This window comes from Pseudomonas sp. UMAB-40 (assembly GCF_900095275.1).
GTDB lineage: Bacteria > Pseudomonadota > Gammaproteobacteria > Pseudomonadales > Pseudomonadaceae > Aquipseudomonas > Aquipseudomonas mandelii_B.
The window spans coordinates 343,670-401,340 of record NZ_LT607552.1 but is presented as its reverse complement, the minus strand read 5'-3'; the positions used below and the strand labels follow the sequence as shown (position 1 = coordinate 401,340).

General features: G+C 57.7%; 53 protein-coding genes and 1 pseudogene (2 of these 54 running past the window's edge). 27 read left to right on the top strand and 27 right to left on the bottom strand.

The genetic code is table 11. The annotated features are described in order from the left end of the window. The 4 genes and pseudogenes from K0F88_RS04455 to K0F88_RS04440 form a co-directional block, all read right to left on the bottom strand. Positions 1-563, bottom strand: partial view of a polysaccharide lyase family 7 protein gene (locus K0F88_RS04455; RefSeq protein ID WP_219094205.1) — the 5' portion only. The gene continues 103 nt to the left of window position 1, outside the view; the window shows 563 of its 666 coding nt (coding positions 1-563); the start codon lies at positions 561-563; the stop codon falls past the left edge of the window. Next, entirely contained in the window at positions 560-1,990 is a 1,431-nt protein-coding gene (locus tag K0F88_RS04450) for a coniferyl aldehyde dehydrogenase (protein ID WP_219094203.1), read from the bottom strand. Before K0F88_RS04450 ends, K0F88_RS04455 begins: the two co-directional genes overlap by 4 nt. Positions 1,991-2,169: 179 nt before the next feature. Further along, a pseudogene (locus K0F88_RS04445) lies at positions 2,170-3,042 on the bottom strand (TolC family protein); the annotation flags it as partial. Positions 3,043-3,297: 255 nt separating this feature from the next. Then, complete coding sequence (locus K0F88_RS04440) at positions 3,298-3,984, bottom strand: dTMP kinase (RefSeq protein ID WP_219094201.1); 687 nt, start codon at positions 3,982-3,984, stop codon at positions 3,298-3,300. 810 nt (positions 3,985-4,794) lie between these two features. Between K0F88_RS04440 and K0F88_RS04435 the strand changes: the two genes are divergently transcribed. The 19 genes from K0F88_RS04435 (at position 4,795) to K0F88_RS04345 (ending at position 23,076) form a co-directional block, all read left to right on the top strand. Then, positions 4,795-5,100, top strand: coding sequence for a hypothetical protein (locus K0F88_RS04435; protein ID WP_219094199.1), 306 nt, complete (start codon positions 4,795-4,797; stop codon positions 5,098-5,100). After that, the gene (locus K0F88_RS04430) at positions 5,081-6,388 is read left to right on the top strand and encodes a diaminopimelate decarboxylase (protein WP_219094197.1); all 1,308 of its coding nucleotides are present in this window, start codon (positions 5,081-5,083) and stop codon (positions 6,386-6,388) included. The genes K0F88_RS04435 and K0F88_RS04430 overlap by 20 nt, the downstream gene beginning before the upstream one ends. Positions 6,389-6,398: 10 nt before the next feature. Next, entirely contained in the window at positions 6,399-7,307 is a 909-nt protein-coding gene (locus K0F88_RS04425; RefSeq protein ID WP_219094196.1) for a hypothetical protein, read from the top strand. Next, a complete protein-coding gene (locus tag K0F88_RS04420; RefSeq protein ID WP_257605183.1) occupies positions 7,291-8,286 on the top strand; it encodes a 3-oxoacyl-ACP synthase in 996 nt (331 codons plus the stop codon). Before K0F88_RS04425 ends, K0F88_RS04420 begins: the two co-directional genes overlap by 17 nt. Continuing rightward, complete coding sequence (locus K0F88_RS04415) at positions 8,283-9,893, top strand: class I adenylate-forming enzyme family protein (RefSeq protein ID WP_219094193.1); 1,611 nt, start codon at positions 8,283-8,285, stop codon at positions 9,891-9,893. The genes K0F88_RS04420 and K0F88_RS04415 overlap by 4 nt, the downstream gene beginning before the upstream one ends. Beyond that, positions 9,871-10,125 carry a phosphopantetheine-binding protein gene (locus tag K0F88_RS04410; protein ID WP_008010488.1) on the top strand — a complete coding sequence of 85 codons (255 nt, stop codon included), beginning with the start codon at positions 9,871-9,873 and terminating at the stop codon, positions 10,123-10,125. Before K0F88_RS04415 ends, K0F88_RS04410 begins: the two co-directional genes overlap by 23 nt. Then, positions 10,126-11,679 (top strand): AMP-binding protein, encoded by a 1,554-nt coding sequence (locus K0F88_RS04405; RefSeq protein ID WP_219094191.1) that lies wholly within the window; start codon positions 10,126-10,128, stop codon positions 11,677-11,679. Further along, positions 11,648-13,165 (top strand): AMP-binding protein, encoded by a 1,518-nt coding sequence (locus K0F88_RS04400; protein ID WP_219094189.1) that lies wholly within the window; start codon positions 11,648-11,650, stop codon positions 13,163-13,165. Before K0F88_RS04405 ends, K0F88_RS04400 begins: the two co-directional genes overlap by 32 nt. Before the next feature lie 121 nt (positions 13,166-13,286). Further along, complete coding sequence (locus K0F88_RS04395) at positions 13,287-13,691, top strand: VOC family protein (RefSeq protein ID WP_219094188.1); 405 nt, start codon at positions 13,287-13,289, stop codon at positions 13,689-13,691. After that, positions 13,688-14,815 carry an acyl-CoA dehydrogenase family protein gene (locus K0F88_RS04390; protein WP_219094186.1) on the top strand — a complete coding sequence of 376 codons (1,128 nt, stop codon included), beginning with the start codon at positions 13,688-13,690 and terminating at the stop codon, positions 14,813-14,815. The genes K0F88_RS04395 and K0F88_RS04390 overlap by 4 nt, the downstream gene beginning before the upstream one ends. Continuing rightward, positions 14,812-15,291 carry a hypothetical protein gene (locus K0F88_RS04385; RefSeq protein ID WP_219094184.1) on the top strand — a complete coding sequence of 160 codons (480 nt, stop codon included), beginning with the start codon at positions 14,812-14,814 and terminating at the stop codon, positions 15,289-15,291. The genes K0F88_RS04390 and K0F88_RS04385 overlap by 4 nt, the downstream gene beginning before the upstream one ends. Before the next feature lie 9 nt (positions 15,292-15,300). Continuing rightward, positions 15,301-16,122, top strand: coding sequence for an alpha/beta fold hydrolase (locus K0F88_RS04380; RefSeq protein ID WP_219094182.1), 822 nt, complete (start codon positions 15,301-15,303; stop codon positions 16,120-16,122). After that, a complete protein-coding gene (locus K0F88_RS04375; RefSeq protein WP_219094180.1) occupies positions 16,106-17,092 on the top strand; it encodes a 3-oxoacyl-[acyl-carrier-protein] synthase III C-terminal domain-containing protein in 987 nt (328 codons plus the stop codon). Before K0F88_RS04380 ends, K0F88_RS04375 begins: the two co-directional genes overlap by 17 nt. Positions 17,093-17,132: 40 nt before the next feature. Then, positions 17,133-18,251 (top strand): acyl-CoA dehydrogenase family protein, encoded by a 1,119-nt coding sequence (locus tag K0F88_RS04370; RefSeq protein ID WP_219094178.1) that lies wholly within the window; start codon positions 17,133-17,135, stop codon positions 18,249-18,251. Positions 18,252-18,310: 59 nt separating this feature from the next. Then, on the top strand, positions 18,311-19,102 hold the full coding sequence (locus K0F88_RS04365; RefSeq protein ID WP_257605182.1) for a hypothetical protein: 792 nt from the start codon (positions 18,311-18,313) through the stop codon (positions 19,100-19,102). Further along, complete coding sequence (locus K0F88_RS04360) at positions 19,099-20,046, top strand: 3-oxoacyl-ACP synthase (RefSeq protein WP_219094174.1); 948 nt, start codon at positions 19,099-19,101, stop codon at positions 20,044-20,046. The genes K0F88_RS04365 and K0F88_RS04360 overlap by 4 nt, the downstream gene beginning before the upstream one ends. Continuing rightward, complete coding sequence (locus K0F88_RS04355; protein ID WP_219094172.1) at positions 20,036-21,343, top strand: cytochrome P450; 1,308 nt, start codon at positions 20,036-20,038, stop codon at positions 21,341-21,343. The genes K0F88_RS04360 and K0F88_RS04355 overlap by 11 nt, the downstream gene beginning before the upstream one ends. Next, complete coding sequence (locus K0F88_RS04350; protein ID WP_219094170.1) at positions 21,327-22,397, top strand: MupA/Atu3671 family FMN-dependent luciferase-like monooxygenase; 1,071 nt, start codon at positions 21,327-21,329, stop codon at positions 22,395-22,397. The genes K0F88_RS04355 and K0F88_RS04350 overlap by 17 nt, the downstream gene beginning before the upstream one ends. 13 nt (positions 22,398-22,410) lie before the next feature. After that, positions 22,411-23,076 (top strand): GIN domain-containing protein, encoded by a 666-nt coding sequence (locus K0F88_RS04345; protein ID WP_219094168.1) that lies wholly within the window; start codon positions 22,411-22,413, stop codon positions 23,074-23,076. Positions 23,077-23,081: 5 nt separating this feature from the next. Here K0F88_RS04345 and K0F88_RS04340 read toward each other — a convergent pair whose 3' ends face one another. From K0F88_RS04340 to K0F88_RS04315, 6 genes are read right to left on the bottom strand one after another with little or no spacing between them, the layout of a single operon-like run. Then, on the bottom strand, positions 23,082-23,693 hold the full coding sequence (locus K0F88_RS04340) for a 4'-phosphopantetheinyl transferase superfamily protein (RefSeq protein WP_257605181.1): 612 nt from the start codon (positions 23,691-23,693) through the stop codon (positions 23,082-23,084). 28 nt (positions 23,694-23,721) lie between these two features. Beyond that, entirely contained in the window at positions 23,722-25,047 is a 1,326-nt protein-coding gene (locus K0F88_RS04335; protein ID WP_219094166.1) for a PAS domain-containing sensor histidine kinase, read from the bottom strand. Continuing rightward, the gene (locus K0F88_RS04330; RefSeq protein WP_219094164.1) at positions 25,040-26,452 is read right to left on the bottom strand and encodes a sigma-54 dependent transcriptional regulator; all 1,413 of its coding nucleotides are present in this window, start codon (positions 26,450-26,452) and stop codon (positions 25,040-25,042) included. The genes K0F88_RS04335 and K0F88_RS04330 overlap by 8 nt, the downstream gene beginning before the upstream one ends. A 48-nt stretch (positions 26,453-26,500) precedes the next feature. Then, complete coding sequence (locus K0F88_RS04325) at positions 26,501-28,930, bottom strand: ABC transporter permease (protein WP_219094162.1); 2,430 nt, start codon at positions 28,928-28,930, stop codon at positions 26,501-26,503. A gap of 1 nt (position 28,931) precedes the next feature. Next, complete coding sequence (locus K0F88_RS04320; RefSeq protein WP_257605180.1) at positions 28,932-29,711, bottom strand: ABC transporter ATP-binding protein; 780 nt, start codon at positions 29,709-29,711, stop codon at positions 28,932-28,934. Further along, positions 29,695-31,071: an efflux RND transporter periplasmic adaptor subunit gene (locus tag K0F88_RS04315; RefSeq protein WP_257605179.1), complete on the bottom strand. Its 1,377-nt coding sequence runs from the start codon at positions 31,069-31,071 to the stop codon at positions 29,695-29,697. Before K0F88_RS04315 ends, K0F88_RS04320 begins: the two co-directional genes overlap by 17 nt. Positions 31,072-31,594: 523 nt before the next feature. On the opposite strand from K0F88_RS04315, the gene K0F88_RS32235 reads away from it, so the two are divergent. Further along, complete coding sequence (locus K0F88_RS32235) at positions 31,595-31,921, top strand: helix-turn-helix domain-containing protein (RefSeq protein ID WP_257605178.1); 327 nt, start codon at positions 31,595-31,597, stop codon at positions 31,919-31,921. 237 nt (positions 31,922-32,158) lie between these two features. On the opposite strand, the gene K0F88_RS04305 is transcribed toward K0F88_RS32235, so the two are convergent. The 6 genes from K0F88_RS04305 to K0F88_RS04280 all read right to left on the bottom strand — a co-directional run bounded on the left by K0F88_RS04305 (position 32,159) and on the right by K0F88_RS04280 (position 37,367). Further along, entirely contained in the window at positions 32,159-33,214 is a 1,056-nt protein-coding gene (locus K0F88_RS04305; protein WP_219094160.1) for an alpha/beta hydrolase, read from the bottom strand. Then, the gene (locus K0F88_RS04300) at positions 33,204-34,556 is read right to left on the bottom strand and encodes an MATE family efflux transporter (RefSeq protein ID WP_219094158.1); all 1,353 of its coding nucleotides are present in this window, start codon (positions 34,554-34,556) and stop codon (positions 33,204-33,206) included. The genes K0F88_RS04305 and K0F88_RS04300 overlap by 11 nt, the downstream gene beginning before the upstream one ends. Further along, positions 34,553-35,197, bottom strand: coding sequence for a hypothetical protein (locus K0F88_RS04295; RefSeq protein ID WP_219094156.1), 645 nt, complete (start codon positions 35,195-35,197; stop codon positions 34,553-34,555). Before K0F88_RS04295 ends, K0F88_RS04300 begins: the two co-directional genes overlap by 4 nt. Next, on the bottom strand, positions 35,190-35,450 hold the full coding sequence (locus tag K0F88_RS04290) for an acyl carrier protein (RefSeq protein ID WP_219094154.1): 261 nt from the start codon (positions 35,448-35,450) through the stop codon (positions 35,190-35,192). Before K0F88_RS04290 ends, K0F88_RS04295 begins: the two co-directional genes overlap by 8 nt. After that, on the bottom strand, positions 35,425-36,384 hold the full coding sequence (locus K0F88_RS04285) for a 3-oxoacyl-[acyl-carrier-protein] synthase III C-terminal domain-containing protein (RefSeq protein ID WP_219094152.1): 960 nt from the start codon (positions 36,382-36,384) through the stop codon (positions 35,425-35,427). Before K0F88_RS04285 ends, K0F88_RS04290 begins: the two co-directional genes overlap by 26 nt. Before the next feature lie 200 nt (positions 36,385-36,584). Then, the gene (locus K0F88_RS04280) at positions 36,585-37,367 is read right to left on the bottom strand and encodes an AraC family transcriptional regulator (RefSeq protein WP_219094150.1); all 783 of its coding nucleotides are present in this window, start codon (positions 37,365-37,367) and stop codon (positions 36,585-36,587) included. A gap of 278 nt (positions 37,368-37,645) precedes the next feature. Between K0F88_RS04280 and K0F88_RS04275 the strand changes: the two genes are divergently transcribed. From K0F88_RS04275 to K0F88_RS04260, 4 genes are all read left to right on the top strand, one after another. Beyond that, on the top strand, positions 37,646-38,572 hold the full coding sequence (locus K0F88_RS04275; protein WP_219094148.1) for a 4-hydroxyproline epimerase: 927 nt from the start codon (positions 37,646-37,648) through the stop codon (positions 38,570-38,572). Between the two features lie 60 nt (positions 38,573-38,632). Further along, positions 38,633-39,580, top strand: a complete 948-nt coding sequence (locus K0F88_RS04270) for a dihydrodipicolinate synthase family protein (RefSeq protein ID WP_219094146.1) — start codon at positions 38,633-38,635, stop codon at positions 39,578-39,580. 72 nt (positions 39,581-39,652) lie between these two features. Continuing rightward, complete coding sequence (locus tag K0F88_RS04265; RefSeq protein WP_219094144.1) at positions 39,653-40,930, top strand: FAD-binding oxidoreductase; 1,278 nt, start codon at positions 39,653-39,655, stop codon at positions 40,928-40,930. A 142-nt stretch (positions 40,931-41,072) separates the two neighbouring features. Then, positions 41,073-41,717 (top strand): MliC family protein, encoded by a 645-nt coding sequence (locus K0F88_RS04260; protein WP_094467483.1) that lies wholly within the window; start codon positions 41,073-41,075, stop codon positions 41,715-41,717. A gap of 11 nt (positions 41,718-41,728) precedes the next feature. On the opposite strand, the gene nirD is transcribed toward K0F88_RS04260, so the two are convergent. From nirD to K0F88_RS04205, 11 genes are all read right to left on the bottom strand, one after another. Continuing rightward, a complete protein-coding gene (nirD, locus tag K0F88_RS04255; protein WP_094467482.1) occupies positions 41,729-42,106 on the bottom strand; it encodes a nitrite reductase small subunit NirD in 378 nt (125 codons plus the stop codon). After that, positions 42,106-44,667, bottom strand: coding sequence for a nitrite reductase large subunit NirB (nirB, locus tag K0F88_RS04250; protein WP_094467481.1), 2,562 nt, complete (start codon positions 44,665-44,667; stop codon positions 42,106-42,108). Before nirB ends, nirD begins: the two co-directional genes overlap by 1 nt. A gap of 334 nt (positions 44,668-45,001) precedes the next feature. Continuing rightward, a complete protein-coding gene (locus K0F88_RS04245) occupies positions 45,002-46,342 on the bottom strand; it encodes a glutamine synthetase family protein (protein WP_374039702.1) in 1,341 nt (446 codons plus the stop codon). A 20-nt stretch (positions 46,343-46,362) separates the two neighbouring features. Continuing rightward, positions 46,363-46,917: a helix-turn-helix domain-containing protein gene (locus tag K0F88_RS04240; RefSeq protein WP_219094142.1), complete on the bottom strand. Its 555-nt coding sequence runs from the start codon at positions 46,915-46,917 to the stop codon at positions 46,363-46,365. 25 nt (positions 46,918-46,942) lie between these two features. Then, entirely contained in the window at positions 46,943-48,232 is a 1,290-nt protein-coding gene (locus K0F88_RS04235; protein WP_094467479.1) for an FAD-binding oxidoreductase, read from the bottom strand. 68 nt (positions 48,233-48,300) lie between these two features. After that, positions 48,301-49,485: a patatin-like phospholipase family protein gene (locus K0F88_RS04230; RefSeq protein ID WP_255141526.1), complete on the bottom strand. Its 1,185-nt coding sequence runs from the start codon at positions 49,483-49,485 to the stop codon at positions 48,301-48,303. Positions 49,486-49,587: 102 nt separating this feature from the next. Continuing rightward, entirely contained in the window at positions 49,588-50,052 is a 465-nt protein-coding gene (locus K0F88_RS04225; protein WP_094467477.1) for a MaoC family dehydratase, read from the bottom strand. A 21-nt stretch (positions 50,053-50,073) separates the two neighbouring features. Continuing rightward, the gene (locus tag K0F88_RS04220) at positions 50,074-50,805 is read right to left on the bottom strand and encodes a hypothetical protein (RefSeq protein ID WP_094467476.1); all 732 of its coding nucleotides are present in this window, start codon (positions 50,803-50,805) and stop codon (positions 50,074-50,076) included. Next, complete coding sequence (locus K0F88_RS04215; RefSeq protein WP_094467475.1) at positions 50,802-51,890, bottom strand: AI-2E family transporter; 1,089 nt, start codon at positions 51,888-51,890, stop codon at positions 50,802-50,804. The genes K0F88_RS04220 and K0F88_RS04215 overlap by 4 nt, the downstream gene beginning before the upstream one ends. Positions 51,891-51,968: 78 nt before the next feature. After that, positions 51,969-52,604 (bottom strand): response regulator transcription factor, encoded by a 636-nt coding sequence (locus tag K0F88_RS04210; protein WP_094467474.1) that lies wholly within the window; start codon positions 52,602-52,604, stop codon positions 51,969-51,971. A 4-nt stretch (positions 52,605-52,608) separates the two neighbouring features. Then, a complete protein-coding gene (locus K0F88_RS04205; RefSeq protein ID WP_094467473.1) occupies positions 52,609-54,885 on the bottom strand; it encodes a PAS domain S-box protein in 2,277 nt (758 codons plus the stop codon). Positions 54,886-55,116: 231 nt separating this feature from the next. Here K0F88_RS04205 and K0F88_RS04200 point away from each other — a divergent pair, with 231 nt between their 5' ends. From K0F88_RS04200 to K0F88_RS04190, 3 genes are all read left to right on the top strand, one after another. Beyond that, positions 55,117-56,739, top strand: coding sequence for an acyl-CoA synthetase (locus K0F88_RS04200; RefSeq protein ID WP_094467472.1), 1,623 nt, complete (start codon positions 55,117-55,119; stop codon positions 56,737-56,739). Between the two features lie 114 nt (positions 56,740-56,853). Continuing rightward, positions 56,854-57,180, top strand: coding sequence for a DUF485 domain-containing protein (locus K0F88_RS04195; RefSeq protein ID WP_219094140.1), 327 nt, complete (start codon positions 56,854-56,856; stop codon positions 57,178-57,180). After that, positions 57,180-57,671 carry the beginning of a cation acetate symporter gene (locus K0F88_RS04190; RefSeq protein WP_094467470.1) on the top strand. The gene runs 1,179 nt beyond the window's last position, so only the first 492 of its 1,671 coding nucleotides appear in the window; it begins with the start codon at positions 57,180-57,182; the stop codon falls past the right edge of the window. The genes K0F88_RS04195 and K0F88_RS04190 overlap by 1 nt, the downstream gene beginning before the upstream one ends.

Here is a 57,671-nt window from a genome sequence, read left to right as displayed (position 1 = left end):
AGCTTTTTGTTCTTCCAGCTCGAACTCAGTTGTTTGCCCCAACTGTAGTTTTCGGCGCTGACTTGCAGATAACCTGCGGAGCTCAAATTCACGTTGTAAGAGAACCGCTCGTTGAGGGCAATATCCTTGGCGATGATGATCGCAGTGTCGTCGCTGCCAGGCTTTAGCCGATATTTGGCGACAACTTCGCCCTTTTTCTTAGCTGCGTCATACAGGTACTCGACCTTCAGCAATGGACCTTTGCCCTGGTAAATATGGATTTGCCCAATGACGACCCTGCCGGAAGAAGGCATCTGGTTGATGGCCAATGTAGCTTTCAGCGCATTGTCGCCTTCCGGATACGTCCAGTTGCGTAAACGTCCATCATTAAACGTCTCACGTAGTTCGCTGCGCGGAAACTCTGACTTGGAGGTGGTAGATCCCGTCACCGGCGACCAGAAAAAAAGCGTGTTGCCGGATCGAAAGTAACGATCCGAATAACCGCCTACCAAACGCGGGGTATCAATTACCTTGGAAGGTGTTCCGACAGGAATGGTCAAGTTCCATGTTGTTAGGTCAATCATCGCAGGTACAGCCAGTAGATAATTTTCTGAATGGTTTTCCCATAGGGTGGATATATCAGTCTCGCCGAGTTGATTCCGCCTTTGCTGAATACACTTTTTGCATGGCTGAACGTAAGGAAACCTTCGTGCCCGTGGTAGTGCCCCATACCTGACTGCCCGACACCACCAAAAGGCAAGTCGTCCTGCGCCACATGCATAAGCGTGTCATTCAGGCACACACCGCCTGAGTGTGTCTGGTAAAGCACTCGCTCCTGCTCCTTTCTGTCATCGCCAAAATAGTAGAGAGCCAGTGGCCGGGGTCTCTCTGTTACGTAGTGCAAAGCCTCTTCAATCCGTTCATAGGTCACAACGGGTAGGAGTGGGCCGAATATTTCCTCGCGCATTACTTCCATGTCGTCGCTGGGATTCAAAATGAGCGTGTGTGGTAACCGCCTCCCCTGGAGAGCCGGGAACAGCGGAATAATCTGGGCGCCTTTTTGTTCCGCATCGAGGATGTAGGCGGCGAGTCGCTTTATCTGACGTTCATTGATGATGCTCGTATAGTCCGGATTGTCTTCAAGCTTGGGGAATAAATGTTGTATCGCTTCCCGGTAAGCCGTTGTGAAATCGTCGAGTCTCGTTCGCGGTACGAGGACATAGTCAGGGGCGACACAGGTCTGCCCCGCGTTCATGGCTTTACCAAATGCAATGCGTTCGGCAGCCTGCGCCATTGGCACCGTGGAGGAGATGATAGCGGGCGACTTTCCACCAAGCTCCAGAGTCACTGGCGTGAGATTCTCTGCGGCGGCGCGCATGACGTATCGTCCTACTGAGGTCGCGCCAGTGAATAGCAGATGGTCAAACGGCTGCTGGGAGAACGCTACGCCTACCTCGGCCGACCCCAGTGAGACCGAGATCATCTCCTCGGAAAACAACTGGCCCAACAGCGTTTTAAGCAACTGCGATGTAACAGGCGTCGCCTCGCTGAGCTTTAGCATCACTCGATTTCCGGCTGCGAGGGCGCTGACGAGAGGACCGATGGCCAGGAATAATGGGTAGTTCCAGGGAACAATCACACCCACTACACCCAAGGGTTGATAGACCACCCGTGCCGATGCCGGTTGGAAAAGCATCCCTACAGAGCGTCTTGAAGGCTTCATCCAGCGGCGTAAACGCTTCACTGTGTAGTCGATGTTATGCAGTGAAGGGAGGATCTCCGCCACTATGGTTTCGTCAGCTGAGCGATTACCGAAATCGACGCGGATGGCGTCAACCAACGCGGATTTTTCCTGGACTATCATTCTGCGCAGCGTTTTCAGTAACGTGATTCGGTGTTCCGCGGAGAGCATCGGATCGGACCTGAAAGCCGCTTGCTGACGAACGAAAACCTCACGCATCTGCTCAATTTGCTGGGGCGAGCAATCCAGATGTTCTTGTTGCGCAACCATATAGAAAACCCTTGTTTCTGAATAATGCAGATTGTGAGGCTACCGCCTCAGGCTGGTGCGCTGCTTGACACTGGGTGACAGAGATTTTGGCAGTCCACGCCAATCTGGCTGCAAGGTGTTTTTGTAGATGCGTAGGGCCAACGGGCAGCGATACCGAGCGGATTCGGTGGGACTGGACTTTATTGAGAGCTGCTCCGATCACGGGCCGGATCGGCTTTGCCATTACTGCTCAACCACACATTGACGCTCTCGACGCTGTCTTCGGACAGCTTGCCGGCCCAGCGATTAAGAATTAACAGGTTGGTAATAAAGTCGTATTGAGTCTTGAGCAGGTCACGGCGCGCCTTGAATTCGTTTTGTACGCTGGTCAACACATCCACGGCATTCACCACGTCAAAGGAGAACGCTTTTTGAGCCGCGATACTGGACTGTTCTGCAGAGGCCAGAGCATTTCGGTTGGCGCCTAACTTTTCGACGTTCGAATCTGCGGTCAAATAAGCGTTTGTCGTTTCCTTTACCACCTGACGGCGAGTGGATTCCCATTGCTGTTCAGCAGTGATTTGATCCTGATAAAGACCACGCACACGTGCCGAGGTGGAGCCGCCGCTGTAGATCGGAACCTGCACGCCAATGCCGGCAACGTAGCTGTCGGTCTTGGGCGCCAGTGCATTGTTGTAGCCTTCGTTGGAGTTTTGAGCGCTTAAATTCAAGCTGACAGTCGGGTAGTGCCCGCCCTTGCCTGCGCGCAACGCGGCACCGGCGGCTTCTACGGCATGTTGACCGGCCTGCAACTGCGGATTCTCCTGTACAGCCAACCGCACCCAACTGTCCAGGCTTTGAGTCGACACCTGCAACTGCACGTCATCACGCACACGGCGGAGTTTTTCTTTCACCTGGCGCCCGATGATTTCCGACAACGCTGCACGGGTTACTCGCACTTGATTGCGCGCATCCACCTCTTGCGCCGCCAGCAAGTCGACTCGAGCCTGGATGTCGAGCTTGTCGGTAATCATCGCCAGACGTTTCTCGTACAAGCTAGCCAATGGCTGTAAAACCGAGTAAAAATCTCTACAGATTTGCTTGGTTACAAGCTTAACCGATTGAAATTACGGTAAATTATCATTAGATTATTTTTTATCATTTTTACTTCAGAGTAGTACCAATCCCTGATCCCTGCTCGAGCCAACTCGATACCCCACCTCCAGCACTCGACGCACGAACCGTCTGATCACTTAGGCAGCTTCGGCTCAGCGTTCGATGACAGGCATCCAGATCAAAACCTCAGCAGGCTACTGCTGCGGCGAAAATCACGTCTTCGATCCTGCTAAATCTACGGCTATTTCAACCGCGTCAATGCCAGCAAAGCGAACTTGGTCTACGGGGCATCGAAGGACTCTATAGATTTCAGAAATCACATGCATCGTTGCGTCTTCGATCGTTCCTTCATTGCGGCATAAAACCCAGCCGTTATCTGAAATCGCTCGCTCGAACGCCATGGTACAAGCGACATGTTCTTCCAGCTTATGGATCACCGTACTGCTCAGCCCACGCCGTCGTGCCGCTGCCCTCGCCCATGAAACATCAGGGGCGGTGACAACCCCGACATGCAGGTCTGGCACTCGCACGTTTCGATCAATGTTCAACTGAAGAATCTCTGCAAACGGGATTATCCGGCGAAACGCGGCATCAGACGGGTACCAGCGATCGATCAAGATGATGCTGCCTGGTGGCTGTTTAGTCAGCACGTGCTGGGAAATCCAGGCACGGCTATCAGCAAAGCGCTCACAAACCCTCAACTCCAGATCCCGGCTGGGATTTCTGACGAGTTTGTTCACGAGGGCCATTGTTTCCCCCCTATAGGGATCGCTTTTTTTCTCGCAAAGTCGGATCACCTTTTTGTTGTCTGCCCTCAGTACTCTCGTAACGGCCTCCAACAGTGTGGTTTTGCCGGCTCCCTTGGGCCCATCTAGAGAAACAAACAGCGGACGATTCATTCTTCACATGACGATTGATATACGGTTTTTTTGCCCTGTTCGTTCGCTCAAACCGCTAGGCGCGACTACGCGAATCGCGTGGAGGGTACTTATGAACAGACATTGATGAGCACTCTAACTCGTTTTGCTTTGCGCCCCCTAACCAAGGGCCGGATTTCGCCTCAACCGGCAGACGCACTGCCGATGAAATCGGCGGACAGGGTCGACGTTGGCGGGCTGGCCGAACATTCCACGCGAATCTGGGATCGTTGCAGCAAGCGACAGCAATGAGGTGCATATCGCATCAAGGCTGGCCGGGTCTCATTGAGGGACATCAAATCGCCCCGCCCGCCTTGCTGGCCCACTTTTACTTGATCCTGAAGTACTTGAGCACGCTTGATATCGTTTGAATGGCCGTGCCTAAGTTCAACTCCATTCTGTGCTGCGTCGAATGCTGTCAAGCGGGAAAGGTTATGTGATGCTTCGGACTTCGCAAAGTCTAACAGTGAGCGGGAATGTACAATCAATTAGAGTATCGACGTCTTATATTCTTCATTGAGATGGAGCGACGCCGAGTACGCGCCCCTACCGTCTTAGACAATAAACTGATGATTATCCACCCCTGACCTGAGGGGGCATCGTTCTAAATTACCCGCCTGAACCATCCCCTCATCTCTTTTACTACGTCCGGACAATGCGACGCGACGCGTGGCATTTGTGCTGACTAGCACCCTTAGAATTCAGGGATAATTTCCGTTGCAATCTCAAGCAAATCTCCGTGCCCGCCATGGATATGATTACTCTTACGACGTTTAAAGGGTTGTCACATTCATGAGCTTTTCACCAGAAACGGCACGGACATTCATTCTCTCATCGCTGCAAAACTTAGGCGTTACCCACGATAAGTTACAGGCTATCGACCACGGTGCCGAAATCTACGGCCCGCAGGGGCTGTTGGACTCCATACATCTAGTCGGCCTTATCTCAGCAATCGGTGAAAGGGTCGATGACACCGCAGATAACTCCGAGAGTTTCTTCGATATCCTCGACGACGATCTGTTCGACAACTTTAAAGATATCAATCGAATCGAATCGTTATTAATCGGAAAATTCAGCCATGTCAGCTTTTGCTCCTGATAGTCAATATATCCACACCGACAAAATTGAAGACATCGCCTATCAGTTGCTGGCCGACAAAGTGCCCACGCCTTTTTATGCGTACAGTGCCACGCAGATAAAAACAGACTTTGCAGAACTTAAGCGTCTGCTCCCCCAGGATATTGATTATTTCTATTCCCTCAAGGCCAATCCGAATAAAACGCTGGTCGGGATACTGCATCAGGCCGGAACGGGCTGCGAAGTATGTTCCCTGGCGGAGTTGGAAATTGCTTTACGCCAAGGCGTGGCGCCAGGCGATATTATTTTCGTCGGGCCCGGCAAGCATATTAATGAGTTGACGCAGTGTTGCCTTGCCGGCATTAAAGCCGTGGTGGTCGAATCCATCGAAGAAATGGTTCTGCTCAATGATATTGCCGCTGGCCTGGGAATAACCCAGAGCATTGCCCTGCGCATCAACCCCGACTTCATCGGCGAAAAAGCCAAGTTAGTGATGAGCGGCAAGCCCCGGCAATTTGGTATCGATGAACAACTGCTGCCGCAGGCATTCGCCACGCTCGAGCAACTTGCGCAACTGCGCCTGGCAGGCATCCATGTTTACCTTGGCACCCGAATTCTTGACTGGCAGGCCCTGGCCAACAATACGCAAAACATCCTGACACTGGCCGCCACGCTCCAGCAGACCTATGACATGGACTTCGACTTTGTGGATGTCGGCGGTGGCTTTGGCGTGCGCTATTTCGACAAGGAAAAGGCACTCGACCTGGCCGCCCTGGGACAGGCACTGATGCCCGTAGTGAACGACTATCGTCGGAGTTTTCCACGCAGCAAGATCGTTATCGAACTGGGCCGCTTCCTGATTGCGCGGGCTGGCATATTTGTCACGCGAGTCAACTACCTCAAGCCGTCCCGGGATGAGTGGTTTGCCGTGTGTGACGGCGGTGCCAACTGCCACGGCAGTGCTGCTGGCATCAACTCCTTGATCCGTCGAAATTTTCCGATGGCGCGTCTTGGCCCATCCCGGCACAGCGATCAGCATCGCTATCAAGTGACCGGCCCCCTGTGTACGCCCACTGACTTGCTGGGCGAAAACATCATGCTCGCCGAGCTTCGTTCGGGGGATCTGATCGGTATCGGGCATTCCGGTGCCTATGGTGCCAGTGCATCGCCAGTGGGCTTTTTAAGCTTCGGTCACCCGGCAGAAGTGCTTGTGGAAAATGACCAGGCTTTTCTGATCCGAACGGCAGATAGCGTAGATGCCCTGCTGGCCACCCAGGTGTGCCAGCGCTTGTCTTTGGCCAACGCCTGAAGGAATCGCCATGTCTCTGGAGTTTGCGGCTTCTCATATCTTGTGGCGTCAGTTTGAAAGGCAAAACGATGTGCCTGCCGTGGACGACGGGCAATTGAAAATAGTGAAGGATTTCGTCAACGGCTTTTTTCATTCACATGGCCATACGGGTCAGGCCCAGGACATTCATGCCTACCGCTGGTATGCCGCACAAAACCAGGCGTTCAGGACAATGCTGACACAGTTGGTCGGGGAGCTGGCAAACCAGGCTTCGCTCAAGGACCTGGATCTGCTGGTGCTCGCCCACTGGACACCGGACGTCGAGGTCGGATGCTCGGTGACCAACGCCATTATTCATGAGGCGGGTTGCCACGACGCCTTTGGTATTGCCATCAGCGATCATGGCCTGAGCAGTGCGTTTCTGGCGTTGCAGATCATTGAGGATTACCTCGACGACAGGGACTGTGGCGGCCGTGAGAGAACGGCCCTGCTGCTGATCGCCGATCAGGATGCCATCATGTATGACAGCCCCACTCTGGCCCGTTTCAATCCCGCAGCCAGCGCCTGCGTCGTGATGTTGCGCAGCCTGCCAGGCGATCAGACTGGCGGCCAACCCGGAAGCATCGGTTTTAAACACTATCGAAAAGTCCCTTTTTCGGCCACGCACCTGGCACTGGATGCCCTCCTCGTCACGTTGGATATGTTCACCCCCGAGGAAGACCGACTGCCCCTGCTGATCCTGACCACGCCGGGTTTTGCCAGACAGTTGCGCGAGCATGGGCCGCTGGCAACCCATTGGATCGAGAGCTGGGATGAGGCGTTACTCTCCTGCGCCCCTTGGGCCCGGCTGGAACAACTCGCGCCGAATAACCACCGTATTCTGCTGATGCTGCCGGAGGGTAACTCCCTGACCTGCGCGGGCTTTGTGGCGGGGGCTTGAGATGTATATCCATACGATTACCAGCCTGGTCGCCGCGAACCTTACAGCCCTGCCTGCCCTGGCGGAAAAATATGCATGGGGTCAGCGCAACACCAAGATCTTTGGCCGCTTTCATGGGATGGAATCGGCCAGCCTGTTTGAGCGGGAGGCGTTGCCTGACCTGATCATGCGGCTGTTGCAACAGTTCCGTGCCGAGTGTGACCCGGTACTGTTCGGGCGCATTGGCTATGTGGCCTGGGCGCACTCTCTGAATTGCCCCAGCCCTTTTGACCTGGTCCCCGCCCTGGCCAGCGACTTGCGTACATTCTTGGGTCGCCCGGAGCTTGAGTTTTTCTCTATCACCCAGGCGTCGTGTGCGTCGGCGCTGGTCGGGTTGAAGTTTCTCAACGCTAAACTCACTGCGGCTCACGCCAGACAGGAAGACGTCTGTGGCCTATTGATCACCGGGGAAAAATGCTTCCACCACACCGTGCAATACGCCGATCAAAATGGCTATTTCGGCGAAGCATTTTGCGCGACCTTGCTCAGCGTAAATCCCTCGCCCGGCGCCTTGCGCGTGGGCGCCGTGCACGTTCAGCAACTGGCCGCCTACGGCACACGTATGCGCGAGACCAATCGCGAAAGTGAAAACGCCTACGATCACGCCTTTATCCCCACCATGCTTGAGACCGTGCACACCGCGCTGCAGCAAGCAGGACGGCGCCCTCAAGAGTTGCGCACGCTGATCCCATACCACATCAGCCCGCCCACCTTCGACAGAATTGCCGACGGCGCAGGTTTTGCCCGGGACATCATCTACCGTCGTCATCTCTACCAACTGGGACATTGCTTTTGTAGCGATGCGTTCCTCAACCTGAAAAGCCTGCTGGCGCACCGCGATAACGCTATCGCCGTTCACCCCATTCTGGCCGTGGCGTCCGGCATCGCCGGCACTTTTGCAGCCATCGTTCTTGAATTGAATAATGAGGATGAGACATGAGCACAACCCATTTGACCCAATGGCTGGTGCTGGCTGCACACCAGTTCCCTGAGAAAACGGCGCTGATCGAGGGTGAGCATGCAGTGACCTGGGCCGAATTCCATCAACGTGTGCTCAATACCGCCGCCTACTTGCGTCAGCAGCAGGTTGAACGCGGCGACAGGGTCTTGGTATGGCTCCCCAATGGGGTGGATTTCGTCGTCTGCTTCTGGGCTGTGCAATATTTGCAGGCTGTGTTTGTTCCGGTGAATCCGGATACACCGCTGGCACGGGTCGGCTGGTTACTCGACAACGCAGAGTCACACCTATTGATCGCCCAGGCCGGGCAAGCCACTGCCCTGGCAGCGGCCCCCGGCAACGCTGACCTGCAGGTGCTGTTTGATCAAGCGCCCGGCGCGCAAGAGGGCGATTCGCCACTGCTGTCCCTGCAACAAATAGCGGCACTCGCACCGGCGTTACCGTTGCCTGTTCAAGATGCGCTGGATATTGACCTGGCCTGCCTGATCTACACCTCGGGTTCTACGGGCGATCCCAAAGGAGTGATGTTGACCCAGCGCAATATGCTGAGCGCGGCGGACTCTGTCGCTACCTATTTGCAATTGGCGGCTAGCGACCGGATCTTCTGCACGATCCCCATGAGCTTCGACTACGGGCTGTATCAGGCGATCATGGCGGCCAGAGTGGGCGCAACGCTGATTATCGAAAAGGATTTCAGCCGTCCGCTCTTCGCCCTTAAACAGCTGGTCAAGCACAAAGCTACCGTCCTGCCGATTGTTCCCACGCTGCTGGCGATCATTGCACCCTTGGCCAAACGCTATGACTTCTCCTCCCTGCGCAAAATCACCAACACTGCGGCGGCCCTGCACCCCAGCGATATAGACCTGCTGATCTCCCTCTTCCCCCAAGCCGAGATTTTTTCCATGTATGGGCTGACCGAATGCCATCGATGCACCTGGCTTCCCCCTGCATTGTTGTCCCGGCATAAAGACAGCGTGGGCTACGCCATCCCGAATACCGAACTCTGGGTAGTGGATGAAGACGGCGTGGCGCACCGCAACAATGCCACCGGTGAACTGGTGATCCGTGGGGCAACCGTGATGCGCGGCTACTGGCGCAACCCTGAGCAGACCGCGAAGAAACTGCGGCCAGGCCCGTTGCCCGGAGAATCGGTCCTTTATACCGGCGACGTGTGCCGACTGGATGAGCAGGGCTTGCTTTATTTCCTGTCGCGCAAGGATGACATTCTGAAAACCAATGGCGAAAAAGTCGCCCCGCGGGAAGTCGAGGGCGTACTCAAGCGTATGCCGGGGGTGCTGCAAGTCGCGGTGATTGGCATCGCCCATTCCATCTACGGCGACGAAATCGTTGCATGTATCGAGTGCACAGCCCCCCTGGACACCGCGCAACTCAAGGCATTTTGCCAGGCCCATCTCGAAGCCTATAAACGGCCACACCGCTATTACTTCAGTGAAGCCTTGCCCAAAAACAACAACGGGAAAGTTGACCGCGGCCAGCTATCCGCCCTTCTTCCGCGCCGGGAAAACAACCTGAACGTCGAGAGCACACAACAAGCAGGGAGCCAACATGTATACGCCAACCATCATTGAAGCCATCGGGCTGGTTCTGGAAACGTCAAACCTCTCGGAACTGAGTGCCCGGACTCACCTGGAGCGCGACCTGGGATTTGAAAGCGGTTTGTATATCGAACTCATCATGTACCTTGAGGAGCGCATCGAAGACCTGGTGCTCGACCCTGCCACGCTGGAATTCCAGCACTTCGAAACCGTGGGCAGCCTGTCGAACTTCATTGAACTCCAACTCGCTAGCCGGGCGGCATAAATGGACGCCTGGTCTGAGCTCATAACGGTGTTTATGCGCTTTGAGGGTCAATCGCATACTGCCTGGCGCCACCACTCACTGACGTACAGCTATGCCGCGCTTGCTCAGCGGGCGCAGGATATCGCCATTGAAATAGTCCGCCAGCAGCCTCGACGCGAGACGCCACTGGCGCCGGTATTGGTTTATGGCCACAAGTCCTTCGATTTTCTGGCGGCCTGGTGGGCCTGCCTGCTGTGTGGTTGTCCGATTGTGCCGGTGGAGTCAGACAACGCTCCCGAGCGGCTGGAACGGATTGCCCTTACGGTCGAGGCAAGCTTGATCCTGAACACCGATGCCCTCCCCCTGTGCGCCGCCAATGCCAAGGTGATTGCCCTCGCCGCCTTGCCCTGGCAGCAGCATGACCCTGCAGCGCTGCGACATTTACTGGACGGCACCCGCAGGCGGTTCGACAACGCGACCGACACCCCGCTGGCCTACATCATGTTTTCCTCGGGCACTACCGGGGAACCCAAGGGCATTCAGATCAGCCTGTCCAATCTGGTCGATTTCGCGGCCTGGATACGCAGCGACTTTCCACTCGATGGGGCTATCACGGGAAATGTGCGGTATTGCTTCGATGTCTCCCTGTTTGAAATCTGGCTCGCCTGGCAGTTTCTGCAACCACTGTCCGTGCTCGACCATCGAGACTTGATCAACACCCGCAAGATGATTGCCCAGCATGCACACATGGCGCTGACCTGCTGGGTATCGACGCCATCGATGACGCGTCTGTACTTGCTGGACCCGACCTTCAATGCACACACACTGACGCAGCTACGCCGGTTTATCTTCTGCGGCGAGACGTTGCCCAAAGAGATCGTCACCCAGTTATGGGCGCGGTTTCCAGGTTGTGAGGTGATCAATACGTATGGCCCCACCGAATGTACCGTGGCGGCTTCACAAGTACTGATTACGCCGGACATGGTGGCTTCGTCATTGCCCCTGCCGATCGGCCGCGCCAGACCGGGTGCGACACTGCACCTCGCCCAACCCGTGGACGCTTCAGGCCGGGGGCAACTATTGATCAGTGGCGAGTGTGTCGGCCCGGGCTATCTCAATGCTGCACCTGCGCGTCAGGCCAGTTTCAGCCGGCAGGATGGGCAAGCCACTTACACCACCGGTGATATCGGCCTGTTTGATGGCACCTGGTATTACTTCCTGGGGCGTGAAGATGGCGAGGTCAAAATACAGGGACACCGTATTGACTTGCATGAAATCGAACGCTTCCTGCGCGACCGCAACCTGGTCGCCGATGTGGTGGTAGAGCCCTATTGGCGCAAGGGCAACGCAGAGGCGATCCAGGCCTGCGTGATCCTCAATGCAACCTGTGAACTGTCACAACTTGGCCACGCCATGCAAGCCCATTTCCCCCCGTGGGCAATCCCGCGTTACTGGTACAGCACCCCCCGCACTGTACTCAATCACAACGGCAAACTGGATCGTTCAGCTGCCCGCCAACTGGCTTTGGACAACGGAGAAAAATATGTTTTCATCGCAAATCAAACCGCTGTTTGAGCGGCTGAAAAATCAGAGCACTGCGACCGCTTTGATCAACGAACAGGGCACCTACAGCTTTGCCGAACTTGGCGTGCGCACCGCCGCGATTGCCCGGTTACTCGCGCCATGGGCAGGCCGTAACGTGCTGGTTCACGGCCATAAGCAACTGGATGCCGTGGCAGCCATGCTGGCGTGTATAAGCCAGGGTTGCTGCTTTAGCTTTGCCGACCAGTCCAACCCCGTCCCGCGGATTGAGAAGATTGCCAGACTGACCCGAGCCGAGCTGATCCTCACGGCGACGCCACAGAAGCTGGAGGGTCTGGACCGCTGGCCACAATGGGTGACATCGACCCTGGAAAATGGCGACCCGGCATCACTGCCACTCGAACCTGAATTAACCCAGCCAGCCTTTTATATTCTCCCCACTTCGGGCAGTACCGGTGAACCGAAGGGCGTCGTCGTCAGCTATGAGAACTTCGCCGCATTCTCGACCTGGTACAGCCCGATGATCCGCGACGGTATCGCACACGGATGCCATGTGAGCCATGCCTGCTTCTCCTTCGACATGGGCTTGCTGGATCTTTTTCCGGTGCTGTGCGAGGGCAGAGCCTTGCTGATGCTGGATCACCGCCACAACATGCTGCCGCGGCAAAATATCCGCCTGATGTCGCGCTATCCGCAAAGCCCGGTCACCAGTTGGTTTTCCACGCCAAGCTTTGTCGATTTGATGTTGAAGGACCCCTTGTTCAGCGGGGAGCAGTTTCCGGATCTGAAGCGGTTCTTTATGGCCGGCGAGCGTGCCTCGCTGGGGTTGGTGACCCAGTTGCAGGCGCGCTTCCCGGGCCTTGAGGTGATGCACGGTTATGGTCCGACCGAGACCACCGGCATGACCCATACCTTCGAGCTTGGCCAGCCGCCCGAGCATATCGCAGGCCTGCTGTCCCTTGGCACAGCCTGCGGGTTGACCGGCGTCAGGATCGTGGATGCCGATGGGCAAAGTCTGCCGCCAGGCGAAATAGGCGAGGTGCGTTTGTACGGCCCGCAAGTCGCATTGGGGTACCTGCCTGAGGAGGACCCGCGTAACAGTGCATTCAGCCATGACGAGTTCGGACGTTACTACGCCACCGGTGACCGGGGGTTTGTGGATGCAGAACAATCCCTGTTTATCCACGGCCGGGATGACGGCCAACTGAAACTGAACGGCAACCGTATCGAGCTGGCCGAAATTGAAAGCAGTGTGTGCCGCTATGTGGAGGTCACCCAGTGTTGCGTGGTGCCGATCAAAGAAGAAGGCAAGGTCATCGACCTGCAACTTTTCATTCAATTGCGCGAGGACAGTGCAACCCACCGCGCCGCACTGCGCCAGTTCCTGGCAGAACAGTTACCGGCATACATGATCCCCAAATCCATGTTCTTTTGTCAGACCTTCCCCGTGACACTGCATGGAAAGATCGACCGCCAACAACTGGTGGATCAGCACAAAGAACCGCTGGCCGTAAGCTGATGGCCACCTGCAAGCACATATAAAAAACTTCCCGCCACCGCGGCGAAAATGCCATCACTCCATTCACCGGCGCCGGACAGCGCCGGCGTAAATCGTTTTCCCCAAGGATAAGGGCATCGCGATGCGTTTTAGTCATATCGGTTATGTGGTTGGCGACAGCGACGCAACAGCTGTCGCGGTTAAACCGTTTTTCCCGGTTATCGTCCGCTACAAAGAATATGTAGCCGCACAAAAAGTGTTCATCACCCTGCTGGAAACTGTCGATGGGCACAGCCAGATAGAGTTGGTCGAACCGCTGGAAAACAATCTCCCCTTGCGCGAGTTGTTGGCCAAATCCGGCAAGTCGTCACTGCCCTACCATATCTGCTTTGAAGTCGATGACTTTGACGAGCAATTCAAAATCATGAAGAGCGCGGGCTGGATCGTACTGACGCGCCCGTTCAACGCCTTTGACAGCAACCACCGCTCCAGCCACCTCTATCACCCTGATGCCGGGGTTATTGAAATCATGTCAGGCCCGCTATGAGTCAACTCTACGATGACACGTTCGCCGGGCAATCCTGCCCGTTGGGCGCAGACGCCCAGCAGATTGCTGACCAACTGCGCAACTTCGGCGACACACGGCAGATCATGGGGCAGTGGTCGTTCGCCCCGACGCTGAACTCTCTCGGCTTGCCGCAACGGTACCAGGTACCGCCAAGCCGTCAGGTGATCAGCCTGGCCGCACGCTATGAACTCTACGAACAGATCGGCTTCGTCTCCCCGGCGCTTATATTCAGCGCGCCCGGGCCGAGCATGGCGGCTTATGTCGTTGCCGGGCTGGGCAACGAACAGCAGCAGGATGCCTTTTTCGGCCAGTTCCAACAGGCATTGTGCTGGTCCTGTTTTGCGATGACCGAACCCACACAGGGAAGCGATGCCGGGGCCATGCAGACCACAGCGACACCGGTGGACGGTGGGTACCTTATCTCCGGGCGCAAGATGTTTATCGGTAACGGAGTCATCGCCCAAACCGGTGTGGTGTTTGCGCGTACCGCACCGGGGCAATTAGGGATCAATGCGTTTCTGTTTTCGCCACAAGACCCGGCCATCACCCGCCATCGCCTTGCGCTGACCGGGCTTGACGGTGCAAATCTGGCGCTGATGCAGTTCGACAACCTGTTTATCCCGGCAGGGGATTTGCTCGGGCAGCACTTGAAACCGACTCAGCGTTTTGCACAGTCGGCGATGGCGACGTTCGATGCGCTGCGCCCCTGTGTCGGCGCCCTGGCGCTGGGTGTGGCGCGACGCGCATTGCACGAGTGGCAAGCCTGCGTCACGCCGACCCCGGCACAGTCACAACGGCTGTCCCACATGAAGCGTCGCTGGTATGCCGCTTACCGTGAGGCGTCGATGGTCTGTCAGCAAGCAGATGAACAGCTAACCCCAGGGAAAAGCCCCGGCATGGTGAAAACCGCCTGTGTGATCCTCGCCGATGAAATTGTCAGCCAGCTTATCCATGCTTTCCCCACAGACACTCAGCCTGTACCGACAGCCCTGTGGCAGGCATTTCGTGATGTAAAAGCCTTTGAGTACACCGAAGGCACACGACAGATCCACCGACTGAACCAGAGTTTTTCACCTCGACAAACCAGCCAGGAGTGCCGATGACTATCGCCCCTCTCGTGCAGGGTCAACTGAATATCGTCAGTACCTGTGAAGCCATCACGCCGGACAGCCGGCACTTTATTGCCACCCGTGAGCTACCGACCCGGGCGCGCTGGTATCAACACTGGCCACACATCGATTGCGGCGAACGCCTGCACGCCAAGGCCGCTGTGGACCTGTGCCGCAGCGTCATCAGCGAGCCGTATCCGACACAGTTGGTTTACGACAGCCTTCACCCGGCGGCGCGCGGTGCGACTCCCCTGCTGCAAAGCCTGATTTCCCAATGCCCGGGCTTCATCGAAATCTGGGGCGTATGCAGTGGGCAATTTGATCCGCAATACGCCAGTTCGCTGGCAAGCACCCTGCTTCAACCCGGGCAACGCCTGCTGTATCTGTATGACCCGCTGCAGCGCCTGAGTGGTGATCCCGCGCCCCAGCTGGCAACGCTGCACTATCTGATCTTTTCTGCACAAGCCTAGGGGGAAGCAATGGATACCCAGTTTGCTTCACTGATCGAGCGCCTGGCCAAACCCTCCCTGCTGCCGATGCGTCCGGGTGAGTCGCGACAGCTGGCGAGCATGAAGACCGAGGTGGTCACCTGCGGCGACTACCGCAGCCGGGTGCTAATAGAGGAAAACCACGACCCACAGGCCAAAAGCGCGCTGTTGCTGCATGGCTGGGGTGGTCATCCGATGATGATGTCTGACCTGCAAGCAGTGCTGCAGGCCCAGGGATACAAGGTCTACACACCCTTCCTGCTGGGCCATGACCCCCACGCGCCGGCCAATTGCGATTTGCCCGGTCAGTGCTCGTTACTGTTGGAAATGCAGACCCGATACGGCCCGTTCGATACCGTGGTTGCCCATTCGGCCGGCGGGATCATCACGGCGATGGCTCACTGGCTGGGGTTTACCCTCAACCGCGTGGCCCTGCTTTCAGCCCCGGCTTCACTGTCCAGCCTGTTGCGGCATTACCTGGCGTTGCTCAAGGCAGACGAACATTACCTGCCACTGCTCGGTAGCTATTACCAAAGCCGCTACCCCATGCCCACCGACCTGCAGACCGCACACCCATACACCTTCCGCAGGGCGCGCGCACTCATCTTGCACGGCACGCAGGACCAAAGAATCAACCCGGCCGACGCCAGGCAAATCCATGATCAATTGCCGGATAGCCAGCTGCATATCATCGAAAATACAGGCCACTTGGGGATTCTCTCGCATCAGCGTACCCAGCAGGCGCTGGCCGGGTTTCTCGGCGCGAAAAACGCCGACCATGAAAAAGGGAACACCCATGTTGGGGCATATTGAATCCATCACCATTCACATTCCCGAGCAGCGCAAGTCACTGGCCGAGGTCGGTCTCACCCTTGGGTTGACCGCGCTGGATGTCAGGATGTTTTCACGCTTCTACGGCCTGGAGAGCTTCCCGCGTCATCCCGGCACGGTGGATGACCTGATGCGCCAGCTTCTGGAGCAATTCGTCGCCACTCATCCTGACATCGTCGCGCGCATCCGGCATGTGGTGCATGCGCATACCGTGCCGGCCCTGCGCCCGTTTCACGAGACCGGCAGGGCCGTGCTCGACGCATGCGGGTTTGCCCATGACACCGAGTACGGCAGCCTGACGATGGGCCACTGTGCGACCTCGTTGTCGGGCGTGGAGTATCTGTGCAGCCGCCTCAAGGACGGGGAATACGCCCTGCTGCTGATCGGCGAAAAAGCCTTCCACCCAAAGGTAGAGCTGCTGGATGACACCACCATCATGGGCGAAGCCGGCTGTGCGGTGCTGCTCGGTCGGTCGGGAGACCGCGCCAGGGTCATTGCCCGGCACAGCGAGCAGGCCGGCCAGTTCAGTCAGCACAAGGGGAATGAGCCGAGAACCAACCCGGAATTCGCCGATGCCTATTTCGCGTTCGTCAGCAATGCCATGCGCCGTGCAGCGCAGCATTTCGACTGCGCCCTGGACGCCCTGGACTGGATAGCCCCGCATAATGTCAACCTGTCGTCCTGGCAAAAAATCGCCGACGCACTCGCCATCCCCCGCGCAAAGGTTTTTTTGCAGAATGTTCCCCGCTATGGCCATTGTTTCGGTGCGGACCCCTACCTCAATCTGGCCGCACTCATTCGTGGGCAACAGCTTGCTCCCGGCGCCAAAGTGATGCTGGTCAGCGTCGGAATGGGTGCCACCTTTTCCTCGCTGTTGCTTGAGTTACCTGCAGGCAATGAAATCCCTGTCTTTTGCAACCTCAAGCAATACCCGGATATGAGGCCGAATTAAGTTAACGCCTAGTTCTTCCTCTACGCGAACGCAACCACCTATGAGCGATATCACCCGCCGCTATCCACAACTTTACGCGCTGTCAGAGCGACTTCTTGCCGCCGGACAGCTCGAGGAAAACAACCTCCAACTGGCGATCGCCTGTCTGGATGACCCGGAACTCAGAAGCCTCGCCTGTATCGGCATACCTTCACGGTTCAACCCTTGGGAAACGCCGGCATTTTCCAATGTCAGCTATCCCTGGCACCTGCAAATCATTGAGTACCTGAGCCGAACGGACGCCAGCGCCATGATGCTGTTGCCGGGTGCGTCCCTCAGTACCCGAGCCATCCTGACCCTGGGCAATGAACAGCAGCAGACACGTTTTTTTGCCTGCTTTGCCGAACGCCCAGCCTGGACGTTCTTTGCCGTCACGGAGCCCGAAATAGGTTCAGATGCCGGGGCTATCTCCACTGAACTCACGCACAGTGAACAGGGCTGGCGGCTCAACGGTACCAAAAAGCTGATCGGGGGCGCCATGCAGGCAAGCGCCGGCCTTGTGTTTGCGCGCTATCAGCAAAGCCAGCGATTGGTCATGGTATTCCCTGATGAAGCCGAGCCTGCCATGTTGCGCGAGCCACTGGGCACCGTCGGTTTGGCGGGCGCCGGTTTAACGCGCTTGACGTTCAAGGATTATCGCGTCCAGGAAGACGACATCCTGGGGCACGAGCGCCGCGAACTCCTGCAAGGGCTCAATTCCCTGAGTCTGGTATTCGAGCGTCATCGGCCAATGGTGGCCGCCATGGCGCTGGGCACCACATTTGGCCTGCTTACCACCCTCGACACCCGTCCCTTGCCGGCCATGGCACGGCGCTCGGTCGCGCGGCTGTGGCGAAAATATCATGTGATCTACCAGCAAATGCTGACCGTGGCAGAAGGCTACAGCAACGGCCAGCATCAGCATGCCCTTACCAGCCAGCTCAAGCGTAATGCCACCCGCCTGGTCGAGGAAACCGCGTGCCACCTGCCCCATTGGCTCAACCACGACGACTGGCTGGAAGATCGCTTGCTGCGCAAGCGCTATCGCGACAGCTTTGCGTTCGAGTACATGGAGGGCACCAGCAACATCCACCTGCTCAATAGCTTCCGTCCGCCCGCAACCCAAGGGACCAGCCTGTGACACTCTGCCTTGATCCTGCCGATATCGTGTTCCAGTCGTTTCACCATACTGATCCGGCCATGCCCGAGTCGGACCCCCATATCCCGCACTGGCGTTCTTATACGCAGCATTTCTTTCGGGCCAACGGTAAGCCGCTCAGCCCGCAGGACGATCGGGCGCTGGAGTGGGTCACCAGCACGGAGCGCGCCTCCTTCAGCGATATGATCGCTGTGCTGCTGCCCCGGCTGGCCACCGTCATCCAACCTGCGCGGGTGAAAACGGTGCTGATGGCGCATTGGACACCAGACCTGCACATGGGCAGTTCGGTGGTGAATGCCGCCATCCATCAATTGGGACTTTCAGCGTGCCTGGCATTGGCGATCAGCGATCGCGGACCGGACGCAGGTCTGTATGCGCTGGACGGCCTCAATGACTGCCTGGCCGGCAAAGACGAGGACGGACTTTTGCTGATTGCCGAGCAGAAAAACCTGATGTATTTCTCGCCGCTGATGGCGGCCCTGCAACCGGAAAACAATGCTTGCGTTTGCCTGTTCAACAAGCAGCAACGCGGCTTGCGCTACCGGGGGTTCAGGCGAGTGCGCCTTGCGCAATGGTCCAGCGATTACCTTTCGCAATCCGTTGAGCAGTTGGGGTTGACCAAGGAACGCCTGACCCTGATCGGCCCTGCCCGGCTACTGGAGGCGGCGCCTGCCGGCGCTCGCTCGTTTGCCGTCAACCCGAGGTTGCTGTGCGCGGGGCCTTTCGTTGCGCTGCGCACCTTCTGGGAGCCGCAACGTGACTACCTGCTGATCAGCGAAAATGATAACGGGATCAGCCTGTGCGGGCTCGCCGCCGAAGAGGGTCCACGATGAACATTGCGTCCCTGGCCACTTATATTCCATCTGCCCGCGTGTCCCTCGACGAGGTCGTCGCGCATCGCGGCGGCAGCCCGTCAGAAGCCCGAACATTTGGCCAACTGTTCGGCATGCGGGAGGCATCAACCCTGGCGGATGAAGAAAGCGCCGAGGGCTGCTTTCATGCCTTGCTCCAGCAACTGGGTGACAGCCTGGATGAAGGGGAAAAGATTGATGCGGTCATCTTGATCCAGGGCTTGCCCTCTCCCTCCTTGCGCCAAAGCGTCAACCTGCCATCCCTGCGGCAGCGGTCAAATTTTATCGCCGTGGATGCACCGTTGCTGACCCTCAACCAGCAAAACTGCGCCACCTTGTTCTGGGGGTTGCGGCTGGCCGAACGGTTGCTGGCAAGCGGCAAGCACCGCTGCGTGGCGCTGCTGGCAGGCGATACGCTCGCCGACTTTGACCTGGCCGAGCGCTATATCCCCGGCTGCACAATGATTGCCGACGGCTTCGTGGCCGCCCTGCTCAAACCAGGTGGCGGTCAACGCAGGGTGTCGGGCATCCAGTGCTTTTATCACCCCGGATTCTGGCAAGGCCTGGACGGTACTCGCGAGGACACCAAACGCTTCTATCAGTCCCACAACCATCTGGTCGAGCATGCCCTGTCGTCCTACCCCGAAGACGTGCGCAAGCGTGCCTGGCTGCTGCCGCACAATATCAACCGCCTCAGTTGGCAAACCTGGTTGCGCCATCCAGAAAACCGCGACCGATCGGTCGCCACCGACCTACTGAGCCAATGCGGGCACTGTTATACCGCAGACCCTCTGTTACTGCTCGACCGCTACGCCCCTCAGGATACTGGCCGCCCCGCCCTGCTGCTATCGGTGGGCCTGGGCGGCTGGGTAGGTTGCGCCGCCATTACCTCAGACGCCTTGCCGGAGGCAGTCCATGCTCAATAACGCCAATGCTATTGCGATCGTCAAGCCGTCCGCGGCCAAATTTGCGCAGCTGGGCTTTCTGAAAATTGCTGAAAGTGCCGTTCGCCAGCACGGGGACAAGGTCTGGATCGGTGAGGAAAAGGATGAGGTGCTGCTGCTGGCGGGCGCCCGACATATCCGTTTTTTCCTTGAGAACGAAAGCAGCTTTCACAAGGAGCTCGACAATGGCCATTCAGCCAGGCGGTTACTACTGGGCCAGTCGCTGATCACGGCAAGGGAAGGTGAAGAATGGCACCTGGCCAGAAAGTTGACCGCACCGCTGGTCAATCCCAAATCAGCGTTGCTCAAACAAGGCACCCAACACTCCGCTCAGTGGCTGGTGGACACTCTCCAGGACCCGGAGAAAGATTCCATGCAGGAGATCTGCCTGCAATGGGCACTGATGTGCGTTGCGCAAGGGTTCGTCGGCTCCACGCTCAGTCCTCTGCAACTGAATAGCCTGATCAATCACTTTCGCAGGATCTACCTGCAACTGATTGTCGATGAGCCGACCGAGGATTATGCCGCGTTATGCCAACACCCGGCCCTGACCGCGTTCCGCGAGGAACTTGAGGCAATGATCGGGCCTTTGATTACTGGCGACGGCGGCGGGAACGTCGACATGCTGCAACGCTTTTGCCAGGCGCTCGATATCAAGGCCAATCCGCAGGAACGGGAACGGGCGATCAGCATGTTGCTGGGCAACTTGGTTGCCAGCGTGGATAACACCGGTATCGCGCTGCTGTGGTGCCTGACCCACCTGTCACAACACCCGGATTACCAGAATCAGGTGCGTGAAGAGGCCCGCCACGGGACGCGCGACATGGCCAGCGCCATCGTCAAGGAATCGCTGCGCATGACCCCGGTTACAGCGTTTTTCGAGCGCGGCACTCTGGCCCCGCTGCAAATCGACGGTGTCAGCGTGCCGGCCGGAACCAAAGTGCTGTTCTCACCCTGGCTGGTCCATCGCAATGCGGCTTACTGGTCAGAGCCCCTGAGCTTCAGGCCAGAACGTTTTCTTGAAGGCCGGAAAATTGCACGGGAGCACTTTGTGCCCTTCAGCGTGGGGAAGCGCAATTGCGTAGGCATGGCGCTCGCGCTGGACCAGCTCACCACAGCCGTTGAAACGCTGTGCAGCCATTGCCATTTCACCCTGGCGTCATCGACTGCCCCCGCCGCACTCACACCGCTATACGGGCTGAATGTGATGCCCAGAGGCGCTATCAGTTTCACCGTCGAATCCGTGGACAGGGTCACTCAGCATGAATGCATCGCCTAACCTGGCGGGAGATGCCATCCCGCAACTCAGCGTATTCTGTTTTTCTGACGTGGCCCGGGACAGCTTTGCGGAAAAGTATGAACAGTTACTGAACACCGCCAGGCTGGCGGATGAGCTCAACTTCCATGCTATCTGGACACCTGAACGACACTTCCACACGTTCGGTGGAATGTTTCCTAATCCCTCCGTTGTCAGTGCCGCGTTGGCCGCCAGTACACAGCGAATCGCGCTACGCGCGGGCAGCGTGGTCCTCCCTCTGCATGATCCGCTGCGCGTCGCTGAAGAATGGGCGCTGGTGGATAACCTTTCTCGCGGCCGGGTTGGCGTCGCATTTTCCGCGGGTTGGCAACGTAATGACTTCGTGCTCCAGGCGCAGAATTACCATCAGCGCCATGAGGTCCTCTTCTCCTCTTTGGAGCAGATTCAGGCGCTATGGCGCGGCGAATCCGTGACGCGCCACGAACTGTCCCTGCCGGGACATCCGGAACCGGTCACATTGCAAACCTGGCCGCCCGCCTATCAAGCCGCCATTCCGGTTTGGGTCACGACGGGAAGCAATCCCTTGTTATTCAGCGAGGCCGGAAAACGCGGCCTGAATGTGTTGACGCACCTGATTTCACAAACCCGTGAACAGCTTCAGGAAAACTGCGCCAGCTATCGCCTTGCACGCCAGGACGCCGGGCTGGATCCGGCGGGCGGAAAGATCACGCTGATGATGCATACCCAAGCCGGAGAAGATCGGGAATCGCTGTTGCCACGTCTACGGGTGGCCCTGACGAGTTACCTGCGCGCTTTTATGCAGCTGTCTGACAATCTCAGTCAACCTTCGGCGCTTGAACAGGAGAAAACTGACAAAAAGCAGGCCTACACCCTTAAATGGGGAGTAGAAAAATACCTCAACCACTACGGATTGTTTGGCTCTGCCGCAGAGTGCCTGGAGCAACTGAAACAGCTCAAACGTGAAGGCATCGACGAAGTGGCAGGGCTGGTGGACTTTGGCATGCCTCAGGACAGTGTTGAAACAACGCTGCGCACACTGGCGACACTACTGTGAAATAAGGAGTTGTATGAACAACATGAATACCATGAAGCTGATGCTTGCGCTGCTGGCCAGCACGACCGGTTACTCTGCACTGGCCGCAGAGAAAACCTTTCCGCTGACCGCCTTCAGCAGCGTAGAAATCCGCCAGGGCATCAACCTGTCGATCAAATGCGCTGCAACGCCTTCAATGGTGGTCTCAGGCTCAGCGGACACGCTAAACAAGCTCCAGGTGACCACAAACGATAAGGCGTTGTTGCTGGTCAATGCCGCTGCGGAGAATGATCGCTTCGTCTCCCATGCGCTGGATATTACGCTGTATACCAGCGAGCCACTGACGGGGCTGACAGGTAAGGCAGGGGTCAAAATCGTGGCGCCGGCGTGTGCTGTCAATCAGTCCAAGCTGACGGTTGCCGGCAGCATGGGTGCAGACATTCAGATCGAGGGCAAGACGGGAGAGCTGGTGCTTGACCTGGCAATGGGCGGCACTTTCAACAAAAAACCGCAGCCCTTCACGGCTAAGGTGGCGAATGTCCGCATGAGCATGGGAGCGGAATCATCCCTGTGCCATATTCCCCGGATCAACGGCAGCCTGTCTGCCGGCGCACGCATGTCCGTCAGCCCATCGGCTCAGGTCGATACCGGCGCCACGGGCTCTTTCGCCAGCGAAATTTCAACCACTGATTGTTCGTAAACAGATCAACCCTCAGTTTGATGGCAACCGAGCTGCCATTGAACTGATGGGTGCTGCGAGGCCAGGATCGCACCGTAGGCCAGACAGAAAACACCTTCCCCTTGCACCTGGCAATAATGAATCTGCCCACGACTGGCAGAGGGTTCAACCACGACCTGCGCCATCCCGCTGGCGCCAGCCTGCGGGATGACACAAAAGCCTGCAAGCGATTGGGTCAGCCCCGTCCCTCGGGCCTTCAGCCAGGCTTCCTTGATACTCCAGAGCTGCGTAAAGCGAGTGAGGTAGTTGGCTTCGTCAAGCGCCAGCCAGCGTTGCTCATCCGGGTGGAAAAAGCGTTGGGCGATGGCTTTTTTTACCGCGACTTTTCCGCTGACGGCTTCCAGATCGACCCCGACTTCATAGTTCCGGCACAGGGCGATGGCGGCCGAATGACCGCTATGGCTCAAGTTGAAGCGCAGCCAGGGTTGCTCGGGCAGCCAGGGTTTGCCGGTAGCGGTTCTGGCGATTCGCACTTGATCAATCGGGATCGCCAAGTAGGCAGCCAGCACCTGATGCAACCAACCTTGAGCACGTTGGCGAACCGTCATTTCCGGCAGCCGATCGTTAAAGTGCTGCAACAGGCAGACACCCCGGCCTTCGATCAACTCAGGCAGGGGATTGCAACGGTAAATTGATGGTGACTTTGCAACCGGTGTGCTCATGACGATTTTCCAGGGACAAGTAACCCCCGTGGCTTTCAGCAATTTGCCGGCACAAAATCAGGCCGATGCCGGTTCCATTGGGTTTGGTGGTGTAGAACGGCACGAACAGATTCTTCGGATTAGTCAGCCCCACCCCACGATCCAGGATGGTGATCAATAAGCGCCCCTTCTCCTCGGCCCACTCGATATCGATGCTGTCAGTGCTGCTGCCCATCGACTCATCGGCATTCTTGATCAGGTTTATCAGCAACTGATGGACCTGTACCCGATCGAGGCTGGCCATCATCGGACGTGGTCCGCTCAGGGTAATCACACGATGACAGAACAGCAGCGGCAGCTCGGCCACCAGGGCCGTCAAATCCACACGCTCCTTCAGCGCCGGTGCCAGTTTCCCCAACTGCCTGTAGCTGCTGATAAACGCGATCAGCTCCCGTGCCCGCCGGTTAATCAGATCGATGCCTTCGGTAAAACCGGGAGGCAGGTTGTCAGAATGATGCCGGTAATGTTGTTGCAGCATTTGGCTGATGGAGGCGATGGGGCTGAGGGAGTTGTTGATTTCGTGGCTTATCACGCGTAACAGATCTTGCCAGGCTTTCTGCTCTTCCTGACGCAACATGTCGTCAACATCGCTGACAAACAACAGCACGTTCTGGACGCCATCTACCATGTAGGTGTCACTGGTCACTTTGTACCGACCCGGTCGCCCTTCATGGTCGGACACCACGGGGTGTTCGGTGTTGGCATTGTGCAAAAGATTATCCAGCTGCCAGGTACTGGCCGTCTCGCCAATCAACTTTTCCAGGGAGGTGCCCAACATGCGCGAAGCTGCGTTATTACACCAGATCAGGCGATGGTTGCCGTCCAGGGCATAGATGGCGACCGTGATATTGGAGATCACTTTTTGCAGCAGGAAATCCATCTCCCGCTGCTGTTGGCGGTGGCGCGACAATTGGCTGGAAATATCGTTGATTTGCGCAATGACCCCCTCGAAGGCCCCCGCCCCGGTGGTCACCCCGCGCAGGCTGAAATCTTCCTGTTCCACCGCTTCCAGCAAGTTGGATATGACGTTGATTTTATAAATCAGTTGCTGAAAAAAGTGATAGCTGAAATACACCAGCGTCACACACAGCACAAAAAGGGTGAAACACTTAAGGTAAATGGACTGGTGCGGAAAAAGCCAAAGCAGCAGGTAAGCAATAATTCCGCCTATCGGTGCCAGACTGCACAGCAGCAGGTGACGTATTTCAAATGACTGGAATAACTTACTCATGGCATATTTTTAGTTTTTCAAGCCGGCGATAAAAAGCGCTGCGGCTGAGTCCCAAGGATTCCGCGGCCTTGACCGCATTGCCGTCATACTGACGCAGGCGCTGTAACAGCAGGGTTTCCTCGACTTCGGCCAAGGTGCATCCGTCCGTCACCCCTGATGACAAATCGGTGACTTGGCCCGTCGCGTTCTGAGATGACACCGAAAACGGCAGGCAGAGGTCTTCCAGATCAATCACATTGGCGCGACACAGCAATACGGCGCGTTCCAACAGGTGGCTAAGCTCGCGGATATTTCCAGGCCATGAATAATCCAGCAGCCCCTGGCGTGCCTGGGGCAATAACACCGGCCGGGGTCTGTTGTATTTACGCGCAAAACGTTTCAGGAAGCGCTCAGTCAACGGTTCGATATCTTCCAGGCGTTCGCGAAGCGGCGGGAGCTGGATTTGAATCAGGTTCATGCGGTACAGCAGATCCTGACGGAACCGCCCCTCTGCCACGGCCTTTTCCAGGTCGGAGTTGGTGGCAGCGATGATCCGGCATTGAGTGGTCTGGGTACGCGAAGATCCGACGCGCTCAAACTGCCGCTCTTCCAGCACCCTTAACAGTTTCACTTGCTGGGTCAGAGGCAAGTTACCGATTTCATCGAGGAACAACGTCCCCTTGTCCGCCAATTCAAAGCGGCCGATACGGTTCTCCCGCGCATCTGTAAAGGCGCCTTTTACGTGGCCAAACATCTCGCTTTCAAATAACTGCTCGTTAATACACCCCATATTCACTTCGACGATACTGTGTTCGGAGCGCGAGGAAATCTGGTGGATATAACGCGCGAGCAAGCTTTTACCGGTGCCATTTTCGCCCAGGATCAGAACACTGGTATCGGTCACCGCGACCTTTTCCACCACGCTGATCAGACGCTTCATCGCCGGTGAGCGGACAACCCATTCGCTGTCCATATCATCTTCGAGCGCCAGTTTGAGCAGCTTGTTTTCTTCGCGCAGGCAATTGCCTGACCGACGCGCCTGACTCATGGCAATCTGCTGCTGAACGATGCTCAGCAAACGCTCGTTATCCCAAGGCTTTTGAATAAAATCGGCCGCCCCTCCCCGCATGGCGTTGACAATAATGTCGACGCTTCCCCACCCCGTCATCGCGACAGCCGGCAAGCAATCATCGAACTTCTTCATCTCGGCCAGCAACTGCAACCCTTCCATGCCTGACGTGGTGTCTTTCTGAAAGTTCATGTCCATCAATACCAGATCAACAGGTTTGGCGGACAAATGTGCAAGCAGGCGATCGGCCTGGGTTTCCAGGGTCACGTCGTACCCTTGCATGCGAAACAAGATATCGAGGCTGGTCAGAATTCCAGCGTCATCGTCTATAACAAGGATGTGTTTCTTATCGTTCATTTCAAGCATCCAGCTTGGAGCGCCGTGCCCGGGGAGCACGGCGGTCGTTTATTCATAACGAATCGCGTCGGCGGGCGACATATTGGTTGCCCGTCGGGAAGGAAGCCAGACCGCCAGCGCCACAACCAGCGTAATCATCAGCGCCACCATCCAGAACAGGAGCACAAAAGGAGTGTTTCCGTTACCCAGAACGCGCGTCAGTTTGGGAGCGACAAAGAATGCCAGAGGCAAGCCGATGACAAGGCCGATCAATAACTGCTTGCCGCCCTGGATCATAAGCATACGTAACAAATTACTTTCAGTGGCTCCCATGGCCATGCGTAAGCCAATTTCCTGGGTACGCTGATTAATCAAGTTGCACATCACCGCATAAATACCCGTTGCAGCCAGTATCATCGCCACCAGGCCGAACAACATGAAAAGATTGGCAATAAAATGCAAGCCGGCCGTATTGCGGGCCAAGCGTTCATTCAACGTCTGGATCTGATTGACGGAAAGATTACTGTCCACCTCACGGACCGCGTTGATCAGGGCGGGCCCGACCGTTTCAGGATGCGGGGCTCGCAGCACCAGCATCAACGAGGGCGCGGGTTGCTGCTCCAGAGAGCGGTACACCGTGGCGCGGTGGCGGAATGCGCTGAAAGGCCGCCCATGAATAACGCTGGGCGTCACCCCTACTACGGTGTACCAGCGTTGGTCATCGGTATCGCGAAATCGCAGGCGCTTGCCAATCACATCACGCTCTCCCGGCCAGAACTGTTCGGCAAAGGACTGGCTGACGACGACCACCTGTTGTGAGTCCTGAGTATCACCGTGGGCGAACTCCCTGCCCGCCATCGGGGTAATACCCATCGCCGACAGGCTGCCCGGCATGACCTGCACATCATTGACCATCGGGTAAGACCAGCGCTCGTTCCTGTTGTTGGTCGACGAGTCGACATCCACCTGGCGCGGCATGGTGAATTGTCCCACGGCACTGGTGGTCAATGCTGCGCTTTCAACCCCGGGAATCGCAGCAGCAGCGTCCTGCAGGCGCTGGTAAAACAGGATACGGCTTGCATCATCAGGGTAATTATTAGCGTTGAGGTAGACTTGCGCGGTCAGGTAGTTACTGGTGTCGACACCGTAATCAGCGCGGGTCGCCTGGTAGACCAGTAATGCGAACAACGCACTGATACACAGGATTGAGCAGGAGAGCCCCACTTCAAAGATAACCAGTATCCGCGAAACCCGACCTGCACCACGGCTCTGCGCACCACGGGTGCCATCACGCAGCACATCATTGAAATTGCCACGGATGATTTTCCAGGCCGGCAATGCACTGGTGAGCACAGCCGTGATGATCACCAGGACAAGGGCATTGAAGACCAACACATTATCGAGTGACAGCTGCCACCAGAAAGGGATCTTATTGGGTACGAAACCAGGCAGTATCGTATTGGTTATCTCCAGCCCCCATGCAGCCAGCAGGACCGCCACTACACCGGACAAAAAACAGATAAACAAGCTTTCCAGCATCATTTGCAGTACCAGGCGGCCCGCAGGAGATCCCAGTGCCACCCGGATCGCGATCTCTTTGGAACGCTCAGTCGTTCTTGCCAACAATAGATTTCCGACGTTACAGCAAGCCAATAGCAGCACAAAACTGACGGCGAGCAACATGACGATAAAGATTGGCCTGGTCTCCTCCCCCATGAAGTTTTCCTGGAACGTCAGCACCTGGGCGGAAAGCCCTTTATTACTTTCCGGGTGCTCCAGCGCCAGTGACTGCATCACCCTGTCGAGGTCGCGGTTGGCATCCTCAAGGGTTACACCGGGCTTCAAGCGCGCATACACCGACACTTCCGGAGCGCCTTTACGCACCAGGTATTGCGAAGGCTCAAGCCGTGAAGGCAGCCACAGGTCATGGAAGAAAGGGAAGGCAAAATTTTGCGGCATGATGCCGACGATACGGGTGTGTATGCCGTTGATCTTGATATCGCGGCCAATGAGTTGCGCATCGGAAGCAAAATAGTTCTGCCACATTGCGTAGCTGATCACCGCGACAGGCTCGGCCCCCGACTGAACGTCTTCCTGATTCAGCACACGTCCTCGAAATGGCTGAACAGCGGCATAGGAAAACATTTGCGCGGTGTTTCTGATGGCCATATAGGAAACGGCCTTGCTGCCATCACTGAGATCCGCGCGCTCGGCGTAGAAATAACCCATATCCTCAAGCTGGGTAGAGCGCGCCTTGATATCGCTGTAGTCCATGAAGTTCAGCCCGGAATCGCTCAGGCTGACACCATTCACGGTCGGATTGACCAGCACCATGTTTTTTCCGTCCGGGTAAGGAAGCGGAGTGAACATAATGGTATTGATCACCGAAAACATATACAGGGTCAACGCCAGTCCACAGGACATGATCAGCACGGTGACAAAAGTGAAGCTGGGGCTTTTCAGGAGTAACCGCAAGGCATAACGAATGTCAAAAAGCATCTTATGCTTCCTTCACCAAGTTCAGTTGCCGAGCCGGTTCCCCATCGCCGACAACCTTTCCGTCAGACAGGACAATACTGCGCTGGGCACGCTCTGCCGAGCGAGGATCGTGGGTCACGATACAGATCGTGGCACCTTCGTGATGCAACTTATCGAGGATATTCAACACCGCTTCGGCATTGTGCGAATCCAGGTTACCGGTGGGTTCGTCCGCAAGCAGGATAGACGGGTTACCGACAATGGCCCGGGCCACTGCGACACGCTGCTGCTGGCCGCCGGAGAGTTGTGAAGGATAATGACGGCTACGGTGGGACATATTGACCTTGGCCAGGGCGTCGGCGACTCTCTGGTGTCGTTCCGTCTTGGAAATGTCGCTGCGGTAGGTCAGTGGCAGTGCGACATTTTCTTCAATCGTCAAATCGCTAATGAGGTTGAACGACTGAAAGATGAAGCCGATGTCTCGATTACGCACCTGCGCACGCTGTTTTTTGGAAATGTTTTCAACATTGTGGCCGGCCAACTGATAAGTGCCGCTCGACGCCGTATCCAGCAGCCCCAGGACCGAGAGCAGAGTCGATTTCCCACAACCTGACGGCCCCGATATGGCCACGTACTCGCCCTTGGAAATGGTGAGCGTGATCTTGCTTAGCGCATGGGTTTCGACTTCATCGGTCAGAAAAATTTTGTTTACGTCAGTCAGTTCTACCAAAGGTTCCATCTTTACTGTCTCCAGGGCATTGTTCCGGTAGCCGGCGCGAGCTGCATCAATTGGCAATTTCAATCTGTTCGGCACCCTGCCAGGCGGTGCTGTCACTGAGAATTATTTTGTCGCCAGCTTTAAGCCCGCTGGTGATTTGAATGTAGTCAGCAGAACCCTGCCCGAAATCCACTTTCATTTTGGTCGCGGAACGATCTTTTTCATCCAGCCGGTAGAGCATAGAGGGCAAGTTATTCTGCGCGAATGGGGGCCGTTCGACATACAACGAATTATTGATTTTCGTCACCGCAATCAATCCATCGACACTCAGATCAGGACGCGCCTCCTGAGGCAGCGGCTGATTGAACGTCACATCCACCTTGACCGTACCGTTGGTAACCGCAGGATCAACCCTCGATAACACACCCGTAAACCGGCTCCGGCCCGTGTTGATCGTGACTGCTTGCCCGATCGCGAGGTCGCGCGACTGCAATTCCGGCACTTTGAGTTCGGCATACAGCTCTTTTTCTTTGGCAAGGCGGGCAATATCACTGCCTACCGTTACCCGCTGTCCGACTTGGACTTTCACATCCTGCAAAATGCCATCTATCGGCGATTTAACCTTGAGCGAATCTACCTCCTGCTGACTCAGGGCAACCTGTGACTCCATTTTGTTAAGGCGCATAAAGTTGGCCTTTATATCCGCCTGGACGCTGAGCTTAAGCGTCTTTAACCGTCGCTCTTCAAAACCGACCTGCTGAGTATACTGTTCAGTCAGAATGCGCGTGGTTTCATATTCCAGCCTCGGCACAGCCAAAATGTATTTTTTCTGGGCAGCAAGACGCAATGTAGATGCAAGTAATCGACTCTTCGCGTCCATCATCAACGCCTCTTGATTGAGAATTTTATTTTGCAGTTCGGCATTTTTGGCCTCGGTTTCTGCCCGGCGTGCGTTAAGTTCCAGCTGGTTCTCCTGAAGTCGCTGTTCCACCGTCGGATTACTCATGACAACCAGTAACTCTCCCTTGCTGACTTTCGTCCCGGCCTTATAAAGGACTTCCTCCACCCGAGCGTCAACGTTCGCCGCGACCCAGTTGATGTCCCACGGTAACAGTACGCCATTGCCCCGAACCTCAACGGCAAAATCACCGTATTTGACCTCGGCAACCGTCACGCTGCTACGAGCAACTTGGTAAGGCGAGAATCGATAGTTATAGATAATCAGCAACAGCGCCAGCAAAAAGACGCCACACGCAATGGCCTTACTGTGCTTTTTCAGTACACGTTTACTTCCCGGCTGCGGGATCGAAATATCCATAATAATACCAATATTAACAATCTGAATAACCAATAGCATATTCCGTGCCAACACGTAAAATTTATGTAACCATATGATATTTAAGCAGTAATAATAAAGACAACCTGTGAGGGGCGTGATGTTCATCACGAGGCGTCTCATTTTCGGAACGGCAGCAAAACGTGCACTTCTTATTAGCTGATTTCCATAGGCAATCCGCACCAACATCAGCAATCCCAATAATGGGACCCAAGATGGCAGCCTGCGAAAAAAATTTCGAAAATGGGATTTTTACTTTCCCTAAATCGAGAAACGCTTAAAAAATACGTAACAAAACAACTACTTGAGCCCGCTAAAAATCTGGCATAGCAATTGCCTATTCATGTGTGAGTTAAAAGCCTATCCCAACAATAAAAAATCTACGCCATTGAGCGCTGCAGAACGGAGTCTGTATGTGGGATCTTAAAATCTCGAACGCTGAAACGACCCTCTTTACAAAAAAAATAATGGACGACCTGTATACACGTCATTTTGAGATCTATGGCAAACATGCGCATACAGAAAAAGCGCTGTGCATTGTCACAGTTATTAACTACATCGTAGAGAATATTTCAGAGGATATTACCTTGGAAGACCTGGAAAAAACCTGTGGTAAAACCCGGTTTGATATATGTCGAATGTTCAACCTGTTTTACAACGTAACGCCGATAAGTGGATGTGGAGAGTCCGGCTGGCGCTGGCAAAGGAGTTCATTCACTTAGCCCCGGAATGGTCATTGACCGATATCAGCTACGCCTGCGGTTTTTCTTCCCTGCCGCATTTCTCTCGAAGCTTCAGTAAAACCTATAATGAAACACCGCTCAAATTCAAACAATACGTGATGAAGTCGACCAGGCAGAAAGCAACGAAAGAGTCTTCTGAGTATGATTTTATCTTTGGCGTGCAACGAAATGATTTCTCACGCAGCATGCTGCTCAACAACATCAACTCTTTATAATCAATAAACCAGCTGAATACGCACGAACCTCAGGTCGCTCGTACAATCGAAAGGCACGAAAAAATCAGCGTCACTGTGCAGCTGTTGCCCTCTATTACCGGGTAAAAGCAGAAGCGACAGTTGAGGCGATAGTCAAACTCGACTAAAAAGAGTGGCGAGCGCTTGAGGGGAAGGCAGAGAAAGGTAGAGGTGGCACCCCGTTATCTTAGTGGCCACCCGCGATCAGCGAACATAAAGCTAACGCTTTGAACGCTTGAGACCTATATTGATGGTGGCGCGCAAGCGCAGTACGGGATCAACCATCGCGAAATAATCTTCTTGCGCGGTATTGTCCAGAAATTTAGAAATACGGCTAAACACCGTAGCATCGCGCAAGGCGCCATTGTGCCCCTTGCCTTCGGTTACAATCAGTTTGCTTTTGTCCAGAACGTGGTTAAGTACCATGGCCTCTTCCAAATCGACACTCACATCTCCCTTGTCATGCAATATCAGAACTGGCTGTTTTATTTTTGCGATTAATTCGGGCCCGATTTTATCAGGGTGCACGCCATAACGTAGCTGGTAGAGCTTTTTCATGGACGTTGCAATATGCCGGGGTAGTTTATTACCAAGAACAAAATTATCCAGCACTTCGCCGAAACTGCAAGGACTGCTGATCAAGATCATTCTTTTGAAAAACAGCCCTTGTAATGCGGCCATGCAGCCTACCAACCCGCCGGACGAGTGTCCGAGAACCACTGAGAAAGGACCGTATTGTCGCTCGATATCGATGACTGCCCTGGACAGATCGTAAAAAGACACGCCCTTCCCCGGGGACACTCCATGTGCCGGCAAGTCAGGTGCAAAGACGGTGTATCCCTTTGCCTGCAAACGCTGGGCAAGGTGCCTGAGCATGATGCTTCGCCCATCCCAGCCATGCAACAGCAATACTTTCTCTGTTTGCTGTACTGATTGAGGGTAAATAAACATCTTCACGAAGGTGTGCCGCCAGGTGAAATTTTCCTGCCGGCACTGGCTGAGCAGCATCATCTCTGCGGGCTTATAGGGCAACGGTCGGGTTTTTTCAAACAGGTGCAATGCATACAGCGCTGAAAGATAGGAAGACATCATGTCCAACGAATAGAGGTCGAACATCCTTATCAAACGGCACACGCGGACATAGTGAGTCGTCGGCCTGACTCGGGCCTTCATTAACAATGTAGGCCGAAGCCGCATCACCACCAGCACGCGAAAGTAATTTTGGTGGATCAGCGAAACGATCAGCAACAGGGGATAGATAACACTAAAGAACATGCTCATTTCCGATTTTATTCGCGAGCCGCCAATACTCGTTGGCAAATGCCAAAAAGTTAATTGTACTGAACATAATGATGATGCTCATGATCGCGCTCAAGTTAGAGAAACGTTCCCAGCCGGCCAATAAAACGATCACCATGAGCAGCTCGATGATCACCGTCAAAATCAATACACGACGCGCCTGATCAAGCTGCTCAAGTAAAGCTTGCAAAGACGCTACGAACGCCGTGAGGAAGAACGTCGGTAATAAAATCAGCATCATCTGTCTACTGGCTTCCCTGATCGTCCCGTCACCTGAAAGAATGCCGATCAGCGCTTCTTCACTAAAGTAGACCCCGGCGGTGAGCACCAGATAAAGCCCACCAATAAACATCAGCCCACGATGCAGGAGCCGTTTCAATTCCTCACCGCCACTGATCGTCAAACGTTGGTTTATCAGTATTGCCAGTGCAGAGCCGCATGCCACGGCGGGAATAACAATAAACATCCTGATCTTGGTAATGATCAGGAACGCGGCGACGTATTGTTCACCCAGCGTTCCAATCAGGGGAAACACCAGCAGCGAACTGAAAAACACCACGATAAAAGACGCAAAGATCGGCAAGCCAACCTGCTGGAGCAGGCCTTTTAATCGCGCAATGAACGCTTGCGGACGGTCGTCCTGCTGCTGACGACCGACACGCCATACCAGCCACGTCGCAACCGGGATCAGCAGGCCGGACGCCAAGGCATTGGCCACGACAATGGAATAGAAGCCCAAACCGTAGACGTGGTAACTGGTGTAGCAAATACCGGCGTTCAGGACGATATAGGCAATCACAAGAAACATGCTCAACGCACTCTTGCCCTGTCCTCGCAGGGCGCTGTTACACATTTCCAGGTGAATGAACGGCAACATCGACAGGAAGTAGAGGGGAAGTGCCTCTTGATAAAAACGCCCACCCGACACGGGAAGCAGCTTCTCCAGCCAAGGCGAAGAGAGTGCGATCGTCCCACTGAGCAAGGCCACAACCAGGACGCCCAGCACGGATAAAATGGACGTGGCCGTCAGCACTTTCTGTTTTGACCAAAGGTTCAAAGACCTGGCGCTGAATACCTGGTTACTGATAGCCAGGCATTCGAGAATCGCCAGGAACAAAAAGCTGAACGGCTGGATCATCGACAACCAGTAAATCGAGGTTGTCTCAGCGCCATGTCCCAAAATAGCGGTCTGGATGTTTTGTGAAAAAGACACTGCGATGGCAACGACAATCATTGGCCAGGCAAGCTTGAGCAGATCCGCAATATCCCGGCCTGCCCCCTGGCGTTGCGACAGAACCAGGCCCGGTGATGTGTTCACACGACCTCCCCCAAGCTATCGCGCCGTGGCATGGCGTAATGCCCCGTCGTTTTGCCATACAGGCTATAAATCATCATCGAGAGATAAGACAGCGTGTGCGTCGCGCCAAGCAGATAGCCATGGCCTCCCATCAATTTCTCCGCTCTGTTGGTCAGCTGGGTGATCTGCCAATGGTCTTCTTCAGCGTCCTGAAAATCCTGCGCCGCGATGCGCATTTCCCATTGCAACGCCATCAGGCTGCAGTGACTGCTCACATCCGCAAACTCGGCTTTAATCAGCTGATGCCGGGTGGTTTTCACACCAAAGCTGCGGCGTGCGGACAAATGCGTCCAGCTCATGCCCAACATGCGCATCAACAGCCCCAAACGCGCGGCGACGGAGACAATGAGTGAGGTGTCATCGGCGGCTACCGCCTGCTCCCCTCCCAGGTGTTGAAGATCCAGGCCAAGAGAGGCAAGCACCCGATCCGCCTGCGTTGATTGACCGGCCGTGACCTCTCGCTCATCCGGTACGAGTTGATAGCCTTGGCTGAACACCCGCCTGGTCTGATCGGGCGATTCTAGACGCAATTGCCGCACTGCTTCTGCGGGCTCATTGCCCGCAAACAGCTGATAAATTCTGTTAAACGAACCCTCAGGCATATGAGTTCTCCAACTGCACGTGCTGCTCAATCCAACTGATCAACTTACCGACCGTGGTAAATGCATCCTGATCGATTTGATCAGGCTCAAACATTAACCCAGGGACTTTTTCTTCGAGTGTCAATAGAAACTGCACAAACAACACCGAATCCAGATCCAAGTCTTCGTTGAAATCGGTTTCCAGACTGACCGACACGGCCGAAGACATAATATCGTTGAGTGCTTCATTAACCGCGGACAGAAGACTTGACATATAAACCCTCGCTATTTTCATTTTTTTCAATTAAAACGCATGACAGCGTAACGCCCATGCCCATGGTGAGGCAGAGAATTCTTTTCCCTGTGAAGTTCTCCAACAGGGCCGACAAGTTAAATAAAATGTCCGAACAATAAGCGTGCCCATACTCACCAATGTGCTCGGTAAACAGGATGCCTTTGAAATTCAATTTGTCGGCGACTCTTTTAAGCATCGGCAGATCCAGATTGCATGGAACGATCGCGTCGATGCTTTCAGCTGGAACATTGAATTTATCCAGCGCGTACAGATAAAAATCATGATAAGCCTGCTCCAGCGACGTATATAACTCGCGCCGGCGCGCAGCAGACTCATGCCGGTGATTGTCATAGAAAGAGGACATGTGCCTTACGGCTGTATGCTTCAAATTCCACTGGGCCGGCCCCGCATTGAGCAGCATCGCCGCCGGAATTTCGGCCAATACGCTATTGTCCAGTCGATTAACAGCACTATGAAAAGCCTTCTCCCCCGTAAGAAGGAGCATTGGCTCGCCCCGCTTAATCGATCTGCTTTTTAATAAGTGAATCGCCGATAAGGCAGACGAGCAATGGTTCAAGCTGACGCTGAGTACTTCCCAATGCCCTATCCCGCACGCCTCGGCAACGTCCTCCAGCCAATGGTTATCAAAGAATGTGTTATGCGTTTGTGTTTTGGCATACACCAGGCAACCCTTGACTTCTTTCACATGAGGATTTGCAATAATCAGCGCGCACAGCGTATCGACAAGCATCTCAGCGAGCGTTCTGGAAGACATCCCGACGGAGTGTAAAGAATAATAACGCTGTAATACCTTGCAAGCACCCGGCTTTAAATCATGGGATTTCTCAAGCGTGCTCAAGGGTTCTAATGAAACACGATCCGGCAACCAACATAAATAATTAAGTGGCAGCATAATGTTCCCGCTGGGGTAATTTTTTAGTGCATATATAAACTACCCACATCGTCCCAGAAACGGATCGCGCTTTTTGCCTCAAATTGCTTAAAAGGCATGATTTTCCCATTTGCAGTTCCCACAAATGGAATTTTTACCGGCTAACGGCGACCTCGCGACGAGATCGCCCTAAAGAACATCATCGCCGGCAGGTCGGACGTTCACGCCAACTCAATACCCGTCGCCTGCCGATACTGCCGCGGCGTGAAACCGGTCAATGCCTTGAACTGTCGTGTGAACGCACTGTGGTCGGTGTAGCCGCACTGCAATGCCACGTCGGTAATGGGAATTTCGGTGTGCAGCAGTCGGTGCGCGTGTTCCAGTCGAACCTTTTGAATCATCTGCCGTGGCGTCAGGTGGAACACGCGCTTGCAATACCGTTCCAGTTGCGCCACCGAAATACCGGCGATCCGCGTCAGTTCACCCAAGGTGATACGGCGATTGAAATGCGCGCGAATGTGTTCATCCACCGCCGCCAGGCGCTGGTACGCCGGATGGCTATCACTGGCCGATTGCAGGTCGACCGAAATCCCGGCCAGGCCCATGATTTCACCGCTGCGGTTATATAACGGGCGCTTATGCGTCAGGCACCAACCTGGCTCTCGACTGCCGTATAAGTGCAACTCCAGTTGGTCTTCCAGGACAAAGCCTTGCTCCAGTACACGACGATCCTGTTCGGTGTAGCCAGGCCCCAATTGTGCTGGAAAGACTTCGGCACTGGTTTTTCCAAGCAGCGGTTGCAACTGTTTCAACCCGCAACGCTGAACCAGCGTGCTATTGGCCATGACATAACGCGCCTTCAAGTCCTTGATAAAGATCGCGGCATTGGGGATTACGTCCAGCATCGGCAACAGTAGTGCCACGCTCGCCAGTAAGTCTTCGAGTGTATCGGGGCGATTCAGGTCGTTTCCTTGGCACAGGACTGCCCATGCGTTCTGCGTCATGACGCTAGTTCTCCCTCTCCGCGGACAAGCAAAAATCCTCCCTTGCGCCCTCTCCGCTCCACAGCTGGCCTTCACTTCGGAGCCGGTGTCGAGGCGCGCGCAAGCAGATTGCCCCAAGGTCTACCCCGTGTCGAGGCCCTCGGCATTGTGCTGATTTCGTCATTTGCAGCCATGGAAAACATCAATCGCAATCGTCCCTGACGCGCTCACTCTATCCGCAGCTTCGGTGGCCTGATGGTGGCAACCGACGGACCGGCACACTTCGAAAGGACAGGTAGATGAAACGAGTGCATGTCATCGACTCCCACACCGCCGGCGAACCGACTCGCCTGGTGATGAATGGTTTCCCCCAACTGCCCGGCCAGACCATGATCGAGAAGCGTGATGCCCTGCGCGATCAGCATGACCACTGGCGCAGGGCCTGCCTGCTGGAGCCCCGGGGCAACGATGTGCTGGTTGGTGCCCTGTATTGCGAGCCGGTCTCGCCGGATGCCACCTGCGGCGTGATCTTCTTCAACAATGCCGGTTACCTCGGCATGTGCGGTCACGGCACCATCGGCCTGGTCAACTCTCTGCACTATCTGGGGCACATCACTCCAGGTGTGCACAAGATCGACACGCCGGTCGGCCCGGTCAGCGCGACGCTGCATGAAGACGGCACGGTGACCCTGCGCAATGTGCCCGCCTACCGCTATCGCCAACAGGTGTCGGTGGAGGTCCCGGGGCACGGCTGCGTCTACGGCGATATCGCCTGGGGCGGCAACTGGTTTTTCCTGGTCTCCGACCACGGGCAGGTGTTGCAACTCGATAACGTCGAAGCCCTCACCGATTACACCTGGGCGATGCTCAAGGCTCTGGAAGCCCAAGGCATCCATGGCGAAGACGGCGCCGTCATCGACCATGTCGAGCTGTTTGCCGACGACGACCAGGCCGACAGCCGCAACTTCGTCATGTGCCCGGGCAAAGCCTACGACCGCTCGCCCTGCGGCACCGGCACCAGCGCCAAACTGGCGTGCCTGGCGGCAGATGGAAAACTGGCGGCCGGTGAGCCTTGGGTACAAGCGAGCATCACCGCCAGTCAATTCGTCGGCAGCTACGAATGGGAAGGCGAGCGTGTCCGCCCGTTCATTACCGGCCAGGCCTTCATGACCGCCGATAGCACGCTGCTGATCGACGAACAGGATCCCTTCGCGTGGGGCATTTGAGCGAACACGCTGCACTTCCCCCTCAAATACATTGAATGAACGCTGCAAGGAGTGACAACAATGAGCGCCAACATCTTCACGGGCTGCATGCCTGCACTGATGACCCCCTGCACCGCCGAGCGCAAACCCGACTTCGACGCGCTGGTGGCCAAAGGTCGCGAACTGGTCGATATCGGCATGAGCGCTGTCGTGTATTGCGGTTCCATGGGTGACTGGCCCTTGCTCACCGAAGCCGAGCGCCAGGATGGCGTGGCGCGTCTGGTCGCCGCCGGCGTTCCGACCATTGTCGGGACCGGTGCCGTCAACAGCCGTGAAGCGATTTCCCACGCGGCCCATGCGGCCAAGGTCGGTGCCAAGGGCCTGATGGTCATCCCTCGCGTGCTCTCCCGGGGTGCCTCGCCGGCCGCGCAAAAAGCTCACTTCGCGGCGATCTTGGAGGCTGCTCCAAATCTGCCGGCGGTAATCTACAACAGCCCGTACTATGGCTTCGCGACCCGTGCGGATCTGTTCTTCGAACTGCGCCGTGAACACCCGAATCTGATCGGCTTCAAGGAGTTCGGCGGTGCTACCGACCTGCGCTACGCCGCGGAAAATATCACCTCGAAGGACGATGACGTCACCCTGATGGTCGGTGTCGATACCCAAGTGGTGCATGGCTTCGTCAACTGCAATGCCACCGGCGCCATCACCGGTATCGGCAACGCGCTGCCGCGCGAAGTGCTGCAATTGGTGGCCCTGAGCAAGCAAGCGGCCAAGGGGGACGCCAAGGCTCGCCGTCTGGCCAGAGAGCTGGAATCTGCGCTGCATGTGCTGTCGTCCTTCGATGAGGGCTGCGACCTGGTGCTCTATTACAAGCACCTGATGGTGCTCAATGGCGACCTGGAATACGCCCTGCACTTCAACGAAACCGATGCGCTCAGCGATGCCCAACGGCGCTATGCCGAGACCCAGTACACGTTGTTCCGCCAGTGGTACAAAAACTGGTCGACCGAACAGAACGTCGCCTGACCTCACCCTGACTGCGCCCGCTGTGAAACCGCCCGGTTTTGCAGTCAGGGCCACTTTTTTCCAGGAAGCGCCATGACTCTGCCTGCTGCACATAACCCGCACGACAACGCGGACATTGCCGTGGTCGGCGCCGGCATCATCGGCGTCGCCTGCGCCTTGCGGCTGGCACGCCAGGGCCTGCGGGTGGTGGTCATCGACCAGCAAGACCCTGGCCGGGGCGCCTCGTTTGGCAATGCCGGGCATCTGGCGACCGAACAGGTGTTCCCAATCGCAGACCTGTCCATCCTCAAGCGCCTGCCCACCATGCTCATGGACCCGATGGGCCCGCTGCGCCTGGACTGGAAATACCTGCCGCGCGCCCTGCCCTGGTTCACGCGCCTGTTGCTGAACCTGCGCCATGCCCCCTTCCAGCGGACCGTCGCCGGCCTGCGCGCACTCAACGAAAGCAGCCTGGGCGCCTGGCACCGACTGCTGGAGGACATTGCCCGCCCCAATCTGCTGCGCGAAGACGGCTCGTTGCTGGTGTTCGAACGGGCCGACTCGCATAAAGCAATCGAAGCGCTACAAGCACGGATGCGCCATCAACACGTACCGATCGACTACTGGCACGCCAACGCGGTGCGCGAGGCGGCGCCACAACTCAGCGAGCGAATTCAGGGCGGTCTGTTCTTCCCGCGCACCGGGCATTTTCTCGACCCTTACCGGGTGGTCTGCGAACTGGTCCATGCCGCCAAAGCCTGCGGCGTGCACTTCCTCAAGCAACAGGTCCTGGGCGCACACCTGCAGGAGCACGGTGTCTCGCTCATCACCGACCAGGGCCGTTTCACCGCCCGCCAGACCCTGATCGCCTGCGGTGCTCACTCCGCGAAGCTGACGGCAGCGCTGACCGGCAAAAAAGTACCGCTGGATACCGAGCGCGGTTATCACCTGATGTTGCCCCATGAACACGGGCGGTTGCCGTTCGCCGTCACCTCGCTGGAGCGCAAGTTCATCATGACCCCGATGGACGATGGCCTGAGATTGGCCGGCACCGTCGAGTTCGCCGGCCTCGAGCGAGCTCCGCTGATGGAGCGTGCCTGGCAGTTGCACCGATTGAGTGAAGGCCTGTTCAAGCGTGACTTGAACGCTGAGGCGGCCACGCCGTGGATGGGGTTTCGCCCGTCCTTGCCGGATTCCCTGCCGATCATCGACCGGGTGTGCGACGGCAAGGTGCTGCTCGCCTTCGGTCACCAGCACCTGGGGCTGACGCAGGCGGCGGTCACTGCCGAACTCATCGCGCAACTGGCTTCGCCCGCGCCTCATCCCCATGGATTGCCGGCGATTGCGCCCTACAGACTGGATCGATTCTGAAGATCACCCGCCGCCGGGCGGGTGTGGCAAGTTTCAAGCACTGGCATACACTGCGTACACCCCATGCAAACGAATGACTGTTCAACGGATCGTCAGGTCCTCGGCAATCCGGGCATCCCGTAATGATCTGGGTGAAGCCAACATGAAAACGGTCACGGCCCTTTTCACCTGTCTGCTCGCTGCCAGCGTGTGCGCGGCGGCGAGCACCTGCGCCCACGCTGCGTCCCCTCCCGGCATCGACTGCGCCAAGACCAGGGTGGCCGTCGAAAAGCTCATCTGTCGTGACCCACAACTGACGCAGATGGATATCGAACTGACGCGTCTTTATCGCCTGGCGCTCACCGATGAACGTTCAGTTCCGCCCCCGGACAAAGTCATCATCGACCAGCAGTTCTGGATCGATGCCCGCAATGGGTGTGCCTCGGGACCGGAGCAAAAGATGTGCATCATCCGCAGTTATGCCGAGCGTGCGCACCAACTGCGCCAAGGCTCGGCCATCGTGAGAACCAAGGATCCAGACCGACTCACCGAAGGCCCGCTGGCGTATCGCTGCGCAGGGTTCAACGCGCTGATTGCCGCCACCTTCTTCAGCACGCAACCGGGTGTCGTGTACCTGAAATGGGCCAACACCGCGATCACCCTGAATCAGGTGCCGAGCGAGTTGGGCACCCGCTACACCGGCAAGGATTACCAGGGCAACTACAGCTTCTGGCAGGACGGCGGCGTAGTGCTTTTCCAGAAGCCAGGCTCACGGGAAATGAGTTGTACGGTCGAGCCGGTCGGCTGATATCGCTGCCTTCAAACCACCCCGACTTCCACCCTCCCACCGTTCAACCGCACCGGCCAGACCCGCAAACGCTGTTGCGGATACTCTAGGCAACCGCCGTCCGCCAGCCGGAAATGCTGTTTGTAGATCGGCGAGGCCACCACCAGATCACCCTTGATGCTGCCAATCAGGCCGCGACCGATGACATTCGCCCCGGATTGCGGGTCATGGTTGTCGATGGCGTAGAGGGTCTGCCCCTCGGCTGCGGGCAGGTAGAACAGCGCCACTTGTGCGCCGTCCAGCCAGACGACGACGCCGGAGTTGCTGACCAGGTCCTGTTGCTCGCAGACGGTTTGCCAGGCGCCGGTGTTTTCCTGGGGCGCGCTGCGTCGGGTAGTGGGCTGGCTCATCAGGCAATCTCCTCGGTGACAGGGATAAGGTTGAGTTCGGCGGCCATGATCGGGCGCCGTTGGCCGCGCTCCTGGACAAAGTGGATGTCCGGGTCCGGGCGTTTGTCGTTGACGAAGGTGCGGAAGCGCTTAAGTTTTTCCGGGTCTTTGAGGGCGTTGGCCCACTCGCATTCATAGCGGTCGACCACCAATTGCATCTGCGATTCGAGCTCTTCGCCCAGGCCGAGGCTGTCGTGGATGATCACGTCCTTGAGGTAGTCGAGACCGCCCTCCAGGCTTTCGCGCCATACCGAGGTGCGCTGCAATTTGTCGGCAGTGCGGATGTAGAACATCAGGAAACGGTCGATGTAGCGGATCAGGGTTTCATCGTCGAGGTCGGTGGCGAACAGCTCGGCGTGACGCGGGCGCATGCCGCCGTTGCCGGCGATGTAGAGGTTCCAGCCTTTCTCGGTGGCGATCACGCCGACGTCTTTGCTCTGGGCTTCGGCGCATTCACGGGTGCAACCGGACACCGCGAACTTGAGCTTGTGCGGCGAGCGCAGGCCCTTGTAGCGGTCCTCGATGGCCAACGCCATTTTCACGCTGTCCTGCACGCCATACCGGCACCAGGTGCTGCCGACGCAGGACTTCACCGTGCGAGTCGATTTGCCGTAGGCATGCCCGGTTTCGAAACCGGCTTCGATCAGCTCGGCCCAGATGTCCGGCAACTCGTGCAACTGCGCGCCAAACAGGTCGATCCGTTGGCCGCCGGTTATTTTGGTGTAGAGGTCGTATTTCTTCGCCACCACGCCGATGGCGATCAGTTTGTCGGCGGTGATCTCGCCGCCGGGAATGCGCGGCACCACCGAATAGGTGCCGTTTTTCTGCATGTTGGCCATAAACGTGTCGTTGGTGTCCTGCAACGGCACCAATGAGGCGTCCATGATCGGCTGGTTCCAGCACGATGCGAGGATCGAGCCCACCGCCGGTTTACACACGTCGCAACCGGTGTGGCCACGGCCATGTTTGGCCAACAGTTCTTCGAAGGTGATCACCCCTTCTACCCGTACCAATGCGTAAAGCTCCTGACGGGTATAGGCGAAGTGTTCGCACAGGCTTTTGTCGACGCTGACGCCACGGGCAATCAGCTCATGCTCGAACACCTGCTTGAGCAACCCGGCACAACCGCCGCAGCCGGTGCAGGCCTTGGTTTGCGACTTGAGCAGGCCGAGGTCGGTGCAGCCACCGTCAATGGCCGAGCAAATGGAACCCTTGGTGACGTTGTGGCACGAGCACACCGTGGCCGATTCGGGCAACGCGCCCGGGCCCAGGGTCGGCGCGCCTTCGGACGATGGCAGAATCAGGCTGGCGGGTTCCACCGGCAAGGCAATCGCGTTCTGCATGTATTGCAGCAGCGTGTCGTAATAGCTGTTGTCGCCGACCAGCACCGCACCGAGTACGTGCTTGCCCGTCGCGTCCACCACCAATCGGCGGTAGCTGGCGGTGGTTTCGTCGATGAATTGATAACTGCGCGAGCCCGGCGTGCTGCCGTGCGCATCGCCGATGGAACCGACGTCGACGCCCAGCAGCTTGAGCTTGGTCGACATGTCCGCGCCCATGAACGGCTCGGCAGCTTCGTTGCAAAGCCGTGCGGCAACACCCAGCGCCATCTGGTAGCCCGGGGCGACCAGGCCAAAAATGCTGCCGTTCCACGCGGCGCATTCACCGATGGCATAGATGTTCGGATCGCTGCTCAGGCAGTGGTCGTCAACCACCACGCCGCCACGCGGACCGACTTCCAGCGAGCACTGGCGGGCCAAGGTGTCTTGGGCGCGGATACCGGCGGAAAACACGATCAGGTCGGCTTCCAGAAATTCGTCATTGGCGAAATTCATCCGGTAGCGATATTCCTCGCCAGGGCTGATCGATTGAGTGCCACGCGACAGGTGCACGCCGACGCCGAGGCGTTCGATCTGAGCCTTGAGTGCACGACCGCCCTGCTCGTCCAGCTGCACCGGCATCAAGCGCGGGGCGAATTCCACCACGTGAGCTTCCAGGCCCAGGCTTTTCAGGGCATTGGCGGCTTCCAGACCGAGCAAGCCACCACCGACGACCACTCCACGTCGGGCATTGGACGCAGCGGCACGGATGGCATCGAGGTCCTCTAGGGCGCGGTACACCAGGCGCGAATCGCCCTCGGCGCCTTCGATCGGCGGCACAAACGGGTAGGACCCGGTGGCCAACACCAATTTGTCGTAAGCGACGCAGCCTTGCGCGGTGATCACCTGGCACCGGGCGCGGTCGATTTCCAGGACCGGCACACCCAAGTGCAAGGTGACGCCCGGGGTCTGGTACAACGAGGCTTCACCCAGGGCGAGCGACTCGGCATCACGTCCGGTGAAATATTCGGAAAGGTGCACGCGGTCGTAGGCGCGCATCGGCTCCTCGCTGAAAACATGCAGCCGATAGTGATCAAGGGCACCGCGCTCGATCAGCTGTTCGACACAATGATGTCCGACCATGCCGTTACCGATCACGATCAGCGTTTGCAGCTTGTTCAACGCGGCGACATTGGAATTCATAAGAAGTACCCGACTAAGCCCATCACGGTTCAAAAAGCAAAAAAAAACGCCTGAAACCTTGCGGTTCCAGGCGTCTTTGCCTGTTCTTTTGCGGTGTTGAAACCAGACGTCTATGCCTGACCCACCGATGTTGCCCACGAATCGATCGTCGTTGACCGAGGGGGCTGCCCACTCGACTGCGCTCACGGTGGGCCTGATCAATGTAATGCAGCGATTGTGCCAAGCGCTGAATGTCAGTATTTTACCGCGCCTTCCGGGGCTTTACGCAGATGAACGTTGCGCTTTCTGCCTTGGCTTAGTGCATGCCGGCCCACGAAAGCTTTATAAAAGTGCATTACAGATACCAGCGATACTCCCGCGCACTGATCTCCTGCATGAACGCCAGATGATCCTGGCGCTTGTTCTCGCAATACACGTCCACGAACTCCGCTCCCAGCCCTGCGCGCAGCTGCGGTTGATGCTGCATGGCGCGCACCGCTTCGAGCATCTCCAGCGGGAAGTCGACCCCACTGTTGCGGTCTTCATTGAGCGGCGGGATCGGTTCGTTGCCTGCTTCCAGGCCCTGTTCGAGTCCCACCAGAATCGCCGCCAGCACCAGGTACGGGTTGGCATCGGCACCGGCCAGGCGATATTCGATGCGCAGGTTTTTCGCATCCGATTCCGGAATGCGCAGGCACGCATCACGATCCTCAAAGCCCCAGCTCGCCCGGGTGGCGATGTTGGTGGTGCCGCCCAAACGGCGAAAGGCGTTCTGATTTGGCGCGAAGATCGGCATGCAATGCGGCAGCAATTCCAGGCAGCCGGCCACGGCATGGCGCAGTGACTGCTGCTGGTTCGCCGCGAGGAGGTTATTACCGGCGGCGTCATACAGGCTGACGTGCACATGCATGCCGCTGCCCGGGTGCTGCAAGTAAGGCTTGGCCATGAAGCTGGCGCGGTAACCGTGTTTCAGGGCAACGCCACGGGTGCTGCGACAGAACAAGGCCGCCCAGTCCGCTGCGCGCAAGCCATCATCTAGATGCCCGAAATTGATCTCGAACTGGCCCGGACCGAGTTCGGCGGTGATCACCGTGGTGTCGATGCCTTGGGCCCGCGACGCCTCGACCATCTCGTCAAGCACCGGCGCAAAGCGTGACAGGCGCTCAATGTGCATGTTCGGTTGATCGTCGGCATCGTCGGTCAGGCCATCCCGGGGGAATTGCGGCAGTCCGTCGCGCAGCTTTTTATCGAACAGATAGAACTCCAGCTCGAACGCCACCACCGGATGGATGCCTTTGCCCGAGAGCCGGTCCAACACCTGCGCCAACACCTGGCGCGGTTCGAACACGATCGGCTGCTCGGTGCCGTCCGAGGTGATGAGCATTTGCCCCAGCGGTTGTGCTTCCCAGCTCACCGGCTTGAGCGTTCCGGGCACCAGGCGGCGCAGCGCATCCGGGTCACCGTCGTTAAAGCAGTAGTCGCCAATCTTGAACAAACCGCCTTGCACACCGAGCAGCACACAGTTTTGCGGCAGTTTCAGCGCGCTGCCGGCCGCGACCTTTTCCAGCATCTCCACGGGATAGCGCTTGCCGTAAAAGTGCCCCGGAATATCCAGGGAAATCAGGTCGACATAACGTACATCAGGGTAGCGTTGGCGAAAGGCGTGCACCTCGGCCAGCAGATCAGCGTCCATCATGGTTGGTCCTATTGTGATGATCAGGTGTAGACCCAGAGCACTCGCGTGAGGTGCTCGGAGAGGTTTCCGTAGCGGCAACGGGTATGGCTGTCGAACTGAAAGCTGTCGCCAGCGTGCAAGGTGACGGCCTCGTCATCGCCCAACCACAGCGTCAACTCGCCTTCGAGCACGTAGCCGCCCTGCTCCGAACTGTCACTCAAGTGCCGCTCGCCACTGCTGGCACCGGCTTCGAGGTGACTTTCGAGCATGGAAAACGACGCGCGCATTTTCGGCGACACCAGAATGTCGGTGATGCCATTGGCGTAATACAGCGTGCGGCGTTCGTCCGGTCGGGTGACCCACGGCAGTTCCTTGGGTTTGGGCAGGCTGTAGAAATAGGTGGTCGGCACGCCCAGGGTTTCGCTGATCGCCGTCAGGTCGGCCACGGTGGGTCGTGACAGGCCGCGTTCGACCTGTGAGAGAAAGCCAACGGAACGACCGATCTGGTCAGCCAGATCCTTCAAGGTGTACTTCTTGTGCTTGCGCAGATCGTGAATAAGGATCGCCAGCGCGGCGATTTCTTCTTGCTTGTTCATGCCTGGATTTCCGCCAAGTGATTCATCAAATGCTGTCGCGCAGTCGATACCACGCCTTGCCGATGGCTTCCAGCGGCGCCGCCAGGTATTTACCGCCGGGGAAGCTGGGGTTACTCAAGCCCTGATACAACGCCAGTTCATCGCTCTGGCCGAGAATCGCGTCGGACACGGCGCGGGCGGCGGCCAGCGTGGGCAGCACGCCATGCCCGGAATACCCCTGAAGCCAGTAGCGATCACCCTGGCGGCCAATGTCCGGGGTGCGTTTGAGTGTCAGGTCGATGTGCCCGCCCCAGGCGAACTCCAGCTTCACGCCTTTGAGCTGCGGGAAAACCCGTTCCAGAAACGGCCGGGTTGCGCCGGCAATGTCCCTGGGCATACCGCCCAGATACGTGCAGCCACCGCCGAACAGCAGGCGGTTGTCCGGCGTGCGACGGAAATAGTCGAGGACGAATTGGTTGTCGGTGACGCAGACATTGCTCGGCAACAGCGCCGTGGCCTGCTCGGCCGTCAGGGGCGCGGTGGCGACTTGATAAGTGCCCACCGGCAACACGCAACTGGCCAGCTGTGGGTCGAGCTGGTCGAGATAGGCATTGCAGGCCAGCACCAGCACATCCGCGCGAATCGATCCGCGTTCGGTGTTTACCAGGAATTGGCCGCCCTCCTCTCGATAACTCAGCGCCTTGCTTTGTTCATGGATACGGCCGCCCGCACGCTCGATGGCCGCGGCCAGGCCGAGGGCCAGTTTGAGTGGGTTAAGGTGCGCGCCTTCAGGGTCATAAAGCCCGGCCTGATAGCGCTCGCTGGCCACCCATTCCGGCAACTGTTCACGGCGGATGAACTGCAAGCCGTCGTGGCCCCACTTGTGACTGGCTTCGTGCTGCCACTCGGTCAGCAGACCGACCCGACGGGGCATCACCGATGTCCACAAATGGCCTGCGCGGTAGTCACAGTCGAAACCATGGCGAGCCGGCAACTCACGCAGCTCTTTCGCGGCCCAGCGCATGCCATCCCACAACCGCCGCGCGCGTTCGTGGCCCAGCGCTGCTTCCAGCGGCGGCATGTCGCACGACCAGCCGAGAATAGCCTGCCCGCCATTGCGCCCCGAAGCTGCCCAAGCCACTCGGCTGGCTTCCAGCAGCGTCACCCGCTTACCAGCCAAAGCCAGGCGCAACGCAGTATGCAGGCCGCTAAAACCGGCACCGATGATAACGATCTCGGTGTTTTGCTCACCAGCAAGCGCCGGTCGGGTGGTCAGGCGATCAGCGCAACTGTGGGCGTAATAGCTGGCGACATGCTGCGTGGACTGCTGAAACATACAAGCCTCATGAAATTATCTTTTTATAATTTCATGAAAAACTACAGCATTAATTTCATGCAGGCAACTCAGGTGTGCGGCGATTTATGCCACGGGTAGCCTTGGGCGCTGAGTTGAAAGGCGTAATCGAACAGACGCTTCATGTACTCGCCATCGAATTTCTGATTGCGCGGACAGATAAAATCCGCGCCGATGTACGCCAGATTGAAGTCTGCGCCATCCTGCTGGGCGATCCGGTAAATGTGATTGAGGTCGCTGATCCCCTGGGTCTGGATCAAGGTGCTGATGGCTCGCCCGCCGATGCTTAAGGTCCGGCGCTTGGTGCCGGACCACTGCGGTTCCAGTTTGCCGTTGCGAATGACATAGAAGTGTCGGGCCCGGCGGATACGCGCGCCGGCCACACTGTTCAGCGCCATCACGGTGCCCGGCGGATAAAGGAACACCTGGGTGAGGACGCCTCCGTCCACGTGCATTTCCTGAAACTGTTGGCCGTCGACCTCCACATCGATCATGACCGGTGAAACGGCACCGGGAATGCTCATCGACGCGATCATGATGTTGCGGAACAGGTGCAGCGCTCCCGGAGCTCCGCTGGAAGCAATCGCACCCATGTTCCAGGTGACGGGCCGCCCGGCATCGAGGTCGGTGGTGCCGATCATCAGTAGCCGTCCCTTGGCGTACTGCGCCGCGATGGCCGCCAGCACGTCGGCGGTGATGTACTTGGCAATGAGGCGCGCCAGGGGCTTGCTGTCCGAGATGCCGTCGCTGGCCAGACGGGTCAACACACTTCGCGCATGGAAAACGTCTTTCGGACCGATTGCGCTGCAGATCCCCAGGATGACCGGGTCATACTCAGGCCCCAGGTAAGCGAACGGAGCGACCAGGGCACCTGCGCTGATGCCGGTGACGACTTTGAAAGCCGGTCGGCTCCCATGCAAGGTCCAGCCGGCGATGATACCCGCGGCGAAGGTGCCGGCGTCGCCGCCCCCCGAAATGGCCAGATAGTAGGCCAGTGGCAGCGCGTCGGTCGGCAAGTCTTTGTCGGCGAGCGCCTCGACCTCGCGATCGTTGGCCAGGCTCGCATCCACGATGAACGCCGTCAGGTCCCGGTCCAGCCAGTAGCGCGCATTCGGGATGCCCGGGATGACCGCTTGTTCCGTCAGCTCTTGCGGCACCGCATCACGGCGTTGCAGGCACCCTTCGCGCAACATGTTCATCGTTGAGGCGCTGGGCCTGGGCAGAAATGGTTTCACAACGCCTCCTCCGTTCCCTGCCATCGACAGAGCGCACTCGACTGACTGGGTGAAAACTGGCCTGCGCCATCATGCGCGCGCCCAAAAAACCATGACTACTTTTCAGTCAGGCGGCGGTCTCCTGAAGACCAGCAGTTTGCCGGTGGCTCGCTGCACCACCTTGTCATTCTGATTGAGGGTTTCCATGAACATCGTCACCACGCCCCGGTCGGGCTTGGAGCTGGACGGGTCGATGGCCTGCACGGTGCATTGCAGGCGCAACAAGTCATCGGGGTAAGTCGGCGTCGGCCAGCTCAGCTCGATGCCCAACCCGATGATGCCGTCCGCCAGCGGCACGCTGTCCACCAACAGCTTCATGGTCAGGGCGGCGGTGTTCCAGCCACTGGCGGCCAGGCCCCGGAAAAGGCTCAACTCGGCGGCTTCAGGGTCGAGGTGAAACGGTTGCGGGTCGTATTCCTGGGCGAAGGCCAGCATCGATGCTCGATGGACACGCAGGCTGTCGCTTTCGAACTGCTGACCCAGTCTCAGGTCATCGAGGTAGAGTTTTTCCCAGGCATGTACGGTCATGATTGATCCCTCCGCAGCGCATCAGGAATAGCCGATTTCGCTGATATCGATGGCCACCAGCAAGGCATCCATGTCGGCCTGACCGTCCTTCCCGCGTCGGTAGGCACGACGCTTGCCGGGCATGCGCAGCCCGTCAGCCTCGATGTAGTCAGACACGTACTGGGCGGCAGGCATACCACCACTGACGTCTACGTTGTAGTCGTGTCGTCTCAGCAGGAAGTCTTGGCCGAAGTAGAAATCCTGTTCGGCGCAGTGCGTGGCGATGCGCTCGGGAAAGCGCACCCGCAAGCGGCGCCAGCGCTGTGCGCTTTCTTGCCAGGGTTCGATTTCCTCGGTTACCACACCCGGCAAGGCGAACAGGAAAGGCATGGTCAGGTAGGACCAGAGCGCATACCCGTTGAAGTACGCGCGATGCAGTGGATCCCACGGGGTGTTTTCGGTGTGGTCGCGGAAGGATTCCCTGGGCGCCTGGCGCTCGGCGATTACCTGCCCGTCCGTGGTTTCGATAGCGATTCTGTCGGGTGAATAGGCTGTTCGTTTATCCGGGCCACCAAAGGGGGACACCGAGGCTTTCTGTTCATGCAGCCAAACGGTCATTTGCCGAGGGGCGCTGTCTTGGGTCAGCCCTTTCGCGCCCCAGAGCGAGCCACCGGTCACGAGGGTGGCGCGCACGGTATTGAAGCTGCTCCAGCGGTCCAGACCACCATGGGCGATCAGCACCTGATCCAGCAGTGGACGATCCTGCGCATTCACAGTGGCGGCCCTCCAGTTTCCGGTGGTCGATCCTGCACCCACTGCCAGAATAATTGATAGCCGACGGCAAGAACCACCGGCCCGATGAACAGCCCGATGATGCCGCTGGTGACCATGCCGCCCAACGCGCCAATCAGCACCACCGGCATCGGCACATCGACACCGCGCCCCAGCAACAAGGGTTTGAGGACATTGTCCACCAGGCCGGCAATGAACACATAGATGGCGAAAATAATGGTCACGGTGCTGGCGCCTTCGGTGGCAAAGACGAAGCCAATCACCGGCAGCGTAATCAGCGTCACCGGCAACTGCATGATGCCGAGCAGCAGCACCGCCAGGGCCAGCAGACCGGCACCGGGCACGCCCTTGAGAACAAAACCGAGGCCCACCAGCAGCATCTGGATGAACGCGATGCCGACTACGCCCAGCGCCACCGCCCGGATGGTGGCAGTGCACAGTTCGGCGATTTTCGGCCCCCGGGCCGGACCGCTGACTCGCGAGGCAATTTGGACTGCGGCGCGGCTGCCGCCTTCGCCATGGGCCATGAAAATACCGGCAATGATCAAGGCAAAGATGAACGTCAGGAAACCCATGCCAACGCCCGCGAGTTTGCCCAACAGGCCCAGACTGACGTGTTTGATTTGCGGTACGTATTTCGCGGTCAGGTCGGGAAGATCGGTTGAGGCTTGAAGCCACAGATCAGAGAGTGGCTGGCCCACCACCGGCCAACTGGCAACGGACTCGGCCGGCGGTGGAATGTGAAAACCGCCGCCCTTGACGACTTCCATCGCCCGTTCGACCGAATCGGCAATCGAGGTGCCCAGCAGGTAGATCGGCACCATCAGGATGACGATGGCGATCAGAATGATCAGCGTCGCGACGTGCCCTGGTTTGTGGCTCCCCCTGAGTCGCTCTTGCAGCGGATAGAGGGTGATCGCGAGGATCAGCGACCACAGCATCAAGTCGCGGAACGGGCTGAAGATTTCGAAACAAAAAAGCACGAGAACCGCGATCAACCCGGCGCGAATCAGTACATCGAGCAGGGTGCGGGTGAGCGTTTTCTCGGTAAAGGGCGTGGGCTCCACGGATGCCTCCTTGCAGATCACTGCAACGGTAGCGGATCGGTTAGCCCAGCATAGACGCTCAATACCCGGCGCGAGACCTCAACGCAGTTTCAATGGATCGACCAGTCCGGCGGCAATGGCCATGCCCACCAGGTCCGGCAGGGTGTTGGCCTGCATGCGCTTCATCACACGCGAGCGATACAGGTCGACGGTTTTTGCGCTGACCCCCAGTTGCTCGGCGATTTCCCGGGTGGTGTAACCCTGCACCAGCGGCAGCAAGACATCGCGCTCGCGGGGGGTCAGTGTCAGCAAACGGGCCTGCAAGGCGTCATGGCCCTGATTGCCCGAACGGTTGGCCGCGCAGTTGCTCAGCGCCTGTTGCACGCTGTCCAGCAACAACTGCTCGTTGTAGGGTTTTTCGATGAAGTCATGGGCGCCGGCCTTGAACGCGCGCACCACGATGGGCACATCGGCGTGGCCACTGACGAAGATGATCGGCAGGTTCAGCTCCCGAGCGCGCATTTCTTCCTGCACGTTCAACCCGCCCATGCCGGGCATGCGCACATCCAGCAGCACGCAGGCGTCGAGCGTGGCATCACAGGCACTGAGAAACTCCACGCCACTGGTGAACGGCAAGGCCTTGAGCCCGACCGATTCCAGCAGCCAGACCGTTGAATCGAGCATGCCCTGGTCATCATCGACCACATACACCACGTGCTCCGTCACACCTGCCATTGCATTATTCCTGTTGTTGTTTTGTTGGGCCGGCAAGCGGCAAGCGGCAACCCATCAGCAGCCCGACCGGTTGGCGCTGGGCCTGCAATTCACCGCCGAAACCTTCGATGATGCTGCGGCTCATGGACAAGCCAAGGCCCAGGCCATCGGCCTTGCTGGTATAGAACGGGGTAAATATCTGCTCCAGTTCGGGCTCACTGACGCCCGGCCCCTGGTCTTGCACGCGGATTTCCACGGTGGCACCACCGCCCTGCTCCGCCGTCATCACGATTAGCGATGGCTGCCCCGGATGTTGTTCGCGGTTGGCGTCGATGGCATTGCGCAACAGATTGAGCAGCACCTGCTCCAGCAACACCCGGTCGGCATAAACGGGCGGCAGATTATCCGGCAGTCGATCCTCGATTGTCACTTGGCAATTGCTCGCCTCCCAGGCACACAAACGCACGGCCTCACGGGCGACATCGGTAAAATTCAGCGCCTGCATGCGCCGCTGGCCTTTGCGCAGAAACGCCCGTAACCGCTTGATCACTTCAGAGGCATGGGTGGCGTGAAGGGTGATGCGTTGCAGCCCTTGGGCCACTCGTTCGGCGGCCTGGGGATTGGAATCGAGCGTCTGTAGATAGCGCTGGCTGGCATTGGCGTAATTGACCACGGCGGCCAGTGGCTGGTTGATTTCGTGGGCAATGCCCGAGGCCAGTTCCCCCAGCGTGACCAACCGTGCGGTGTGCGCCAGTTCGTCTTGATGGCGGCGCTGCTGCACCTCGCGCAATTCACGCTCGGTCATGTCCCGGGCGACCAAGGAATAGTAGCGCTCGCCACCGGCCGAACGGTGCGCCAGCAGCACCAGCGACACCGGCACCGAAGTGCCCCCACCGGGGGGCTGCAACCGTGCATCGGTGCTCCACACGCCGTCGCGTTCAGCGCTGCTCCAGCCATCACGTTGAAGGCGCGTCAGGTCAGCGTTGGCGAATAACTGCGCCAGGGCCGGCATCGGTTGTTGCTCGTCGATATCGAGGATGCGCCGTGCGGCCGGGTTGAGGTACGTGACTTGCCCGTCAGGGTCGATGAACAACACCGGATCGGTGTTGGCCTCGACCACTTCCGCCAGGCGCCGCTTGTTCTCTTCGGCCTGCACCCGGGCCGTGATGTCCCGGGACACGCTGACCACTTCAACCACCGCACCGGTGTAGGTTTCACGGATCGCCCGGCTGGCGGTTTCGAACCACAGGTAATGCCCGGCACGGTGGCGAATGCGGTAGGTCATGGTGTGATAACCGTCCTGCTCCAGCGCGTCCCGCGCACGCTGCACAAGGTTGGCGAGGTCCTGGCCGTGGAACAGACCCTGGGCCATTTGCCCGCGCAGTTCTTCCGGCCAGTAGCCGAGCAATGTCCAGGACGCCGGCGAGGCATCGAGAAAACGCCCGTCCGGGGTGTGCCGGGAAATCAGGTCGGTGGTGTTCTCGATGATCAGCCGGTACAGCCGCCGAGCCGTGGCGGCTTCGCGCTCGGCCAGCACCTGTGCCGTGGCGTCGCGGCAACGGGCGAGCACGCGGTTGTCCTGGGGGTCGGGGATAAATGTCCAGATCAGAATCTGCGCCTCGAACTGAGCTTCGACCCCTTCGATGGCACGTTGCTGGTCGAGGCAGGCGCGCACCAACACGCGATGATTGACCGGCAGAAAACCCAGCACGTCCGTCAACGGCTTTTCCGCGAGCAAGGCCAGCAGCGCCGCGTTGAACTCCAGCGGCCGGCCCTGCGCATCGAGCAACAGACTCGGTTGCGGATCGTGCCCCAACAGCGGCGACCCCCGCAGCATGCCGTTGACACTGCTGAGCAAGGTGGTCAACAAATCCTGCACCCAACCCAGCCAGTCCAGGCTCACGCCGTCGCAGACCTCCACCAGCAACAGGCCTGCCTGCCCCGCCTGCAAGGCCAGATCAAACACCTGGCCATGGCTGATAGCGGCACGGCGCAACCGGCCGGACAGCCAGCAATCGAGTTGCCGGACCTGGGCCAGGTCCAGGCGCCCGGTCTCGCCCAGCCGATCAAACAGCAGCTGATCGCTGGCCAGCGACGGATCGCCCAGGCCCGGCGGAAAATGCTGGGCGGCACCTTCGTGGCTGTAAATGCGCGCAGTGGGTTGCCAGCTCAGGTAAACCGCCCGGCGTACCTCGGGACATTCCTGCAACGCACGGCACAACGCATCCGCCCGAGCAGCCAGGGAAACGCCCTCGCGCTGCAGGCGCAACCAGCTGTGCAATCGAACGGGAGTCAGGGTCATCACAGGTCCGCGTTGTCGGGGGAGCCAAGAATATACCGGCGCTAGAGGTATCGCCGCACTCATTTGGAACCAGAAGAATCAAATATAGTACATATACTATACTGCGTAGGTTGTACTTCCATATCAATGGCGGATTGTTATATAAAGCAGACCGGACATAAAAGGATGGCCTCAGCGGCTACGCTGAACAGGCCATCCATAGAGCTAACAATCAGCCACCGAGTACCCGTCATGTCGATCTATGAACAAGGGCTAGGCCCTTCGGCTGTCAATCACATTGCCTTGTCTCCGCTCAGCTTCATCGAGCGCACTGCCAGCGTTTACCCCCACTACCCGGCCGTGATCCACGGTTCGATCCGTCGTACCTGGGCGCAGACCTACACCCGTTGCCGGCGCCTGGCCTCGGCGCTGGCTGGTCGCGGCATTGGCAAGAACGACACGGTGGCGGTGATGCTGCCCAACATTCCTGAGATGCTTGAAGTGCATTTCGGCGTGCCGATGATCGGTGCGGTACTCAACCCGCTCAATGTGCGCCTGGATGCCGAAGCCATTGCCTTCATGCTGCAGCACGGTGAAGCCAAGGTGCTGATCACCGACCGCGAATTCCATGACGTGATTCACGCGGCCATCGGCATGCTCGATCACCCGCCGCTGGTCATCGACGTCAATGACCCGGAATACGGCGAAGGCAAGGCCGTCAGCGATCTGGACTATGAAGCGCTACTGGCCGAAGGCGACCCGGATTACGCTTGGCAATGGCCGGACAACGAGTGGCAAGCCATCTCGCTGAACTACACCTCCGGTACCACCGGCAACCCGAAAGGCGTGGTTTACCACCATCGCGGCGCGTACCTGAACTCGCTGGGCAACCAGATGACCTGGGCCATGGGCAACCATCCGGTGTACCTGTGGACCCTGCCGATGTTCCACTGCAACGGTTGGTGCTACCCGTGGATCATCACTGCAATGGCCGGTGTGCATGTGTTCCTGCGCCGCGTCGATCCGCAGAAAATCCTCACGCTGATCCGCGAGCACCAGATCACGCACCTGTGTGCTGCGCCTATTGTGCTCAATGCATTGGTCAACATGCCGGAATCGGCAAAAGCGGCCATCGATCACCCGGTCAATGCCATGGTTGCCGGTGCTGCACCGCCCGCCAAAGTCATCGGCGCCGTGGAAGAAATGGGCATCAAGGTCACCCACGTCTATGGGCTGACCGAAACCTACGGTCCAGTAACCCTCTGCGCCTGGCATGCCGAATGGGATGAGTTACCGCTGGACGAACGGGCACAGATCAAATCCCGTCAGGGCGTGCGCTACCCGACACTTGAAGGCGTGATGGTCGGCGACTCGAAGACGCTGGAACCCACCCCGCGGGACGGTCAGACCATCGGTGAGATCTTCATGCGCGGCAACACCGTGATGAAGGGCTACCTGAAAAACCCGACCGCCACCGCCGAAGCGTTCGAAGGCGGCTGGTTCCACACCGGCGATCTGGCGGTGTGTCATCCCGATGGTTACGTCGAGATCAAGGACCGACTCAAGGACATCATCATTTCCGGTGGCGAGAACATTTCCACCATCGAACTGGAAGGCGTGCTGTATCGCCATCCGGGTGTGATGGAAGCGGCCGTGGTCGCCCGTCCCGATGAAAAATGGGGAGAAACGCCTTGTGCATTCATCACCTTGAAGGCTGATCACCAGGACGTTCGCGAGGCCGACATCATCAGTTTCTGCCGCGAGCATCTGGCGGGTTTCAAAGTCCCGCGCACGGTGATCTTCACCCTGTTGCCGAAAACGTCCACCGGCAAGATCCAGAAGTACGTCCTGCGCGACAGGGCTAAAGCGCTCTAACCCGAACCGACGTTTTACCCACCCGGCGGCAGGTGTTTCATCTGCCGCTTCGGGCTCGTGCACGCCGAATTCAGCCCCGTCAAAACGCCTATAACAACAAATGTGGAGCCACCCATGATCGACATCCATTCAACCGATACCCAACGTTGCGAGCGCATTCGGACCAATCCGAAGTTCCTGCAATTAGTCAGCAGCCGTTCGCGTCTGGCCTGGTCGCTGAGTGCCGCCGTACTGGGCACCTACTACGCGTTCATGCTGGTGGTGGCGTTTGCCCCGCAATGGTTGCGTGCGCCGATCGCCGAGCATCGGATGTTGACCCTGGGCATGCCGGTGGGCGCGGCGATCATCATTTTTTCCTGGCTGCTGACCGGTTGGTACGTCTACCGCGCCAACACGCGTTTCGATGCACTGGGCGCCGCCATTCTTGAGGAGAGCAAGTGATGAACCTGCTTCGTAAGCTCATCCTCGCCGCTGCCGGGCTGTTGCCGGCCTCCATCGTCCTCGCCGCCCCGACCATGGGCGCAGTGGAAAAACAACCGCTGAACCTGCATGCGATCGGCATGTTCTTCGTCTTCGTGCTGGGCACCCTGGCGATTACCTGGTGGGCCGCACGGCAAACCAAATCGACGTCGGACTTCTACACCGCGGGCGGTGGCATTACCGGGTTCCAGAACGGTCTGGCGATTGCCGGTGACTACATGTCCGCTGCCACGCTGCTGGGGCTGTCCAGCCTGGTGTTCGCCAAGGGCTACGATGGCTTCATCTACACCATCGGCTTCTTCGTCGGCTGGCCGATCATCACCTTCCTGATGGCCGAGCGTCTGCGCAACCTGGGCCGCTATACCTTCGCCGACATCGTTTCCTATCGACTGGACCAGAACAAGGTGCGGATTTTCGCTGCGTTCGGTTCGCTGACGGTGGTGTGCTGCTAC

What these genes read in the sequence shown, in the direction of transcription:
- K0F88_RS04210 (WP_094467474.1), bottom strand. Translation starts at nt 52,604, where the DNA reads ATGGCAGGTGTGACGGAGCACGTGGTGTATGTGGTCGATGATGACCAG.
- K0F88_RS04435 (WP_219094199.1), top strand. Translation starts at nt 4,795, where the DNA reads ATGAGCTTTTCACCAGAAACGGCACGGACATTCATTCTCTCATCGCTG.
- K0F88_RS04395 (WP_219094188.1), top strand. Translation starts at nt 13,287, where the DNA reads ATGCGTTTTAGTCATATCGGTTATGTGGTTGGCGACAGCGACGCAACA.
- K0F88_RS04205 (WP_094467473.1), bottom strand. Translation starts at nt 54,885, where the DNA reads ATGACCCTGACTCCCGTTCGATTGCACAGCTGGTTGCGCCTGCAGCGC.
- K0F88_RS04260 (WP_094467483.1), top strand. Translation starts at nt 41,073, where the DNA reads ATGAAAACGGTCACGGCCCTTTTCACCTGTCTGCTCGCTGCCAGCGTG.
- K0F88_RS04290 (WP_219094154.1), bottom strand. Translation starts at nt 35,450, where the DNA reads ATGTCAAGTCTTCTGTCCGCGGTTAATGAAGCACTCAACGATATTATG.
- K0F88_RS04360 (WP_219094174.1), top strand. Translation starts at nt 19,099, where the DNA reads ATGAACATTGCGTCCCTGGCCACTTATATTCCATCTGCCCGCGTGTCC.
- K0F88_RS04335 (WP_219094166.1), bottom strand. Translation starts at nt 25,047, where the DNA reads ATGAGTAAGTTATTCCAGTCATTTGAAATACGTCACCTGCTGCTGTGC.
- K0F88_RS04380 (WP_219094182.1), top strand. Translation starts at nt 15,301, where the DNA reads ATGGATACCCAGTTTGCTTCACTGATCGAGCGCCTGGCCAAACCCTCC.
- K0F88_RS04345 (WP_219094168.1), top strand. Translation starts at nt 22,411, where the DNA reads ATGAACAACATGAATACCATGAAGCTGATGCTTGCGCTGCTGGCCAGC.
- K0F88_RS04315 (WP_257605179.1), bottom strand. Translation starts at nt 31,071, where the DNA reads ATGAACATCACGCCCCTCACAGGTTGTCTTTATTATTACTGCTTAAAT.
- K0F88_RS04405 (WP_219094191.1), top strand. Translation starts at nt 10,126, where the DNA reads ATGGACGCCTGGTCTGAGCTCATAACGGTGTTTATGCGCTTTGAGGGT.
- K0F88_RS04410 (WP_008010488.1), top strand. Translation starts at nt 9,871, where the DNA reads ATGTATACGCCAACCATCATTGAAGCCATCGGGCTGGTTCTGGAAACG.
- K0F88_RS04245 (WP_374039702.1), bottom strand. Translation starts at nt 46,342, where the DNA reads ATGATGGACGCTGATCTGCTGGCCGAGGTGCACGCCTTTCGCCAACGC.
- K0F88_RS04235 (WP_094467479.1), bottom strand. Translation starts at nt 48,232, where the DNA reads ATGTTTCAGCAGTCCACGCAGCATGTCGCCAGCTATTACGCCCACAGT.
- K0F88_RS04440 (WP_219094201.1), bottom strand. Translation starts at nt 3,984, where the DNA reads ATGAATCGTCCGCTGTTTGTTTCTCTAGATGGGCCCAAGGGAGCCGGC.
- K0F88_RS04285 (WP_219094152.1), bottom strand. Translation starts at nt 36,384, where the DNA reads ATGCTGCCACTTAATTATTTATGTTGGTTGCCGGATCGTGTTTCATTA.
- K0F88_RS04375 (WP_219094180.1), top strand. Translation starts at nt 16,106, where the DNA reads ATGTTGGGGCATATTGAATCCATCACCATTCACATTCCCGAGCAGCGC.
- K0F88_RS04430 (WP_219094197.1), top strand. Translation starts at nt 5,081, where the DNA reads ATGTCAGCTTTTGCTCCTGATAGTCAATATATCCACACCGACAAAATT.
- K0F88_RS04225 (WP_094467477.1), bottom strand. Translation starts at nt 50,052, where the DNA reads ATGACCGTACATGCCTGGGAAAAACTCTACCTCGATGACCTGAGACTG.
- K0F88_RS04450 (WP_219094203.1), bottom strand. Translation starts at nt 1,990, where the DNA reads ATGGTTGCGCAACAAGAACATCTGGATTGCTCGCCCCAGCAAATTGAG.
- K0F88_RS32235 (WP_257605178.1), top strand. Translation starts at nt 31,595, where the DNA reads ATGTCGAATGTTCAACCTGTTTTACAACGTAACGCCGATAAGTGGATG.
- K0F88_RS04270 (WP_219094146.1), top strand. Translation starts at nt 38,633, where the DNA reads ATGAGCGCCAACATCTTCACGGGCTGCATGCCTGCACTGATGACCCCC.
- K0F88_RS04240 (WP_219094142.1), bottom strand. Translation starts at nt 46,917, where the DNA reads ATGAACAAGCAAGAAGAAATCGCCGCGCTGGCGATCCTTATTCACGAT.
- nirB (WP_094467481.1), bottom strand. Translation starts at nt 44,667, where the DNA reads ATGAATTCCAATGTCGCCGCGTTGAACAAGCTGCAAACGCTGATCGTG.
- K0F88_RS04400 (WP_219094189.1), top strand. Translation starts at nt 11,648, where the DNA reads ATGTTTTCATCGCAAATCAAACCGCTGTTTGAGCGGCTGAAAAATCAG.
- K0F88_RS04195 (WP_219094140.1), top strand. Translation starts at nt 56,854, where the DNA reads ATGATCGACATCCATTCAACCGATACCCAACGTTGCGAGCGCATTCGG.
- K0F88_RS04390 (WP_219094186.1), top strand. Translation starts at nt 13,688, where the DNA reads ATGAGTCAACTCTACGATGACACGTTCGCCGGGCAATCCTGCCCGTTG.
- K0F88_RS04425 (WP_219094196.1), top strand. Translation starts at nt 6,399, where the DNA reads ATGTCTCTGGAGTTTGCGGCTTCTCATATCTTGTGGCGTCAGTTTGAA.
- K0F88_RS04365 (WP_257605182.1), top strand. Translation starts at nt 18,311, where the DNA reads ATGCCCGAGTCGGACCCCCATATCCCGCACTGGCGTTCTTATACGCAG.
- K0F88_RS04355 (WP_219094172.1), top strand. Translation starts at nt 20,036, where the DNA reads ATGCTCAATAACGCCAATGCTATTGCGATCGTCAAGCCGTCCGCGGCC.
- K0F88_RS04295 (WP_219094156.1), bottom strand. Translation starts at nt 35,197, where the DNA reads ATGCCTGAGGGTTCGTTTAACAGAATTTATCAGCTGTTTGCGGGCAAT.
- K0F88_RS04280 (WP_219094150.1), bottom strand. Translation starts at nt 37,367, where the DNA reads ATGACGCAGAACGCATGGGCAGTCCTGTGCCAAGGAAACGACCTGAAT.
- K0F88_RS04325 (WP_219094162.1), bottom strand. Translation starts at nt 28,930, where the DNA reads ATGCTTTTTGACATTCGTTATGCCTTGCGGTTACTCCTGAAAAGCCCC.
- K0F88_RS04350 (WP_219094170.1), top strand. Translation starts at nt 21,327, where the DNA reads ATGAATGCATCGCCTAACCTGGCGGGAGATGCCATCCCGCAACTCAGC.
- nirD (WP_094467482.1), bottom strand. Translation starts at nt 42,106, where the DNA reads ATGAGCCAGCCCACTACCCGACGCAGCGCGCCCCAGGAAAACACCGGC.
- K0F88_RS04330 (WP_219094164.1), bottom strand. Translation starts at nt 26,452, where the DNA reads ATGAACGATAAGAAACACATCCTTGTTATAGACGATGACGCTGGAATT.
- K0F88_RS04305 (WP_219094160.1), bottom strand. Translation starts at nt 33,214, where the DNA reads ATGTTCTTTAGTGTTATCTATCCCCTGTTGCTGATCGTTTCGCTGATC.
- K0F88_RS04275 (WP_219094148.1), top strand. Translation starts at nt 37,646, where the DNA reads ATGAAACGAGTGCATGTCATCGACTCCCACACCGCCGGCGAACCGACT.
- K0F88_RS04200 (WP_094467472.1), top strand. Translation starts at nt 55,117, where the DNA reads ATGTCGATCTATGAACAAGGGCTAGGCCCTTCGGCTGTCAATCACATT.
- K0F88_RS04385 (WP_219094184.1), top strand. Translation starts at nt 14,812, where the DNA reads ATGACTATCGCCCCTCTCGTGCAGGGTCAACTGAATATCGTCAGTACC.
- K0F88_RS04370 (WP_219094178.1), top strand. Translation starts at nt 17,133, where the DNA reads ATGAGCGATATCACCCGCCGCTATCCACAACTTTACGCGCTGTCAGAG.
- K0F88_RS04415 (WP_219094193.1), top strand. Translation starts at nt 8,283, where the DNA reads ATGAGCACAACCCATTTGACCCAATGGCTGGTGCTGGCTGCACACCAG.
- K0F88_RS04265 (WP_219094144.1), top strand. Translation starts at nt 39,653, where the DNA reads ATGACTCTGCCTGCTGCACATAACCCGCACGACAACGCGGACATTGCC.